General features: G+C 69.7%; 40 protein-coding genes, 1 pseudogene and 1 riboswitch. Of the genes and pseudogenes, 12 read left to right on the forward strand and 29 right to left on the reverse strand.

The features are described from left to right. Positions 1-2 precede the first annotated feature (2 nt). Positions 3-1,349 carry a class II 3-deoxy-7-phosphoheptulonate synthase gene (locus AB0N06_RS14625; protein ID WP_366135080.1) on the reverse strand — a complete coding sequence of 449 codons (1,347 nt, stop codon included), beginning with the start codon at positions 1,347-1,349 and terminating at the stop codon, positions 3-5. 102 nt (positions 1,350-1,451) lie between these two features. Here AB0N06_RS14625 and AB0N06_RS14630 point away from each other — a divergent pair, with 102 nt between their 5' ends. Both AB0N06_RS14630 and AB0N06_RS14635 read left to right on the forward strand, forming a co-directional pair. Further along, positions 1,452-1,508 carry a trp operon leader peptide gene (locus AB0N06_RS14630; protein ID WP_107063558.1) on the forward strand — a complete coding sequence of 19 codons (57 nt, stop codon included), beginning with the start codon at positions 1,452-1,454 and terminating at the stop codon, positions 1,506-1,508. A 94-nt stretch (positions 1,509-1,602) separates the two neighbouring features. Then, on the forward strand, positions 1,603-3,489 hold the full coding sequence (locus tag AB0N06_RS14635) for an anthranilate synthase family protein (protein WP_366135041.1): 1,887 nt from the start codon (positions 1,603-1,605) through the stop codon (positions 3,487-3,489). Positions 3,490-3,668: 179 nt separating this feature from the next. On the opposite strand, the gene AB0N06_RS14640 is transcribed toward AB0N06_RS14635, so the two are convergent. From AB0N06_RS14640 to AB0N06_RS14660, 5 genes and pseudogenes are all read right to left on the reverse strand, one after another. After that, the gene (locus AB0N06_RS14640; RefSeq protein ID WP_366135042.1) at positions 3,669-4,691 is read right to left on the reverse strand and encodes a 2-hydroxyacid dehydrogenase; all 1,023 of its coding nucleotides are present in this window, start codon (positions 4,689-4,691) and stop codon (positions 3,669-3,671) included. A gap of 250 nt (positions 4,692-4,941) precedes the next feature. After that, a pseudogene (locus tag AB0N06_RS14645) lies at positions 4,942-5,061 on the reverse strand (6-phosphofructokinase); the annotation flags it as partial. Positions 5,062-5,216: 155 nt separating this feature from the next. Beyond that, on the reverse strand, positions 5,217-5,909 hold the full coding sequence (locus tag AB0N06_RS14650) for a response regulator transcription factor (RefSeq protein ID WP_366135043.1): 693 nt from the start codon (positions 5,907-5,909) through the stop codon (positions 5,217-5,219). Further along, positions 5,906-7,138, reverse strand: coding sequence for a DUF5931 domain-containing protein (locus AB0N06_RS14655; protein ID WP_366135044.1), 1,233 nt, complete (start codon positions 7,136-7,138; stop codon positions 5,906-5,908). The genes AB0N06_RS14650 and AB0N06_RS14655 overlap by 4 nt, the downstream gene beginning before the upstream one ends. 51 nt (positions 7,139-7,189) lie before the next feature. Then, complete coding sequence (locus AB0N06_RS14660; protein ID WP_366135045.1) at positions 7,190-7,933, reverse strand: lysophospholipid acyltransferase family protein; 744 nt, start codon at positions 7,931-7,933, stop codon at positions 7,190-7,192. A gap of 195 nt (positions 7,934-8,128) precedes the next feature. On the opposite strand from AB0N06_RS14660, the gene AB0N06_RS14665 reads away from it, so the two are divergent. Continuing rightward, positions 8,129-8,911 (forward strand): alpha/beta fold hydrolase, encoded by a 783-nt coding sequence (locus AB0N06_RS14665; RefSeq protein WP_366135046.1) that lies wholly within the window; start codon positions 8,129-8,131, stop codon positions 8,909-8,911. Beyond that, positions 8,904-9,554 (forward strand): hypothetical protein, encoded by a 651-nt coding sequence (locus AB0N06_RS14670; protein ID WP_366135048.1) that lies wholly within the window; start codon positions 8,904-8,906, stop codon positions 9,552-9,554. Before AB0N06_RS14665 ends, AB0N06_RS14670 begins: the two co-directional genes overlap by 8 nt. Positions 9,555-9,569: 15 nt before the next feature. Here AB0N06_RS14670 and AB0N06_RS14675 read toward each other — a convergent pair whose 3' ends face one another. The 6 genes from AB0N06_RS14675 to AB0N06_RS14700 all read right to left on the reverse strand — a co-directional run bounded on the left by AB0N06_RS14675 (position 9,570) and on the right by AB0N06_RS14700 (position 14,709). Continuing rightward, positions 9,570-10,343: an endonuclease/exonuclease/phosphatase family protein gene (locus AB0N06_RS14675; protein WP_366135049.1), complete on the reverse strand. Its 774-nt coding sequence runs from the start codon at positions 10,341-10,343 to the stop codon at positions 9,570-9,572. A gap of 80 nt (positions 10,344-10,423) precedes the next feature. Continuing rightward, entirely contained in the window at positions 10,424-11,365 is a 942-nt protein-coding gene (locus tag AB0N06_RS14680) for an ROK family glucokinase (protein WP_366135050.1), read from the reverse strand. A gap of 75 nt (positions 11,366-11,440) precedes the next feature. Further along, positions 11,441-11,899, reverse strand: coding sequence for a DUF5304 domain-containing protein (locus AB0N06_RS14685; RefSeq protein ID WP_366135051.1), 459 nt, complete (start codon positions 11,897-11,899; stop codon positions 11,441-11,443). A gap of 106 nt (positions 11,900-12,005) precedes the next feature. Further along, complete coding sequence (locus AB0N06_RS14690) at positions 12,006-13,343, reverse strand: ArsA-related P-loop ATPase (protein ID WP_366135052.1); 1,338 nt, start codon at positions 13,341-13,343, stop codon at positions 12,006-12,008. Between the two features lie 4 nt (positions 13,344-13,347). After that, the gene (locus tag AB0N06_RS14695) at positions 13,348-13,797 is read right to left on the reverse strand and encodes an SRPBCC family protein (RefSeq protein ID WP_366135053.1); all 450 of its coding nucleotides are present in this window, start codon (positions 13,795-13,797) and stop codon (positions 13,348-13,350) included. Positions 13,798-13,902: 105 nt separating this feature from the next. Next, the gene (locus AB0N06_RS14700; protein ID WP_366135054.1) at positions 13,903-14,709 is read right to left on the reverse strand and encodes a metallophosphoesterase; all 807 of its coding nucleotides are present in this window, start codon (positions 14,707-14,709) and stop codon (positions 13,903-13,905) included. Between the two features lie 281 nt (positions 14,710-14,990). Here AB0N06_RS14700 and AB0N06_RS14705 point away from each other — a divergent pair, with 281 nt between their 5' ends. Then, positions 14,991-16,787, forward strand: coding sequence for an AMP-dependent synthetase/ligase (locus AB0N06_RS14705; protein WP_366135055.1), 1,797 nt, complete (start codon positions 14,991-14,993; stop codon positions 16,785-16,787). 63 nt (positions 16,788-16,850) lie between these two features. Here AB0N06_RS14705 and AB0N06_RS14710 read toward each other — a convergent pair whose 3' ends face one another. Then, the gene (locus AB0N06_RS14710; protein ID WP_366135056.1) at positions 16,851-17,993 is read right to left on the reverse strand and encodes a glycosyltransferase family 4 protein; all 1,143 of its coding nucleotides are present in this window, start codon (positions 17,991-17,993) and stop codon (positions 16,851-16,853) included. Positions 17,994-18,091: 98 nt separating this feature from the next. On the opposite strand from AB0N06_RS14710, the gene AB0N06_RS14715 reads away from it, so the two are divergent. Next, a complete protein-coding gene (locus AB0N06_RS14715) occupies positions 18,092-19,378 on the forward strand; it encodes a glycosyltransferase family 87 protein (protein WP_366135057.1) in 1,287 nt (428 codons plus the stop codon). Here AB0N06_RS14715 and AB0N06_RS14720 read toward each other — a convergent pair. The 5 genes from AB0N06_RS14720 to AB0N06_RS14740 all read right to left on the reverse strand — a co-directional run bounded on the left by AB0N06_RS14720 (position 19,335) and on the right by AB0N06_RS14740 (position 24,821). After that, positions 19,335-20,576 carry a hypothetical protein gene (locus AB0N06_RS14720; protein WP_366135058.1) on the reverse strand — a complete coding sequence of 414 codons (1,242 nt, stop codon included), beginning with the start codon at positions 20,574-20,576 and terminating at the stop codon, positions 19,335-19,337. The genes AB0N06_RS14715 and AB0N06_RS14720 overlap by 44 nt on opposite strands. 17 nt (positions 20,577-20,593) lie before the next feature. Next, positions 20,594-21,625 (reverse strand): NlpC/P60 family protein, encoded by a 1,032-nt coding sequence (locus AB0N06_RS14725; RefSeq protein WP_366135059.1) that lies wholly within the window; start codon positions 21,623-21,625, stop codon positions 20,594-20,596. A 240-nt stretch (positions 21,626-21,865) separates the two neighbouring features. After that, entirely contained in the window at positions 21,866-22,894 is a 1,029-nt protein-coding gene (locus tag AB0N06_RS14730) for an NlpC/P60 family protein (RefSeq protein ID WP_366135060.1), read from the reverse strand. A gap of 285 nt (positions 22,895-23,179) precedes the next feature. Then, positions 23,180-24,541, reverse strand: a complete 1,362-nt coding sequence (locus AB0N06_RS14735; protein ID WP_366135061.1) for an NYN domain-containing protein — start codon at positions 24,539-24,541, stop codon at positions 23,180-23,182. A 37-nt stretch (positions 24,542-24,578) separates the two neighbouring features. Then, the gene (locus AB0N06_RS14740; protein ID WP_266986548.1) at positions 24,579-24,821 is read right to left on the reverse strand and encodes a hypothetical protein; all 243 of its coding nucleotides are present in this window, start codon (positions 24,819-24,821) and stop codon (positions 24,579-24,581) included. Positions 24,822-24,984: 163 nt separating this feature from the next. On the opposite strand from AB0N06_RS14740, the gene AB0N06_RS14745 reads away from it, so the two are divergent. Both AB0N06_RS14745 and AB0N06_RS14750 read left to right on the forward strand, forming a co-directional pair. After that, positions 24,985-25,734, forward strand: a complete 750-nt coding sequence (locus AB0N06_RS14745) for a rhomboid family intramembrane serine protease (RefSeq protein ID WP_366135062.1) — start codon at positions 24,985-24,987, stop codon at positions 25,732-25,734. Next, the gene (locus AB0N06_RS14750; RefSeq protein ID WP_037694047.1) at positions 25,731-26,012 is read left to right on the forward strand and encodes an Lrp/AsnC ligand binding domain-containing protein; all 282 of its coding nucleotides are present in this window, start codon (positions 25,731-25,733) and stop codon (positions 26,010-26,012) included. The genes AB0N06_RS14745 and AB0N06_RS14750 overlap by 4 nt, the downstream gene beginning before the upstream one ends. 67 nt (positions 26,013-26,079) lie before the next feature. On the opposite strand, the gene AB0N06_RS14755 is transcribed toward AB0N06_RS14750, so the two are convergent. The 6 genes from AB0N06_RS14755 to AB0N06_RS14780 all read right to left on the reverse strand — a co-directional run bounded on the left by AB0N06_RS14755 (position 26,080) and on the right by AB0N06_RS14780 (position 33,261). Continuing rightward, positions 26,080-27,534, reverse strand: coding sequence for an aminotransferase class V-fold PLP-dependent enzyme (locus tag AB0N06_RS14755; RefSeq protein WP_366135063.1), 1,455 nt, complete (start codon positions 27,532-27,534; stop codon positions 26,080-26,082). A 172-nt stretch (positions 27,535-27,706) separates the two neighbouring features. Then, positions 27,707-27,824, reverse strand: a riboswitch (SAM riboswitch). Positions 27,825-27,908: 84 nt separating this feature from the next. Further along, positions 27,909-28,973 carry an anthranilate phosphoribosyltransferase gene (trpD, locus tag AB0N06_RS14760; protein ID WP_366135064.1) on the reverse strand — a complete coding sequence of 355 codons (1,065 nt, stop codon included), beginning with the start codon at positions 28,971-28,973 and terminating at the stop codon, positions 27,909-27,911. A gap of 124 nt (positions 28,974-29,097) precedes the next feature. Continuing rightward, entirely contained in the window at positions 29,098-30,723 is a 1,626-nt protein-coding gene (locus tag AB0N06_RS14765; protein WP_366135065.1) for a ubiquinol-cytochrome c reductase cytochrome b subunit, read from the reverse strand. Beyond that, the gene (locus AB0N06_RS14770; protein WP_366135066.1) at positions 30,720-31,772 is read right to left on the reverse strand and encodes a Rieske 2Fe-2S domain-containing protein; all 1,053 of its coding nucleotides are present in this window, start codon (positions 31,770-31,772) and stop codon (positions 30,720-30,722) included. Before AB0N06_RS14770 ends, AB0N06_RS14765 begins: the two co-directional genes overlap by 4 nt. After that, on the reverse strand, positions 31,769-32,578 hold the full coding sequence (locus tag AB0N06_RS14775) for a c-type cytochrome (protein WP_366135067.1): 810 nt from the start codon (positions 32,576-32,578) through the stop codon (positions 31,769-31,771). Before AB0N06_RS14775 ends, AB0N06_RS14770 begins: the two co-directional genes overlap by 4 nt. 62 nt (positions 32,579-32,640) lie before the next feature. Further along, positions 32,641-33,261: a heme-copper oxidase subunit III gene (locus AB0N06_RS14780; RefSeq protein WP_366135068.1), complete on the reverse strand. Its 621-nt coding sequence runs from the start codon at positions 33,259-33,261 to the stop codon at positions 32,641-32,643. Positions 33,262-33,448: 187 nt separating this feature from the next. Here AB0N06_RS14780 and AB0N06_RS14785 point away from each other — a divergent pair, with 187 nt between their 5' ends. Then, entirely contained in the window at positions 33,449-33,850 is a 402-nt protein-coding gene (locus AB0N06_RS14785; RefSeq protein WP_366135069.1) for a hypothetical protein, read from the forward strand. A gap of 75 nt (positions 33,851-33,925) precedes the next feature. Here AB0N06_RS14785 and AB0N06_RS14790 read toward each other — a convergent pair whose 3' ends face one another. The 4 genes from AB0N06_RS14790 to coxB form a co-directional block, all read right to left on the reverse strand. Further along, positions 33,926-35,182: an Ig-like domain-containing protein gene (locus tag AB0N06_RS14790; RefSeq protein WP_366135070.1), complete on the reverse strand. Its 1,257-nt coding sequence runs from the start codon at positions 35,180-35,182 to the stop codon at positions 33,926-33,928. 127 nt (positions 35,183-35,309) lie between these two features. Beyond that, entirely contained in the window at positions 35,310-35,708 is a 399-nt protein-coding gene (locus AB0N06_RS14795) for a cytochrome c oxidase subunit 4 (protein WP_366135071.1), read from the reverse strand. Continuing rightward, entirely contained in the window at positions 35,705-37,441 is a 1,737-nt protein-coding gene (ctaD, locus tag AB0N06_RS14800) for a cytochrome c oxidase subunit I (protein ID WP_366135072.1), read from the reverse strand. Before ctaD ends, AB0N06_RS14795 begins: the two co-directional genes overlap by 4 nt. Next, a complete protein-coding gene (gene coxB, locus AB0N06_RS14805) occupies positions 37,438-38,400 on the reverse strand; it encodes a cytochrome c oxidase subunit II (protein WP_366135073.1) in 963 nt (320 codons plus the stop codon). The genes ctaD and coxB overlap by 4 nt, the downstream gene beginning before the upstream one ends. Before the next feature lie 402 nt (positions 38,401-38,802). Here coxB and AB0N06_RS14810 point away from each other — a divergent pair, with 402 nt between their 5' ends. Further along, positions 38,803-40,185 (forward strand): aminotransferase class V-fold PLP-dependent enzyme, encoded by a 1,383-nt coding sequence (locus AB0N06_RS14810; protein ID WP_366135074.1) that lies wholly within the window; start codon positions 38,803-38,805, stop codon positions 40,183-40,185. Positions 40,186-40,195: 10 nt separating this feature from the next. Here the strand turns inward: AB0N06_RS14810 and AB0N06_RS14815 are convergent, their stop codons facing one another. Then, complete coding sequence (locus AB0N06_RS14815) at positions 40,196-41,170, reverse strand: carbohydrate kinase family protein (RefSeq protein ID WP_366135075.1); 975 nt, start codon at positions 41,168-41,170, stop codon at positions 40,196-40,198. A gap of 157 nt (positions 41,171-41,327) precedes the next feature. Between AB0N06_RS14815 and AB0N06_RS14820 the strand changes: the two genes are divergently transcribed. Both AB0N06_RS14820 and AB0N06_RS14825 read left to right on the forward strand, forming a co-directional pair. Further along, positions 41,328-41,525: a hypothetical protein gene (locus tag AB0N06_RS14820; RefSeq protein ID WP_366135076.1), complete on the forward strand. Its 198-nt coding sequence runs from the start codon at positions 41,328-41,330 to the stop codon at positions 41,523-41,525. A 139-nt stretch (positions 41,526-41,664) separates the two neighbouring features. After that, complete coding sequence (locus AB0N06_RS14825; RefSeq protein WP_366135077.1) at positions 41,665-43,113, forward strand: hypothetical protein; 1,449 nt, start codon at positions 41,665-41,667, stop codon at positions 43,111-43,113. Positions 43,114-43,280 lie beyond the last annotated feature (167 nt).

The following is a 43,280-nucleotide window of genomic DNA, read 5'->3' on the forward strand; positions in this document are numbered from 1 at the left end:
CGCTACTGGTCCCGGTACATCTCGGCGACCAGGAACGCCAGGTCCAGCGACTGGCTGCGGTTGAGGCGCGGGTCGCAAGCGGTCTCGTACCGCTGGTGCAGGTCGTCCACGAAGATCTCGTGGCCGCCGCCGACGCACTCGGTGACATCGTCACCGGTGAGCTCGACATGGATGCCGCCCGGGTGCGTACCGAGGCCCTTGTGCACCTCGAAGAAGCCCTTGACCTCGTCCAGGACGTCGTCGAAGCGACGGGTCTTGTGGCCGGAGGCCGCCTCGAAGGTGTTGCCGTGCATCGGGTCGGTGACCCAGGCGACGACCGCACCGGAGGCGGTGACCTTCTCGACCAGCGCGGGGAGCTTGTCGCGGACCTTGTCGGCGCCCATCCGGACGATGAAGGTCAGCCGGCCGGGCTCGCGGTCCGGGTCGAGGCGGTCGATGTAGCCGAGCGCCTCATCGACGGTGGTCGTCGGGCCGAGCTTGATGCCGATGGGGTTACGGATCTTCGAGGCGAACTCGATGTGCGCGCCGTCCATCTGGCGGGTGCGCTCACCGATCCAGACCATGTGACCGGAGGTGTCGTACAGCTCACCGGTACGCGAGTCGATGCGGGTCAGCGCCGACTCGTAGTCCAGCAGCAGCCCCTCGTGCGAGGAGTAGAACTCGACCGCCTTGAACTCGGCCGGGTCCGTGCCGCACGCCTTCATGAAGTTCAGCGCGTTGTCGATCTCGCGGGCCAGCGCCTCGTAACGCTGACCGGACGGGGACGACTTGACGAAGTCCTGGTTCCAGGCGTGGACCTGGCGCAGGTCGGCGTAACCGCCGGTGGTGAAGGCGCGGACCAGGTTCAGCGTGGAAGCGGACGCGTGGTACATCTGCTTCAGCCGCTCGGGGTCCGGGACGCGGGCCTTCTCGGTGAAGGCGAAGCCGTTGACGGAGTCGCCGCGGTAGGTCGGCAGGGTCACGCCGTCGCGGGTCTCGGTCGACTTGGAGCGCGGCTTGGAGTACTGGCCGGCGATCCGGCCCACCTTGACGACGGGCACGGAGGCCGCGTAGGTGAGGACGGCGCTCATCTGGAGCAGCGTCTTCAGCTTGGCCCGGATGTGGTCGGCCGACACGGCGTCGAAGGCCTCGGCGCAGTCGCCACCCTGCAACAGGAACGCCTCGCCCTTGGCGACGGCTCCCATGCGGGCGCGCAGCTGGTCGCACTCGCCCGCGAAGACGAGCGGCGGATACGACGCGAGGTCCGCGAGTACATCGCGCAGAGCCTCGGCATCGGGGTACTCGGGCTGCTGCGCCGCGGGAAGGTCTCGCCAGGTGTTGCCACCGGCGACGGAGGTATTGGCGTTCACGGTCACAACCACAACATTACGGGGTCCAGGGGGGCATCCATCGGCACGCTCAACAGTTGAGACGCGCGTCCGGATGGACCGGACGTCCGATAGGGTGCGGACATGTTCGCGCAGACGCACCAGAACTGGTGGTGGACCGCTCATCCGGCGGCCCACTGATTCATCGCGCGCGACAGACCACGCGAAGGCCGCCCGAGGGGCGGCCTTCTCTGCGTTTCCGGGCCGTTCCTCCATCCGGAAGGAACACCACCCCATGCCTCATCGCACCGTATCCGTCCTCGCCCGGCTGGTCCGGGACGACTGCCCGCCGTTCGCACTGCTGCGCAGGCGCACCCCTGGTCACGACCACGACATCGTCGAGGTGCTGATCGGCCGGGTCCGGGAGGCCGACCGGCTCGCCGGTCTCCCCGTCGGACCGCAGCCCTCGCTCGCCCTGGTGCCGTTCCGGCAGATCGCCGAGCGCGGATTCGACGTGCGCGACGACGGGACGCCGCTGTCCGTGCTGGTCGCGGACGAGACGTACGAGCTTCCGCTGGACGAGGTGCTCGCCGCGCTGCCCACCCATGACGTACGGGTCGAGGGCGGCGCCTTCGACGTCCCCGACGAGGAGTACGCCGGCATCGTCCGACGGGTCATCGAGGACGAGATCGGGCAGGGCGAGGGCGCGAACTTCGTCATCCGGCGGACCTTTCAGGGCGACATCCCGGGGTTCGGGCGGGCCGACGCGCTGGCCCTGTTCCGTCGGCTGCTGACCGGTGAGCGGGGTGCGTACTGGACGTTCGTCGTGCACACCGGGGAGAGGACACTGGTCGGCGCCAGCCCTGAGGTGCATGTGCGGATGTCCGGCGGGACGGTCGTGATGAACCCGATCAGCGGAACGTACCGCTATCCCGCCGAAGGGCCGACCGCCGAGAACCTTCTGACCTTCCTCGGCGACCGCAAGGAGACCGAGGAGCTCTCCATGGTGGTCGACGAGGAACTGAAGATGATGTGCACCGTCGGCGACATGGGCGGCGTGGTGATCGGGCCGCGGCTCAAGGAGATGGCGCATCTCGCGCACACCGAGTACGAGCTGCGCGGGCGCTCCTCGCTGGATGTGCGGGAGGTGCTGAAGGAGACCATGTTCGCCGCGACCGTCACCGGCTCGCCCGTGCAGAACGCCTGCCGGGTCATCGAGCGGTACGAGCCCGGCGGCCGCGGCTACTACGCGGGCGCGCTGGCCCTGCTGCGAAAGGAGCCGGGCGGGGCACAGACCCTGGACTCGCCGATCCTGATCCGAACCGCCGACATCGCGGCCGACGGACGGCTGCGGGTGCCGGTCGGGGCGACGCTCGTACGCCACTCCGATCCGAACAGCGAGGTCGCCGAGACCCATGCGAAGGCGGCGGGGGTACTGACCGCACTGGGTGTGCGGCCGGGACTGCCTCGGACGGAGGAGACGCGTCCGCGACTGGCCGGCGACCCCCGGGTGCGAGCCGCCCTGGACGCCCGGCGGGACGGACTCGCGCCGTTCTGGCTGCGGATGCAGGAGCGCACGCAGGAGCTTTCCGGCCATGCGCTGGTGATCGACGGGGAGGACACCTTCACCGCGATGCTGGCGCATCTGCTGCGCGCCTCGGGTCAGGAGGTGTCGGTGCACCGCTACGACGAGCCGGGGCTGCGCGAGACCGTACGGGCGCACACGGGCCCGGTCGTGCTGGGCCCCGGGCCCGGGGATCCGGCCGACACCGGCGATCCGAAGATGCGGCTGCTGCGCGAGTTCGCCGCGGAGCTGGTACGGGAGCACCGGCACGGGCTGCTGGGGGTGTGCCTGGGCCATGAACTGATCGCGGCGGAACTGGGTCTGGAGATCGTCCGCAAGACCGTGCCGTACCAGGGTGCGCAGACCCGGATCGAGCTGTTCGGGCGCCCGGAGACGGTCGGCTTCTACAACAGCTTCACCGCACGCTGCGACGATGAGACGGTCGCCGAGCTGGCCGCGCACTCCATCGAGGTGAGCCGGGACGCGGCCACCGGGGAACTGCACGCGCTGCGCGGGGGCGGGTTCGCGTCGGTGCAGTTCCACCCGGAGTCGGTGCTGACGCTGCGCGGCGCGTCGATCGTCGCCGAGCTGCTGGCGGGACTGCCCGTGCCGGGCTGACCGCGGACGCGGACGGGCTCCGGAATCCGCCGAGGCGGTCCGGGGCCTCAGGGCCTTTCTTTCGGATCAGGCCGGGCTGATCCGACGACAGGACCCAGCGACGGGGCAAAGGTTGCCGGGAGGGTTGCTAGTGCCGCGACCGGCAAGGTTTGCCCCGTCTGCCAGGCGGGCGGACGACGCTACTTTCGAAACACGCCCTGGTCCTGAGGAGGCCTGGGGACGAGGACGTTCTCGCTGCGGCGACGGGCCAGGTAGTCGGCGACGTTCCGCACGGTGGCGTCGATGATCTGCGCGACGGCGTCCTCCGTGTAGTACGCCTGGTGCGAGGTGACGATGACGTTCGGGAAGGTGACGAGCCGGGCCAGGGTGTCGTCGTCGACGACCTCCAGGGACTTGTCGAGGAAGAAGAGCCCGGCCTCCGCCTCGTACACATCGAGTCCGACACCGGTGAAGCGGCCCGCCCGCAATGCGGTGACCAGGGCCGAGGTGTCCACCAGTCCGCCACGGCTGGAGTTGATCAGGATGGCGTCGTCCTTCATCGCGGCCAGGGCGTCCCTGCCGATGATGTGGTGGGTCGCGGGCACCAGCGGGACATGGAGGCTGATCAGGTCGGACTCGGCGAGGAGCTGTTCCTTCTCGACGTAGGTCATGCCGAGTTCGATGCAGGCGGGGTTCTCGACCACGTCCCAGCCGAGCAGCTTCATCCCGAAGCCATGGGCGATACGGGTGAAGGCCTCGCCGATCTTGCCCGTGCCGATCACCCCGACCGTGCGGCCGTGCATGTCCCGGCCGAGGAGACCGTCGAGCCGGAAGTCGAAGTCTCGGGTGCGCCTCGTGGCGCGGATGATGCGGCGGTTGACCGCCATGGCGAGCGTCCACGCGAATTCGGCGACCGAGTACGGCGAGTAGTACGAGACCCGGGCGACCCGCAGGGCGAGACGTTCGGCGACATCGAGGTCGATGTTGTTGAAGCCCGTGGAGCGCTGGGCGATCATCTGCGTGCCGCCCGCGGCGAGCGTCTGCAGAACGCCACTGCCCAGGTCGGCGTTGACGCTGGTGGAGATGATCTCGTAGCCCGCCGCGATGGGTGCGGTGTCCTTGTTGAGGAATACGTCCAGGCAGCGGACCTCGTGCTGTCCGGCGAAGGCCTTCTCGATCAGCGGCTTCTCGTCGGACTGCACACCGAATGCCAGGATTTCCACGATTTCTCCAGAAAGGCAGAGTCACGGGCCGGATAGCCGCGAATATACGGCCCGCATCCCTGGTGCGCCGCTAGGGCGTGTTTCGAAAGTCCCGCCTGCCGGGCGACGCCTGGCCCGCACACTCGCTGCGTTGTCGGGCTCGCCCCGATACGCCCAGTATCGGGGCGACCCTCCGCCTTGCGATCGCACGCACCAGACGCCGACCGGCCCGCCCTACGGGCGGACGACGCTCCTTTCGAAACACGCCCTAGCCGTCCCGGAGGCCGGTGAAGTCGTAGCCGTACTCCTGCACCCCCTTACGGACGATGGCGCGGACGACCGCGTCGAGTCCAGGGCAGTCGCCGCCCCCGGTCGGCACTCCGAGCCGCAGGGGAGCATCCCTTCGCCGAAGTGAGCTCGCCGGCGACCGCACCCATAGTGATCCAGGCCACTTCCGGATGGATCAGAGGGTCAATTACCCCGCAACAAGGCGCAGTTGGACCGACCGGCAGATGGGGGCGGCGTCGAGCTCGGACGCCGTCGAGCTCAGGCGTCGTCGAGGCCACGCTCGATCGCATACCGCACGAGCTCCACCCGGTTGTGCAACTGGAGCTTGCCCAGGGTGTTCTGGACGTGGTTCTGGACGGTGCGGTGCGAGATGACCAGCCGCTCGGCGATCTGTTTGTACGAGAGTCCCTTGGCGACCAGCCGCAGCACCTCGGTCTCCCGATCCGTCAGCTGCGGTGCCTTCGGCTCGTCCGAGGCGACGGGCGCGGACTCGGATGCCAGCCTGCGGTACTCGCCGAGCACCAGGCCGGCGAGGCCCGGGGTGAAGACCGGGTCGCCGACGGCGGTGCTCCGCACGGCCTCGGTCAGCTCCTGCGTACTGGCCGACTTGAGCAGATAACCGGTGGCACCGGACTTCACCGCCTCGAGTACGTCGGCGTGCTCACCGCTCGCCGAGAGCACCAGGACCCGCAGGCCCGGGTGGGAGCCGACGAGTTCCTTGCAGACCTGGACGCCGGGCATCCCCGGCAGGTTCAGGTCGAGGACCAGGACGTCGGGGGTGGCGGCCCTTGCCCGGCGCACGGCCTGCGGTCCGTCACCCGCGGTCGCCACCACGTCGAAGCCGGACTCGGCGAGATCGCGGGCGACGGCGTCGCGCCACATCGGATGGTCGTCGACGACCATCACCCTGATGGTCTGCTGCTCGGCGCCCGCGGTGTTCTCCGTACTCATCGGCCGGATCCTGCCTTCCCCCGTGAAGCCTTCGGAACCTTCAACTCGACCTCGGTTCCCTGGCCGGGCACCGAAATCAACTCTGCTGTGCCACCCAGGTCGCGCAGCCGCCCCCGGATCGACAGGGCGACCCCCATCCGGCCTTCCCCCTCGGCCTGGGCCAGCCGCCCCTCCGGGATGCCGGGGCCGTCGTCCCGGACCGTGACGATCACCTCGTCCGGCCAGTCCTCGACGAGTATCCACGCCTGGGCGCCCTGGCCGGCGTGCACTCTGACATTGTCCAGGGCGGCACTGACAGCGGCCGCGAGTTCCTTCGCCGCCGCCGGGGCGAGCAGGACCGGAGCACCGGGCTCCGCGAAGCTGACCCGGGAGCCGGCGTGCGGGGCCAGCAGGGCGCGCAGATCGAAGTCTGCCGAACCGGATGGGCCGTCCTCCCGGTCGTCGACCTCGACCGTACGGACCACCGCGCCCTCGGAAGTGTCCTCGGAGACCCGGGTGGTGGGCACCAGACCGCTGGAGACGAGGGTGCGCAGGGCGACTTCCTGCTCCCCGGCCATCCGGCCCAGCTCGGCGGCCTCGCCGCCCAGTGCCGTGCCGCGGCGCTGCACCATGGCGAGGACCTGGAGCACGCTGTCGTGGATGTCACGGGCCAGCCGCTCCCGCTCCCGGGTCGCCGCCTCGATCTCCAGGGCGCGGGCGAGAGTGCGCTCACTGGCGCGGGCGACCTCGACGACGTACCCGACGGCGATGGAGGCGACCCAGACCAGCAGCACGTTGTGGAAGGTGTCCCGGCTGGGTTCGCCGCGCTCGATGATGTTGGCGACGGCGACGAAGGTGGAGGCCAGCGCCGCCCACCGCCAGCCGCCCTTGATCGCGAACGCCAGGACGGAGCCCGCGGTCCAGATGGACGGCAGGGTCGGGCCGTCGAGGTGCTGGGCGTCGAAGTCGGCGAGCGGGGTGAGGAGGATGCCGGCCAGGGCGAGGGCGAGGTCGGCGCCGAGGAACCGCTTGGTGCAGCTCGCGGCGTTCGCGACCTTCGGGAGGGTGGCGAGCGTCCAGACCGCCATGACGGCCAGGAAGGCGATGGCCACCCAGGGCCGCTCGTACTTGTCCCGGCCGAAAGTGGCCAGCAGGATCGCGTAGACCATCGTCAGAAGCCGGTACGCGGTCAGCGCGCGCCACAGCGGCTGTTCGACCGACATCCTCAGGACCCGCTCGCGCTTGGCCATGCCCCCCACCCCCCGGACGGACGCCGGCGCGGTGACGCGCCGGCTGTTCCGTCACCCTTCCGTGCCGGACTTTCTGCCCGCGTGCTTCTCTTCCTCCGCGCGGCGCTTCGCCTCGTCCGCGATCTGGCGCTTGGCCGCGGTCGCGTAGATGTCGACGTACTCCTGCCCGGAGAGCTTCATGATCTCGTACATCACCTCGTCGGTGACCGAGCGGAGAATGAAGCGGTCGCCCTCCATGCCGTGGTAGCGGCTGAAGTCGAGCGGCTTGCCGATCCTGATGCCCGGGCGCATCAGCTTGGGGATCACCTGACCGGGCGGCTGGATCTTCTCCGTGTCGATCATCGCCACGGGGATGACGGGTGCTCCGGTGGCAAGCGCCACCCGGGCGAGACCGCCGGGCTTGCCGCGGTACAGGCGGCCGTCGGGCGACCGGGTGCCCTCCGGGTAGATGCCGAAGAGCCCGCCGCTCTCGATGACCTCTATACCGGCCTTGATCGCCGCCTCACCGGCACCGCGGGCACCGGACCGGTCCACCGGGAGCTGGCCGACGCCCTTGAAGAAGGCAGCGGTCAGCTTGCCCTTCACGCCGGGCGCGGTGAAGTACTCGGATTTGGCGATGAAGGTGACCTTGCGGTCCAGTACGGCCGGCAGGAAGAAGGAGTCGGAGAACGAGAGATGGTTGCTCGCGAGTATCGCCGGCCCCTGAGCGGGGATGTTCTCCAGGCCCTCCACCCACGGCCTGAAGGCGAGCTTCAATGACCCGCCGATGGAGAACTTCATTGCGCCGTAGATCAACTCGGGTGCCTCCTGTGTGCTGTCGCACTGACCTTAACCCGTGGTGCTGCCGCCGTTCCTGCCCGGCACGGGGCCGAAGCACGGCTGTGACCGGTGACGGCCCTGGTCGGTGTCAGTCCGGTCGCGTACGGTGAGGTAATCCTTCTTGCACTCCCCCTTTCGCTCCCTTTCGAGCCTCACGAACAGGAGACCCCGGTGCCGGTCCTTCCTGGAGCCGAGCCGTTCCGCCACGACGGCGGAGAGGTCGGCGTCCTCCTCTGTCACGGATTCACCGGTTCGCCTCAGTCGCTGCGCCCCTGGGCCGAATATCTCGCTGAGCGGGGACTCACGGTCGCGCTGCCGCTGCTGCCCGGGCACGGCACCCGCTGGGAGGACATGCAGGTCACAGGCTGGCAGGACTGGTACGCGGAGGTGGACCGGGAGCTGCGGGCCCTGTCGGAGCGGTGCCGTCAGGTCTTCGTCTTCGGGCTGTCCATGGGCGGTGCGCTGTCGTTGCGGCTGGCGGCGAAGCACGGTGACGCGATCAGCGGTCTGGTGCTCGTCAATCCGGGCAACAAGGTGCATGGCCTGGCGGCGTACGCACTGCCGGTCGTCCGCCATCTCCTGCCCTCCACGAAGGGCGTGGCGAACGACATCGCCCGGGAAGGCTCCACCGAGATCGGCTACGACCGGGTGCCGCTGCACGCGGCGCACTCCCTGCGGAACTTCTTCCGGCTGGTCGACGCGGACCTGCCGCAGGTCACCCAGCCGCTCCTGCTGCTGCACAGCCCGCAGGACCATGTGGTGCCGCCGGCGGACTCGGCGCGGATCCTCAGCCGGGTGTCGTCCACGGATGTCGAGGAGATCCTGCTGGAACAGAGCTACCACGTGGCGACGTTGGACCACGATGCGGAGCGGATCTTCGACGAGAGCCACTCGTTCATCGGCCGCCTCGCTCCGAGCGTCGGGAAGAAGAAGGGGAGCACGTCAGGTGGCTGAGCACGACGCGGAGCGCGCGGGCAGCGAGGAGGAGCGCGAACCGCGCCCCACCGAGGGAACGGCCTTGCCCGAGGACGGCGCGGGTGCGCCACACGCACCCGGGGGTCCGGGCCAGGGTGACGCGCTCGACGAGGACGCCGCCTGGGAGGCGATCGTCGCGGGCTACGGCGAGGAGCCGCCGGACCCGCCGGGCGCCAAGCCGTTCAAGTCGATCGAGGACCTCGCGCTCCTGGAGGACGGCGATCGCAACATACTGGAGCCGGACAAGGGCATCAACAAGAAGAAGCCGCCGGAGAAGCCGCTCGGCAGCTCGGTCGTCTTCGCCCCCGGTGTCGGTGGTCCCCGCGACTACGAGGTGGCGGAGCCGACGGACGACGACGCGGACGACAGCGACGAGGGACACTTCGTGCCCCCGGAGCCGCCTCCGCTGCCGGAGGCCGATGTCACGGCGAAGTTCGCCTGGCTCGCGGTCGTCGGCGGACCGGTGCTGATGCTGCTCGCCGTGCTGTTGCAGTGGGAGATGACGTGGTGGCTCACCACGGTCTGCATCGGCGGTTTCCTGGGCGGCTTCGTCACCCTGGTCGCGCGGATGCAGCACGACGACGAGGATGACGACGACCCCGGGCGCGGCGCGGTGGTCTGAGCCGGCTCCACCGGATCAGGCCGGCCGAGGGTGTCCGGTTCGGGCGGGCACCCTGAGCGCGGCCAGTACCGGCAGATGGTCGGTGGCCGCGCGCAGGTCCTGCTCCGTGACGCCGGGCAGTCCCGACGGGACTCCGCAGCCGAGGACTTCGATGCCTCTGCTCGCGAAGACCGCGTCGATGCGCAGACGCGGATCGTGGGCCGGGAAGGTGAGCTCGCCACCCCACGGCCGGACGGACCGGCCGTCCTGGAGCCGCCCGGCCAGCAGCTGGAAGGCTTTCCCCTCCGGTGCGTCGTTGAGGTCGCCGGCCACGATGACGTGCTCGACCGCCATGGCGTCCAGCCGGTCGAGCAGCAGGTCCGCCTGGACCACGCGCTCCTCGTGGCGCAGGCTCAGATGGCAGCTCAGCAGGCCGATCCGGATGCCCGCGATCCGTACCACCGCCGTGGCGAAGCCTCTGCGGTGCAGTCCGGGGGTGCGCGGCAGCAGCAGGTCCTCCGTGCGTTCCACGGTGGCGCGCAGCGAGCACAGGAGCAGCGGCCCGGCGGCGGTGGCGCCGCCGGAGAGGACCACCAGGTCGGTGTGGGCGGCGAGCCAGGCGGCGCGCTTGCGCCAGCGGAAGAAGCGCGGGGCCTCCTGGATGAAGACCAGATCGGGTGCGCAGGCGCGGATGACGCGGGCCAGCGCCTCACGGTCGTCGCGCATCGACCGGATGTTGTAGCTGAGCACTCTGACGACGGCCGAACCGTCCGGCTCGGTACGGGAGTCGGGCAGCTCTGTCATAGCCATGCGGCTCACCATACGACGGACGCCCGCCGCTCCCGGTGAGGGCGCGACGGGCGTCCGGTGTTGTCCGTGACGTGGTGGGCTCAGCCCTGGCGGGCCAGGTCGGCCGCGCCCACCAGGCCTGCCTTGCCACCCAGTTGGGCCGCGAGCACCTGGGCGTGCGGCCGCCATTCGCCGCCGATCAGCCAGCGCCGGAACGACTTGCGGATCGGGTCGAGGACGAGATCGCCCTCGTCCGAGACGCCGCCGCCGACGATGAACGCGGACGGGTCGAACAGCGAGGCGAGGTCGGCGAGTCCGGCGCCGGCCCAACGGGCCAGCTCGCGGAACGAGTCGATCGCCACCGGGTCGCCCTGCCGGGCGGCCGTGCTGATGTGCTTGCCCTCGATGCCGTCCACCGTGCCGTCGCCCAGGGCGAGAAGGACCGCGGCGTTCTCCGGGGTGGCGTTGGCACGCTGCTTCGCGTACCGGACGAGCGCGCGCCCGGATGCGTACTGCTCCCAACAGCCCTGACTGCCGCAGCCGCAGAGCAGCCCGTCCGGGACGACCCGGATGTGGCCGAATTCGGCGGCCACACCGAAGCGTCCGCGGCGCAGTTTGTTGCCGATGATGATGCCGCCGCCGAGGCCGGTGCCGAGCGTGATGCAGATGACGTCGTCGTGGCCCTGGCCTGCACCGAATCGGTATTCGCCCCAGGCCGCCGCGTTGGCGTCGTTCTCGACGACGACCGGGAGGCCGACGCGCTGCTCGACCTTGTCCTTCAGTGGCTCGTGCCGCCAGTCGATGTTCGGCGCGAACAGCACAGTGGCACGCTTGTCGTCGACGTATCCGGCAGCGCCGATGCCGACCGCTTCGACCTCGTGTCCCTCGCTGGCGCCGGACACCGCCGCCGCGATCGCGTCCACGATGCCTTCAGCCGTCGGCGGGGTCGGCACCTTGAACATCGAGAGGATCCGGCCCTCTTCGTCGACCACTCCAGCCGCGATCTTCGTGCCGCCGATATCGACGCCGATGGTGAGTCCCATAAATCCCTCAGTTTCGGTCGAGCCCCGCTATGGCCAACCGTACCCGAGCCCCGCTTCCCGCCCTATCGGTGCCGGTCAGTCCAGGTCGATGTGTTCGCCCGGCCCGCTGTCGTCGTCACGCGGGTCGGTGGGGTCGCCGGCCTTCTTCGAGGCGCGGCCGGGGTCGGCGGCGCCCTGGGTCCAGCGGCGTTCCTGGCCTTCGACGGCGGAGCGGTAGGCGGCGAGGAGTTCGCTGCCGGCCGCGGCGATGTGGCCGAAGACGTCCGGATTGCGTTCGATGACGGGCTCGACGGCGGCCTTCGCCTGCTTGATCACCTGCTGTACGGCCCCCTGGGCTGCGACGCCGAACAGCGGTGACTGGAGGGAGGCGACCTTGTCGGCCACGGCGTCGACCAACTTGCGGAGCTCCTCGGCCGCGGAACCGGTCGGCGGGCCGTACTCGGCGCGGCGACGGGCCTTCTCGGCTTCCAGGTCCTCGGCGCAGGCCTTGGCCCACGCGTCGTCGTCGACGGGACGATCGGTGGCTTCGCTCATGGCGGACTCCTGCGACGTGGTTGCGGACGTCGCGCGTGCGGAGGTGTGGTCCACCGCCGTATACGGGACGCGTACTACCGACGTTACCCGAACGGTGGTACGCCGTTCAGGAGGTACGCGGCCACAATGCGGGGTCCGGCGTGAACCGGACCCGCAGCACACCGTCCGTCAGCGCGGCGCCGGAGACGGTGCAGCGGCGCAGCCCGGACTCCAGCGGCACGATCCGGTGGAACGGGCCGACGGTCAGAAGCAGTTCGTCGCCGCGCCGGACCAGCTGCAGGTCCTCCTTGACGGCTCCGGGCAGCGGCAGGCACCAGACCAGGATCCTCTCGCCGTCCTCACCGGCGGCAGGCCGCGGCGAGACGGTCGCGTCCGGTCGGCCACGGAGCGGTTCCGGCAGCTCGTCGTGGCCGTCCGGGGCTTTCGGGTCCTCGACCCACCAGGGGTCCTGGGCGCGTCCGCCCGGCCGGTCGTCCAGCTCGACGGCGAGCCCGTCCCCCGCGAAGAGCCCGCCGCCGGTGCCCGCCGCCTCAAAGGTGGTGCAGCTCGACAAGGTGGCGAGGAGGGTGAGGTCGTCGAGCCCCTGCGGGTCCCGGCCGAGATGGGGCACCTCGCACAGGGATGCGGCCGGCACCCACTCCTCGTACCAGTGGCCGATGCACTTTTCCTGCTGGGCGGCGAGATCGGCGAACCAGGGGTCGGAGGAATGCCTGGGCAGCACCCGGTTGACGGTGAGCGTGTCGACGCGCAGCCCGTGCAGGGCGAGTCCGGTGCGGGCGGTGTGCAGGGCGTCCTCGGCGGCGGGTCCCGGTTCGGCAACGAGGCGGACCGTGGTGCTGCGGTCCTCGACCAGGGTCTGGACGGAGGCCAGCTCGGCGTCCCGGCGGGCGGCGGCCTCGTACAGCCACTGGGCGGGCATCGGGACGCCGGCGAGCTGGGCGAGCATCGGGCGCAGGGCGCGGGCGGCCTGGCGCTCCGGGGGCAGCAGGCGGCGCAGATAGCGGCGCAGCTGTTCGGGCAGGGCGAGTACGGCGAGGGCTTCGCGCAGCGGGGGCAGGTCGACGACGAGGGTGTCGTAGCCGTCGCGCGACCAGTCGCCCCGGGCGGCCCGGCGCAGGGTGTGCAGCAGGGCGAGCTGGGTGCTGCCGGGGAGTTCGGTCAGCTCCTCGCCGTCGAGCCGGTTCCCGCCGAGCAGGCCGAGTACGGAGGACGCCTGGTCCTGGAGGGCGAGAAGTTCGGTACGGAAGTGCTCGCCGGAGTCGATGCGGGCGAACCGGAGTCCCTCGGTGACCTCGATGGGTTCCGTATCGGTGGGGAAACCGGGTATGGCGTCGGCGGAGAGCAGCAGTGTGCGGCTGCCGCGGCGGGCCGCGGCCAGTGCGGTCGCCGCCGCAACAGTGGTACGGCCGGCGCCGCCGGGGCCGGTGACGAGGACCGTACGCATCCGGTCAGCCTCGCGGGAGTGACTCGACGCGCTTCTTCAGACCGGCCAGCGCGCGGTCGATGATGACCTTCTCCGCCTTGCGCTTGATCATGCCGAGCATCGGGATCTTGACGTCGACGGTCAGCCGGTAGGTGACCTCGGTGCGGCTGCCGTCGCCGAGCGGGGCCAGTGTGTAGGAGCCGTCGATGGCGCGCAGCATCTGGGACTTGACCAGGGTCCAGCTGACCTCGTGGTCGCCGGTCCAGGTGTAGGCGAGCGTGTGGTCGTCCTTGATCGCACCGGCGTCGAGGACCAGCCGGACCTTCTCGGCGCGGCCCTGCTCGTCCTTGGCGAGGACCTCGGCCTCCTTGACCTCACCGGTCCACTCCGGGTACCGGTCGAAGTCGGCGATGACGCCCATGACGTCGGCCGGTGCCGCCTCGATCGTGATGGTCGAGCTGGTGTGTTCAGCCATCGCTGTGGCTCCTCCAGTGCGGTGTACCGGTCGGTCGGCAGAGGCCTGCCGCCAGAAGGCTATCGCGTGCGGGGAGCGCATCGTCCCAGGGTCAGGGCCGTGTGGTCACCACTCCAGGGCCCAGGGCCGGCCGGTCGAGGCGAAGTGACCGACGTTGACACATTCGGTGGCGCCGATCCGCATCCGGCGGACCAGCGGCTGGTGGACGTGGCCGAAGACGGCGTACCGGGGGCGGGTCCGGCGGATCGCGTCGAGGAGCGCCCTGCTGCCGCGCTCGAACCGGCGCGCCACCGTGTCGTAGGTCAGCTCGGGTACGTCGGGCGGGATGTGCGTGCACAGGACGTCCACCTCGCCCACCGCCTCGATCTTGGCGGCGTACTCCTCCTCGCTGATCTCGTACGGGGTGCGCATCGGCGTTCGGAGCCCGCCGCCGACGAAGCCGAAGACGCGGCCGCCGATCTCGGCGCGTTCGCCGTCCAGGACGGTGGTGCCGGGGCGGGCGTATTCGGGCCAGAGATCAGGGATATCGACATTGCCGTACGTGGCATACGTCGGTGTGGGGAAGGCCGCGAACATCTCGGCGTACTGATGGCGCACCGCACCGACGATGGCGGCATCGCGGTCCAGGCCCGCCCAGAGACGGCGGCCGAAGTCACGGGCCTCCTCGTAGCGGCGGGCGGTGCGCAGCTCGACGATCCGGTCGGCGTTCTCCACGCCGAAGAGTTCGGGGAAGATGCCGCGCGAGTGGTCGGCGTAGTCGAGGAAGAGCACCAGGTCGCCCAGGCAGATGAGGGCGTCGGCGCCGTCCCCGGCCCGGGCCAGGGCTTCGGTGTTCCCGTGCACGTCGCTGACCACGTGGATCCGGGTACGGCGTGCGGTCGCACCCTCGCGGCTGTTCGCTCCGGCTGGCATGACGATCACCCTAGGGCGCCGCCGACGGCCTGGGTAGGGCCCGCCGGACCTGCGAATACTTCATGCTTGTCACCTGGGTGCACTACTGTGCGCGCGAGGATCACCGAGTTGTGTGACGCATAAGACATCTGGCCGGAACCCCCTATCCGGAACCGAGTACTGGTGGGTAACGTCCGGGCAGTCCAGTCGTGCTCACCTCACTGAGCACCCTGCCAGTCTTGGACCGCAGCCGGTGCGTCACACAGAGCCGTGGCACCGGAGCCCGATGAGGAGCAGCAGTCTTGCGCGAGTTCAGCCTTCCGGCCCTGTACGAGGTTCCCTCGGACGGCAACCTGACGGATCTCATCCGCCGCAATGCCTCTCAGCATCCCGACGCAGCGGTGATGAGCCGCAAGGTGGCGGGCGTGTGGACCGATGTCACCGCCACCCAGTTCCTGGCCGAGGTCAGAGCCGCCGCCAAGGGCCTGATCGCCGCGGGTGTGCAGCCCGGTGACCGGATCGGTCTGATGTCCCGTACTCGTTACGAGTGGGTGCAGCTGGACTTCGCGATCTGGAGCGCGGGCGCGGTCACCGTCCCGGTGTACGAGACCAGCTCCGCCGAGCAGGTCCAGTGGATCCTCGGCGACTCCGGCGCGGTCGCGGTGATCGTGGAGAGCGACGGGCATGCCGAGTCCGTCGCGGCCATGCGCGACCGGCTGCCGGAGCTGCGCAACGTGTGGCAGATCGACAAGGGCGCGGTCGACGAGCTGACCGCGTCGGGTGCGGAGGTCTCGGACGAGACCGTGGACCTGCGCAGCACCGGCGCCAAGGCCGACGACCCGGCCACCATCGTCTACACCTCGGGCACCACCGGCCGCCCCAAGGGCTGTGTGCTCACGCACCGCAGCTTCTTCGCCGAGTGCGGCAACGTGGTGGAACGGCTGAAGCCCCTCTTCCGTACCGGCGAGTGCTCCGTACTGCTCTTCCTGCCCGCGGCCCATGTCTTCGGCCGGCTGGTCGAGGTGGCCGCGGTGATGGCCCCGATCCGGCTCGGCTGCGTACCGGACATCAAGAACCTCACCGATGAGCTGGCCGCGTTCCGGCCGACGCTCATCCTCGGTGTGCCGCGGGTCTTCGAGAAGGTCTACAACTCGGCGCGTGCCAAGGCGCAGGCCGACGGCAAGGGCAAGATCTTCGACAAGGCCGCGAACACGGCGATCGCGTACAGCCGCGCGCTGGGTACCCCTCAGGGCCCGTCCATGGGCCTGAAGTTCAAGCACAAGGTCTTCGACCGGCTGGTCTACAGCAAGCTGCGCGCCGTGCTCGGCGGCCGCGGCGAGTACGCGATCTCGGGCGGTGCGCCGCTGGGCGAGCGGCTCGGGCACTTCTACCGCGGCATCGGCTTCACGGTGCTGGAGGGCTACGGCCTCACGGAGACGTGCGCGGCCACCGCGTTCAACCCGTGGGACCGGCAGAAGATCGGTACGGTCGGCCAGCCGCTGCCCGGCTCGGTCGTCCGGATCGCCGACGACGGCGAGGTGCTGCTGCACGGCGAGCATCTGTTCGCGAGCTACTGGAACAACGAGGCGGCGACGGCCGACGCGCTGGCCGACGGCTGGTTCCACACGGGCGACATCGGCACCCTCGACGAGGACGGCTATCTGACGATCACCGGCCGTAAGAAGGAGATCATTGTTACGGCGGGCGGCAAGAACGTCGCTCCCGCAGTGATCGAGGACCGGATCCGCGGGCACGCCCTGGTCGCGGAGTGCATGGTGGTCGGCGACGGGCGGCCGTTCGTCGGTGCGCTGATCACCCTGGACGAGGAGTTCCTGGGCCGCTGGGCCGAGGAGCACGGCAAGCCGGCCGGCTCGACGGTGGTGTCGCTGCGCGAGGACCCGGAATTGCTGGCCGAGGTGCAGCGGGCGGTGGACGACGGCAACGCGGCGGTGTCCAAGGCGGAGTCGGTACGCAAGTTCCGCATCCTGGCCTCGCAGTTCACCGAGGAGGCCGGCCACATCACGCCCTCGCTGAAGCTGAAGCGCAATGTGGTGGCGAAGGACTTCGCGGACGAGGTGGAGTCGATCTACCACGGCTGATCCCGTTGCAGGTGTACGGGGAGGGGCTCGCGCGACAGGTCGTGCGGGCCCCTCCCCGTGTCCTCAGAGCAGCGCCTTGAGATGCTCCGCGAGCAGGTCCCAGCGCCACTTCTCCTCGACCCAGGCCCGGCCCCGCTCCCCCATCCGCCGGCACAGTTCGGGGTCGCCGAGCAGGGTGGCGACGCGGTCGGCGGTCTCCTCGACGGAACCGCCCCGCACCACCCAGCCGGTTTCGCCGTCGAGTACGGCGTCGGGGGCGCCGCCCGAGTCGCCCGCCACCACCGGCAGTCCGGTAGCGGACGCCTCCAGGTAGACGATGCCGAGCCCCTCGACGTCGAGGCCGCCGCGACGGGTGCGGCACGGCATCGCGAAGACGTCGCCCGCGCCGAAGTGGGCGGGCAGCTCCTCCCAGGGCACCGGCCCGGTGAACCGCACCGAGTCGGCGACGCCGGTCTCCGCGGCCAGCTTCTCCAGTTGCTTGGCGTACGGTCCGCCCCCGACGATCAGCAGGACGGCGTCCGGCTCCCGCGCCAGAATCGCGGGCATCGCGAGGATCAGGGTGTCCTGGCCCTTGCGGGGCACCAGCCGCGACACACAGACGACGACGGGCCGGTCCGAGAGCCCGAGCCGGGCCCGGATCCGGTCCCCGCCCGAGTCCGGGTGGAAGGTCTTCTCGTTGACGCCGGGCGGCAGTTGGACCATGCGGCCGGCGGCCTCGGGGGTGAGCGCGCCGGCGATCCGGGAGCGGGTGTACTCGCCGAGGTACGTGATCGTGTCCGTGCCCTCGCCTATCCGGCGCAGCAGCTGGCGGGACGCGGGAAGCTGGGCCCAGCCGGCCTCGTGCCCGTGGGTGGTGGCGACCAGCCGCCGGGCACCCGCCCTCCGCAGTGCCGGTGCCATCAGCCCGAGGGGGGCCGCGGCCCCGAACCAGACGGAGGTGCAGTCGTGTTCGCGCAGCAGCTGGACCGCGCGCCGGGTCACCCGCGGGGTCGGCAGCAGCATCGTCGTAGGGTCACGGACGACGGTGAACGGCTGCTCGGCGTCGAAGGCGGCGGTGGCCGCGACGCCCTCGGGGCTCCGCTTCCAGGTGGAGGCGTAGACGACGAGCCGGCCAGGGTCCAGGCGGAGTGCCATATTGTGCAGAAATGCCTGGATACCGCCGGGTCGGGGCGGAAAGTCGTTGGTCACGATCAGGGTCTTGTCCATCTCCGCCGACAGTACCGAACGGCCCGGCCTGATGGCTCGCCCGCAGCCAGGACGTGCATCATGGCTCGGAGCCACTGGCGAAGGGGATGGGCGCGGGCATGACAGCAGCAGGCGGCACCGGCAGATTTCTCGCACCCGTCGCGGTGTGGGCCCTCACCAGGGCCGCGTTACTGCTCTGTGTCTTCAAGGTCGTCACGTTGCCGGGCCCGGACGTGACGAGCGACGTCTCGGTGATCTACCACGGCTGGTCCGAGGTGCTGAAGACCGGCACGTATCCGCTGGACGACGTCACCTGGCAGTACCCGCCCGTCGCGGCGCTCGCCGTCCTCTCCCCCGCCCTGCTGCCGTTCCTGGACTACGCCTCGGCCTTCTTCGTCCTCGCCTGCCTCTGCGACGCGCTGGTGCTCGGCCTGCTGCTGTACGCGGGCCGCCGTACCGGCAGGCGGACCGCGGGCGGCTGGGTGTGGGTGGCGGGGGTGCCTCTGCTCGGCACGACCGCGTACGCGCGGTACGACGTGATGGTGACGGCGGTCGCTGTGGCGGCGCTGCTGGCGGGGGTACGGCATCCGCGGGTGCTGGGAGCTCTGGCCGCCTTCGGCGCGCTGCTGAAGGTGTGGCCGGTGCTGCTGCTGGCCGGGACCGCGCGCGGGGAGTCGACCCGCCGCTCATGGACGGCGGCGGTGGTGACGGCGGCCGGGCTGCTGGTGGCGTGCACGGCCGCGTTGCCGGGAGCGCTGGCCTTTCTCGGGTTCCAGCGCGACCGCGGCACCGAGGTCGAGTCGCTGGGGGCGCTGGTCTTCCATGTGGCACGGCAATTCGGCTGGCAGGGCCGGGTGGAGTTCAACTACGGGTCGCTGGAGTTCCTGGGCCCGCATGTACCGCTGGTGAGCACGCTGGCACTGGGACTGAGCATCGCCGCGTTCGGCTGGCTGGTGGTCTGGCGGCTGCTGGCCCGTGACTTCGGGGTGAGCACGCCGGCCGACGCGGCGTTCACGGCGGTGCTGCTGTTCACGACCACGAGCCGGGTGATCAGCCCTCAGTACATGCTGTGGCTGGTCGGTCTCGCGGCTGTCTGTGTGGTCTTCCGGTCCAGCCGGATGGCGCTGCCGGCCGTTCTGGTGCTGGTCGCGACGGGAGTCACCCAGCTGGAGTTCCCGCTCGGGTTCATGCACGTGGTGACCAGCGACGCGCAGGGCGTGGCGCTGATGTTCGTACGCAACGGTCTGCTGGTCGCGGCGGCCCTGGTCGCGTCCCGGCGGCTGTGGAAGGAGACGGTGCCCGCGCCGGTCCGCCGGGACCGGCACCGGCTGCCGGTCCGGTCGTCCGCCCCGGCGGAGCGGGTCAGCCGAGACGGGACCGCAGATACTCCCGCCAGCGCGCCGTGAACTCCTGCGGCGTCGTGCCGAGCACGTCCTGCATCGCCTGCTCCACCGCTTCGTCCCGTCCTGAGTGCCCCCCGACGGCCCGGTAGAAGGCGAAGAGTTTCTGCTCGCCCCAGTGGTCGGCGATGAGCGCGCACGCCAGCCAGCCGCCCTCGTACGCCCTCGCAAGGCGCCCGGAGTCTCCCGCGAACCCGAACTCCTCGGCGGCGGGCAGTTCGGCGGGCAGCTCACCGCGCCGGACCGCGTCGGCCAGTTCGGGTGCGGCCTGCGCGGCGGTCCGGTGCTCGGCACGGTAGGCCGCCCAGTCGGCGAAGCCCTCGGAGAGCCAGGTCGGGGTGGACGCGGAGGTGCGGGCGCGGGTGGCGACATGGGCGGTCTCGTGGGTGAGGACGATCCGCTGCCCGAACGTGCCGAGCGTCGCGTACGCCTGAGGGTTGACGATCACCCGGTCCGCGGGTGCCCGGCCGCCGGTCTCACCGGTGGTGACGGCCGCGATGCCCCGGTAGTTCGCCACCGGTGACCCCAGCAGCCCGGCCATGTCGTCGATCGTCTCCGGTACGAGGACCACCACGCGGCCGGCCCAGCGCTCCGGCCAGGCGGCGGAGACGGCGGGCACCGCGCGGTCCGCGGTGCCCGCGATCGCGCGGAGCTCCGCCGTTGTCCGCCCCACACCGAGGACGAGACTTCGCCTGCCCCGTACGACCTCGACGTCGCCCTGCTGCCACAGCTGCAAGCCGCCGTCCCGGCCGGCCCGGTCCGCGGTGATGTACCAGCGGCCGTCCGCCGGGTCCCGCTCCAGGTCGAGCACCCGGTCCGCGGTGACCGGAGCACTGTCGTAGCCCGCGATCCGGTAGCGCAGCTCGACATCGGCGGTGGCTCGGTCGGCTCCGTGCCTGCGCACGTCCGTCACCGTGTACGCCCATGAGCTCAGCGGCACGTCGGCGAGATGGGCCAGCTCGCGGCGCTGGGCCGTCCGCAGCCCGGTGGCCCCGGGGGCGAGTGCGGCGAGGAAGCCGTCCGGGTCGTGGTCCAGGACGGCGGCGGCGCGGCGGTTCAGGGCGGCGCTGATGGCCCGGACGGTGGGGTCGGGGGTGGCGGGGGCCGCGCAGGCGGATGCGAGCAGCAGTCCGGCGAGCGCCGCGCCCGCCGCGCGCCGCCGTCCGTCATGCCCCCGCCCTGCGGTGCGCTCCTGATCAGCCACCTGACCGAGGGTACGGGTCAGACGCGGGTCACCGAGGAGACCGGCATCATGCCGACCGGGTCGTAGCGGACCGAAGCACCCGGATGCGGGGCGTGGATCACCTGCCCGTTGCCCACGTACATCCCGATATGGCTGGCGTCCGAGCGGTAGGCGACCAGATCGCCGGGGCGGGCCTCGGAGAGCGGCACCATGTGACCGGCGTACCGCTGCGCCTGCGAGGTGCGCGGCAGGCTGACACCGGCCTGGGCGTACGCCCACTGCATCAGCCCGGAGCAGTCGAATCCGGCGGGTCCGCTGGCGCCCCAGATGTACGGGAGTCCGATGGCCCGGCGGACGGCCATGACGGCGGCCGCCGCCCGGGACGAGCCGGCCGGCAGACCGGCCAAGGCGAAGAAAGAGGCGTCGCGGCCGGAGCGCGAGGTGCCGTCGAAGGCCGCCCGGTCCGCGGCAGGCAGCGAGGTCAGCAGCTGCCGGGCCTGCCGGAGCTTGCCCTCGACGGTCCGTTTGTGGCGAGCGGCGGCTGCCCTGTCGCGCTCCAGGCCGGCGAGCGAGCGGGCAGCCTCCGCACGGACCTGCGCGAGGCCACGCCGGGCGTGCTGGAGCTCGTGCAGGGCGGTGGTCTGACGGTCGTTCAGCCGGTCCAGGATGGCTGCCCGGTCGAGGTAACTGTCCGGATCGGCGGAGAGCAGCAGGGCGAGTGAGGGGTCGATGCCACCGGAGCGGTACTGCGCGGCGGCGGCCGAACCGAGCGCCATGCGCATCCGGTTGATCCGTTCCTGACCGCGGGCCGCCTGCTCCTGGGCCAGGTTCAGCTCGCCGCGCAGCCGGTCGGCGTCCTCCCCCGCCTTGTTGTACTGCTCGGTGGCGCGCTCCGCCTCGCGGTACAGCCGGTCGGTCTCGGCCCTGGCGGTCCGGGACGTGCCCTTCGGGTCGGCGTGCGCGGCTGCCGCCCCGAGCGTGGCGGCAGCGGTCGCAGCGGCCGCGGACAGGACTGTGACCCGGACGCTCCGGTTGACGCCGGGCTGTGTGGAACGGCGATGGGACACCACAGGACGCCGCACTCCCTTCCGCTGTACGCAGACGTACGCGGCCCCCTGCCGCCCGGGACGGGCGGACCGACGGACGGGAGCCGCACAGCAGACAGACAGTAGTCGGGCGACTACGGAGCGCACGAACGACTGCGGCGGATGGGTGCAGGTCACGAACGACGGCGCCCCGCCGGTGACCTGTGGTCTCCGGCGGGGCGGGCCGTCTGTGCGGGGCGCGGCAATTCGCCCGTTCGAGCGTCGTCAGCCGACGCGCACGCCGAACTGGAAGCTGCCGATGGTGTTCATCGACTCGTAGCGGACCACCGCGCCCGGGTACGGGGCGTGCACAACGGTGTTGTTGCCCGCGTACAGAGCCACGTGCGACGTGCTGTTGAAGAAGACGAGGTCGCCCGGCTTGAGGGCGCTGCGGCCTATCTGCACGCCGTCGTTGATCTGGGTGTACGTGACGCGGCTGATGTGGACACCCGCCTGGGCGTAGGCCCACTGGGTCAGGCCCGAGCAGTCGTAGGAGTTGGGGCCGGTGCCGCCCCGGAAGTACGGCTTGCCGATCTGACTGGCGGCGGCATTCAGGGCGGCGGCGCCGCGGGCGGAGGCGGGAACCTCGTTGCCCAGGTTGACCCGGTCGCTGGCGGCGCGGCTCGCGCGCTGGTCGGCCTGGGCCATCTTCTCGCGCTCGGCGGCGGTCAGGGTGTTGAGCAGGCGCTGCGCCTCGGCGAGCTTGCCCTGGAACTTCTTCTTGTTCTCGCCGAGCGTCTTGCGGACGTCCGCGATGTCGTTCAGTTTGTCCTGGGCCTCCTTGCGCTGCTGCGCGAGGGCCCGCTGCTTCTCCTGGATCTTCTCCAGCGAGTCGGCCTGCTTGGCCGTCAACTGGTCGAGGGCCGAGGCCTCGTCGAGGAAGGTGTCCGGGTCCGAGGCGAGGAAGAGCTGCACGGACGGGTCGATGCCGCCGGAGCGGTACTGCGCGGCGGCGAGCGAACCAAGGCCGCTGCGAAGCGTGTTGAGCTCCTGCTGACCGCGGGCCACCTTGTCCTGCAGCGCGCCGACCTGCTTTTCGAGCTTCTTCTGCTGCTCCTGGGCCCCGTTGTACTTCTCGGAGGCCTTCTCCGCCTCGTGGTAGAGCTTGTCGACCTTCGCCTTGACCTCACTCTTGGTCGGCTTGGGGTCGGCGTGGGCGGCCTGGGAGGTCAGGGCCACGGCCGCGGCGGCGGTCGCGGTGAGCACGGTCACACGGGCGCGGCTCGGCTGCTTGGGACGACGGTGGGACGCCACGAAGGCGAGCTCCTTCTTCCTCTGAGCCGCCTACCGGGCTGTGGGGGGAAAGGATCCCCGGCTCCGTGCACGTCACGGACTCGGCGGTTCCTTCGCCGCCACCCCGGATGGGTGATCAACCGTGCGAAGGTTCGAAGCCCGACCCTAGTGACCATCTTGTGATCAGTTCAAATCCTCGCAAGAAAAATCTCGCCTCAACAGGTACTTCTTTACTCTCATCACACAGGGCGTAGCGACGACTTGACGGTGCGTTCCCTGATTTCCGGCAACTGGCTACAAGGCGCGTCAGACGCGCGAAAGCCGCTTCAGGAGCAAGACGGACGCAACGGGCCTGGCCCCTGCCTTCGCCACGCCGTCCGCCACTTCACGGTCGGTGGAGACCACCACGACGGGCCTGCCCGGCGGTTCGGCGCGGGCGAGCTGGCGGATGAGTTCGTCGGCGGTCACGCCCGGCTTGCTGAACAGCACACGCACCCCACGCGGAGGTGCGAGCAGCACCGGAGCGGCCAGTTCGGCCCCGTCGAAGACACAGGTCATCTCGGCGCCGGACTGCGCGGCAAGCACCGCGAGACCGCCCAGCAGCCGCAGCCGCTGCTTCTCCAGCGGCAGCTGCGGATAGCCGGTCTTGGTGACGTTGTAGCCGTCCACGATCAGATGTGCCTGCGGCAGCGCGAGCAACTGGTCGAGCAGGGCCGGATCGGTCTCCGAAAGAGCCCTGGCGGCAATGTCCTTGGGCGACATCGCGCCGGGCTCGACCGCGTCGACACCGTCCGCGGGGCGGATCGAGGAGGGCGGCAGGGCCAGTTCGCGGCGCAGCCCCCGGGCCGCGTCGAGCACCGTGTCGAGGAGCAGCCGCAGCCGCATGTCCTCGACCGAACGCCCCTCCCTGGAGGCTCTGCGGCTCGCCTCGACGGACGCCTCCGCCTCACCGAGCCGAGCCCGCAGCCGCCGGGTCTCGCTCTCTGCGGCGGAGATCCGGGCGGCCGCCTCGGCCCGCAGGGCGTCGGCCTCGGCCTTGCCCCGGCGCACCGCGGCCTCGCCGCGCTTGACCTCGTTGAGGGCGGACCGCAGTTTGCGCTGCAGCGAATCGGCTTCCTTGCGGGCCGCGTCGAGTTCGGCGCGGAGCCGTTCCGTCTCGCTCTTCGTCTGGGTCCGGGCCTGGGCGAGCTCCTCGCGCAGCCGTTCCAGCTCGCGCCGGCTCTCCTCGTCGGCCCGCTCGGCGTCGGCGCGCTGGACCTCCTCGCCGGCGGCGGCGACCAGTTTCACCCAGCCGACCGGGCGCAGCACATAGGCTGCCGCGGCCACATCGACGGGATCGGCGGCGGCCGGCGGCGACCCGGCCTCCACGGCAGCGGCCAGCTCCGACTGGGACTCCCGGAGCCGTTCGCCGATGCGCTGACGGAACAGGGTGTCGCTCTCCAGGGCGGCCGCCATCGCGTTCCCGGCGAACTTGGCGCGCCGGGTCGGGGTGAAGCGGGCGTACTGCCTGAGCTGGGCCGGGAGTTCGGTGACGGTCAGGCCGCCGAACGCGTCCGAGACCAGCGCGACGACCCGCCGCCGGACGCCTTCGGGCAGCGGGCGGTCGAGCGCCTCGACGGCGTCGCCGGCTCCATCGGCCGGCTCGGCGCCGCTATCGGGCTGCTCCACGATCCGTCACCCCAAAATGTCTGTCCGCACGGCCCCGTCAGGAGTCGGCACCCGGCCTGTCGACTAGTTCGATCTGGTCCACCGCGTTGCACCAGCGGCAGCGGACCGACTCGATGGTCTCACTGACCACCTCGCGTTCCTCGACGGTCGACTCACCGGCCAGGTCGAGATGGACGTATTCGACGACCTTGGAGGTGCGGGTCACGTCGAAGCGGGTGAGATTTCCGCAGAGCGTGCAGCGCCAGCGGGTCCCGTCGGTCGGCTGGGGAACCGTCGTCATCGTTGCGTCCTCTTTCGTCGAGCGTCGTGCTGCTTCCCGCACAGGATCTCGCGGTGCGCCGTCGAACTGCGGATCTCCTGCTGTAACCCTACGGCCTTGCACTTACCCATAGACACGGCGAGGCGGTCTGTCCCGTTCCGTCACCTTGCGTCATGCTCTGTGCATGATCGATCGGCGGGCCGCGAGAGACGGAGTGACCGGCAGGCTCCTGCGCGCCGCCACGGCGGCCGGTGCGCAGGTGACATATGCGCTCATCGCCCTGTGCTGCGCCGTCTTCCTGATCAGCCCGCTCTCCGGCTTCAACTCCACATACGGCACCGCCGACACCCTGCTCGCCGCCCAGGCCGAGTACTTCGAACGCTGGGGGGTGATCCCGAGCGAGCTGTGGGCGGGCTCCGCGCAGGCCCTGCTCACCCCGCTGACCGCTCTGTTCGTGCACGGCAGCTGGCTCCATCTGCTCGGCAACATGCTCTTCCTGTACGTGTTCGGGGCGATGGCCGAGGAGCGGATGGGCCGCGCCGAATTCCTCTTCTTCTACCTTGGCTGCGGCTATCTCGCACTGCTGGCGTACGCGGCGGCGCACGCGAACTCCGACCAGACCCTCGTCGGCGCATCAGGAGCGATTTCCGCGGTGCTCGGGGCGTTCCTCTACCTGTTTCCCCGGGCGCGGGTGACCAGCCTCTTCCCGTTCCTGCTCTTCCTTCCGCTGCGCTTTCCCGCCTGGATCGTGCTGATCTTCTGGTTCGCACTGCAGTGGATGGCGGCGCAGGGCGCGGGCAACGGTCCGGGGGTGGCGTATCTCGCCCACGTGGTCGGCTTCGTCTGCGGCTTCCTCTACGCCTGGGGACGCTACCGCGGTGGGGCTAGAGTGAAGGCTCCAGCCACGGCCACCGAGGGAGAAAGCCAGCCGTGATCACCGCGATCGTGCTCATCAAAACCAGCGTGGACCGGATCCCGGAGATCGCCGAGGCCATCGCCGCGCTGGACAATGTCAGCGAGGTCTTCTCGGTCACCGGTACGTACGACCTGATCGCCATGGTCCGGGTGGCCAGGCACGACGACCTCGCGGACGTCATCCCCGGCCGGATCAGCAAGATCCCGGGCGTCGAGGGCACCGACACCCATGTCGCGTTCCGTACGTACTCGCAGCACGACCTGGAGGCGGCCTTCGCCATCGGTCTCGACGCGTAGGTTCGCGTCGCACTTCGGCCGGGGACGGGCACTGCTGCCCGTCCCCGGCCGAAGTACGACGGGCCCGTCAGATCTGCGCTGCGCCCCGGTCCGGGACACAGCGGCCGTCCTCGGTGCGATACGTCCACCGGGCCCCCTTGCTCACCAGTTCCTTGACCGCGCGGACAAAGCGCTCGATGTGCTCGTCCGGCGTACCGGCGCCGAAACTGACCCGGATCGCGTTCAGCGAGGGGGTCCCCCCGGTCGAGCCCGTTCGAGACTGGGGGAGTTCGCCCGGCTCGGCCTCCGGCGCACCGCACTCGCCCGGGTCCTGCGGGTCGCCGCCCAGCAGAGTGCGGACCAGCGGGTGGGCGCAGAACAGTCCGTCGCGTACCCCGATGCCGTATTCGGCGGAGAGCGCCGCGGCGAAGTGCGAGCTGTTCCAGCCCTCCACCACGAAGGAGATGACGCCGACCCGCGGGGCGTCGTCGCCGAACAGCGACAGCACCTTGACCTGGGGAACCTCGGCGAGGCCTTCGCGGACCCGGGTGACGAGCTGCTGCTCACGGGCGACGAGCCGGTCGAAGCCTGCCTCGGTGAGCGCCTTGCAGGCGGAGGCGATGGAGTGGACGCCGATGACGTTGGGCGAACCGGCCTCGTGGCGGGCGGCGGTCGAGTGCCACTCGACGTCCACTCCGCCGTCGGTGCGCCGGGCGACCTTCCGCGAGGCGCCGCCACCGGCGAGGTACGGCTCGGCGTCCTGCAGCCAGTCGGCGCGGCCCGCGAGGACACCGGAGCCGAACGGCGCGTACAGCTTGTGTCCGGAGAAGGCGACCCAGTCGACGTCGAGCCCGGCGATGTCCACCGGGTGGTGCGGGGCGAGCTGCGCAGCGTCGAGCACGATCCGGGCGCCGTGCGCGTGGGCGGTGGCGGCCAGCTCCTTCACCGGCCACAGCTCACCAGTGACATTGGAGGCGCCGGTGACGCAGACCAGCGCCGGCCCGATGGGGCCTCCCCCGCTCGAACGGAGTGGAGAGCTCGGGGATGGGTCGCGGTCGGCGAGCGCCCGCTCCAGCGTCTCGACGGCCTCGGCCGGGGTGCGCGGGGCGTTGAGGTAGGTGACGCGGGCGTCGCGCCAGGGCAGCAGCGAGGCGTGGTGTTCGGTCTCGTACACGAAGACCTGGCAGTCGGCGGGGAGCACCGCGGCGAGCAGGTTCAGCGAGTCGGTCGTCGACCGGGTGAAGATCACCTGGTCTCCCTCGGGGCGGCAGCCGAGGAACTCCGCGACGGTCGTGCGGCTGTTCTCGAAGAGGTCCGTGGAGAGCTGCGAGAGGTAACCGGCGCCGCGGTGGACGCTGCCGTAATACGGGGCGTACGCGGCGACGTCGTCCCACACGCGCTGCAGGGCCGGGGCGCTGGCCGCGTAGTCGAGGGCGGCGTACGTGACTTCACCACCGGTCACCAGAGGAACGGTCACATCCCGCCCGAGAACGGGCAGCGGGGTACAAATGGACTGATCGGCGGCAGCGGCGAGGACAGACATGGCGAACTCCCGTAAGAGGCAGGCGAATTCACTACGCCGACGGACACGCGGCAGCGCAGGAAGAAGAAAAGGGTGTGCGGAGAAGGGCCTTGGGCCCTATCGCATTCGCTTGCTCACAAGAGGCTCCTTGAGGACCAGGACCCCAGGGAGGTGACATTCAGAGATGCCGAGGGGTCCGCGCTTGCCGCAGACCTCGCTGCCTACGGCCTGGTCTTCACCCGGGGCACCCCGCCACGGACGGAGGGTTGCCGGACAGCGGGCCGGGGCCGTAGTCGCTGTCACTCATGACCTGCTCAGCATCCTGCCATACGTGCGCCGACGTGCAAGGCGCAGTCCAAGATCTGGACTGCGCCCTGTGCCGCATTTCCGTACGGTCAGGTGTTGCTGACCGCCACCCAGCGATCCAGCACCGCCCGGGCCGCACCCGAGTCGATGGATTCGGCGGCCTTCGCCATTCCGGCGGCGAGCTGCTCGTTCAGCGTGCCCTCGCCCGGGTCCAGCGCCACCAGCGCCGCCGCCGAGTTGAGCAGCACCGCTTCACGTACCGGACCCGTCTCGCCGGCCAGCAGCCGGCGGGCCACATCGGCGTTGTACGACGCGTCGGCGCCGCGCAGCGCCTCGACGGGCACCAGCTGCAGACCGACGTCACGCGGGTCGAACGCCTCCTCGCGCACCTCTTTGTCGCGGACCACCCAGACCCGGGAGGTCGCCGTGGTCGTCAGCTCGTCCAGACCGTCGTCGCCGCGGAAGACGAGCGCGGAGTTGCCGCGCGCCGCGAGCACGCCCGCGACGATGGGAGCCATCTTCGGATCGGCGACACCGACGGCCTGGGAGCGCACCTGCGCCGGGTTGGTGAGCGGCCCGAGGATGTTGAACGTGGTCTGCGCGCCGAGCTCCTTGCGGGCCTTCGCCGCGTACCGCAGGGCGGGGTGGAACTTCACGGCGAAGCAGAAGGTGATGCCGGCTTCCTCCGCCACCGCGGCAACACGCTGCGGGGTCAGCTCCAGGTTGACGCCCAGCTTCTCCAGGACGTCGGAGGCGCCGCTGGCCGAGGAGGAGGCCCGGTTGCCGTGCTTGACGACCTTGGCACCCGTGCCCGCGACGACGATCGCGGACATCGTGGAGATATTGACCGTCTTGGCGAGGTCGCCGCCGGTGCCGACGATGTCGACTGTGCGGCCCGGCACGTGGATCGTGGTGGCGTGCTCGTACATCGCGCGGACGAGTCCGGTGACCTCGTCGACAGTTTCGCCCTTGGCCCGCAGGGCGACGGCGAAACCGGCGATCTGCACGTCGGTCGCCTCGCCGCTCATGATGCTGTCCATCGCCCACGCGGTGTCGTCGGCGGTGAGGTCCTCGCCACGCAGCAGCGGGTTCAGCACGCCCGGCCAGGAACGAGCCGCCACGCTGTCGCCGCCGCCCGGGGTCACAACGTTCATGGTCCGCTCCTGGGGTCCACAGCCGATAAAGGGGATGCACTCCACCCTATCGAGCCCCGGGGACAGCGAAGAGCCCCGTCCATCGAATGGACGGGGCTCCTGCTGTGGCGATCAGTTCAGGTGATCAGTGGTGGCCGTGGCCGCTGGTGATCTCCTTGTACTCCTCGGCGGTGGCCTTTTCGATCTGGTGGTGCTCGCCGAAGTAGCCCTTGCTGAGCTTGGCCCGCAGCTTCTGCATCGCGGGCACCTTGCGCTCGACACCGTTCTCGTCGACCGTCGGGCCGATCTCGACCGGCTTGTACTGCTCGTGCGCGGTGAGCGTGTGCAGCTGCTCGGGACCGAGCGGCTCGTGGATCTCGACGAACTCACCGTGCGGCAGGCGCTTGATGATGCCGGACTCGCGTCCGTGCAGCACCTTCTCCTTGTCCCGGCGCTGAAGGCCGAGGCAGATCCGCTTCGTCACGATGAACGCGACGACCGGCCCCACGAAGATGAAGATCCGGACGAACCACGAGATGGCGTTCAGCGAGAGGTGGAAGTGCGTGGCCCAGAGGTCGTTGCCACCGCCGATGAAGACGATGACGTATTCGGTGATCCAGGCGACGCCGAAGGCCGTCCGGGTCGGGGCGTTGCGCGGGCGGTCCAGGATGTGGTGCTCGCGCTTGTCCCCGGTGATCCAGGACTCGACGAACGGGTAGACCGCGATGATCGCGAGCACCAGTCCGAAGGCCATCAGCGGGATGAACACGCCCAGGACGAGCGTGTGACCCCAGAGGTTGATCTCCCAGCCAGGCATCACTCGGATCAGACCCTCGGCGAAGCCCATGTACCAGTCGGGCTGAGCGCCGGTGGACACCTGGTCCGGGCGGTACGGGCCGATGGCCCAGATCGGGTTGATCGAGGCGATGCCCGCGATGATGGCGATGATGCCGAAGACCAGGAAGAAGAAGCCTCCTGCCTTCGCCATGTACACCGGCAGCAGCGGCATGCCGACGACGTTCTTGTTCGTCCGGCCGGGACCCGCGAACTGCGTGTGCTTGTGGTAGAAGACCAGGATCAGGTGCGCCACCAGCAGGCCGAGCATGATGCCCGGCAGCAGCAGGATGTGGATCGAGTAGAACCGGCCGACGAAGTCGTGACCGGGGAACTCCCCGCCGAACAGGAACATCGAGATGTACGTGCCGACGATCGGCATCGACAGGATCGCGCCCTGGGTGAAGCGGACACCCGTACCGGAGAGCAGGTCGTCCGGGAGCGAGTAGCCGGTGAAGCCGGTGAACATACCCAGCACGAACAGCAGGAAGCCGAACAGCCAGTTGATCTCACGCGGCTTGCGGAACGCACCCGTGAAGAAGACGCGCATCATGTGCACGAACATGCCGGCCAGGAAGATCAGCGCGGCCCAGTGGTGGATCTGGCGGACCAGGAGACCACCGCGGACGTCGAAGCTGATGTCCAGCGTCGAGGCGTAGGCCTCGGACATCCGGATGCCCTGCATCGGCTCGTACGAGCCGTGATACACGACTTCGTTCATGCTCGGGTGGAAGAACAGCGTCAGATACACACCCGTGAGGATGATGATGATGAAGCTGTAGAGGGCTACTTCACCGAGCATGAAGGACCAGTGGTCCGGGAAGATCTTGCGCATGTTGGACTTGGCCAGGGAGTAGATCCCGAGCCGGCCGTCCGCCCAGTCGGCCACCCGCTCACCGGCGGGCGCCTTGCGCTTGGTGTCGGTCACAGTACTCATCCGCGCTCCCAGAATGCAGGACCGACGGGCTCTTCGAAGTCACCGAGCGCTTCGAGGTTGCCCTCGGCGTTCACACCGATCCGCAGCTGCGGAAGGGCGTGACCGGCCGGACCGAAGATGACGCGGGCGCCGTCGGAGAGGTCGAAGGTGGACTGGTGGCACGGGCAGAGCACGTGGTGCGTCTGCTGCTCGTACAGGCTGATCGGGCAGCCGACGTGGGTGCAGATCTTCGAGAAGGCCACGATGCCCTCGTGGGCCCACTCGCGCTCGCGCTTGTCCTTGATGTTCTCCGGCTGGATACGGATGATCATCAGCGCGGCCTTGGCGATCTGGTTCTGGAAGTCCTCCGCGTCCTCGTTCAGGCCCTCGGGCATGGCGAAGGTCAGCGAACCGACGGCGACGTCCTCGGGACGCAGCGGCAGCATCGTGTTCATGTTGATGAGCTGCTTGCCCTTGGCCCACAGGGTGTTGCGGAGCTTCTTCTCCGGCAGCGGACCGAGGTCGCGCAGCAGCATCACACCGGAGAGCGGCACCAGGGCCAGCGCACCGAACATGGTGTTGCGGATCAGCTTGCGCCGGCCGAGCGCGGACTCCTCGGCGCCGGCCGCGAAGTCGGCGAGAACCTTCGCCTTGACCTCGGGCTCGGCCGAGATGGCGTGGCGGTCGTCGGCCACCTCCACGTCGGACATCAGCGTGCGCGCCCAGTGGACGGCGCCCGCTCCGATCGCGAAGAGGGCCACGCCCAGGGTCAGACCCAGGGAGAAGTTGAGCGCGCTCACGTGGCCGAACGGCCAGATGTACACGATCTTGTCGACCGGGAAGATGACGTACGAGGCGATGAAGCCGACCGTCGCCACCATGGACAGCAGGAACAGGAGCGCGACCGTGCGCTCCGACCGCCTCGCGGCCCGTTCGTCGATGTCCTGGATGCGCGGCCTGTGGGCCGGCAGCCCCGGGTCTGCGAACGGGTCGTCCGCGACCTCTACCGCGGTGTGCGCGGTGCCCTGCTCAGCAGGCAGGTTCTCTTCTGGAATCTCTTGGCTACTCATGACTTCTTGGCCTTAGCGGTGTGGGCCGCGACCCAAACGGCAACTGCGATCAGTGCGCCGAGACCGAAGATCCAGGCGAACAGACCCTCGCTGACCGGACCGAGCCCGCCCAGCTTGAGGCCACCAGGGCTCTCGGACTCGGCGCTGTTCACGGTCTTGATGTACGCGATGATGTCCCGCTTCTGCTGCGAGGGCATCGTCGTGTCGGGGAAGGACGGCATGTTCTGCGGGCCGGTCTGCATGGCCTCGTACACGTGCTTCGGTTCCACGCCCTCAAGGCTGGGCGCGTACTTGCCCTTCGACAGCGCACCGCCCTCGCCGGTGAAGTTGTGGCACTGCGCGCAGTTGGTACGGAACAGCTCGCCACCCTTGGCGATGTCCGCACCCTCAGGGTTGACCTGGTCCTTGGTCGGCACGATCGGGCCGGCGCCGAGCGACGCGACGTACGCCGCGAGCTGGTCGATCTCGGCCTGGGTGTAGATGACCTTCTTCTTCGGGACCTGGGCACCCGGCTGCTGCGCCGGCATACGGCCGGTGCCGACCTGGAAGTCGACGGCGGCGGAGCCCACACCGACCAGGCTCGGCCCGTCGGTGGTGCCCTGACCGCCGGTTCCGTGGCAGCTGGCGCAACCGACGGAGTACAGCTTCTTGCCCTCATCAATGGCGAGGGACTGGGCGGTGTCGTCGGCCTGCGCCTTACTCGCGGGCGCAAACGCGGCGTACAGCCCCCCAGTGGCCGCCAGCGCGAGGAGTAGTACGACGACCGCCGCCAACGGATGGCGTCGTCGTGCGGAGAGCTTTTTCACGGATTACCCCGGTGTCAGGATCTTCTGCGTCGATGCTGGATGTGGTTCGGGTTCGAGCCCGGTTACTTGATCATGTAGATCGTGGCGAAGAGGCCGATCCACACGACATCGACGAAGTGCCAGTAATAGGACACGACGATGGCAGCGGTCGCCTGTTCGTGGGTGAACCTCTTGGCTGCGTATGTCCTGCCCAGAACGAGCAGGAAGGCGATGAGACCGCCTGTCACATGCAGACCGTGGAAGCCGGTGGTCAGGTAGAACACCGAGCCGTACGGGTCGGAGGACAGCGAGAGGCCGTCCGTCTTCACCAGCTCGGTGTACTCCAGGACCTGGCCTCCGATGAAGATCGCACCCATCACGAAAGTGATCACGAACCAGGCACGGAGCTTCTTCACATCGCCCCGCTCCGCGGCAAAGACGCCGAGCTGGCAGGTGAGGGAGGAGAGCACCAGGATCGTGGTGTTCGTCGCCGAGAACGGGAAGTTCAGGGCCGAGGCCATTTCCTTCCAGTGGTCGGGACCCATCACCGATCGCAGGGTGAAGTACATCGCGAAGAGGGCCGCGAAGAACATCAGCTCGGAACTCAACCAGATGATGGTTCCGACGCTGGTGAGGTTCGGTCGATTGACCGACGGGTGCGCGTGCCCGGTTTCTACTGTCGTTGCTGTCGCCACGACCGACATTATGTCGGTCGCTTATCCCGCCCTCACTCCGGGGGGTGCCGTTCGGTGTGTCAGCAGGGTGTGTCCTCCCCGAACGGCCCATCGAATCCGCGTCATTACCGGTGCTGACAGGCTGTCCGCCGGAGTACGATCCGCGCATCGGTTCATGCCCCGAGAGCCCCGAAGACACAGATGTCACGGAGGAACAATGCAGCCGACCGCCACGGTCCTGGTCTACAGCGACGACGCCAACACCCGTGAGCAGGTGAGGCTGGCCGCCGGTCGCAGGCCTGCGGCGGACGTGCCACCGCTGGAGTTCGTGGAGTGCGCCACCCTGCCCGCCGTCCTGACCGCTCTGGAGAGCGGTGGCATCGACGTGTGCGTGCTGGACGGCGAGACGGCCCCGGCGGGCGGCATGGGCGTCTGCCGGCAGATCAAGGACGAGGTCTTCCGCTGTCCGCCGGTGCTCTTGCTGATCGGGCGCCCTCAGGACGCCTGGCTGGCCACCTGGAGCCGCGCGGACGCCGCGGTGACCCTTCCGGTCGAACCGGTCGAGTTCGCGGACGCCCTGGCCGCTCTGCTGCGCAACAGGCTCTGCGCAGACGCCTGACGGGCCCGGGACCCGCCGCGGCGGCATCCGCGGCTCTCCATGTCCCACCGAGGGGCAGCGCACTCCCCTGGCCGGTCAGACCTCGGGGCGCAGGCGCGCCGCCTGGATCGTGTCCGAGCGGTCCGGCGTGGTGTTGTTGTGCAGGGCGCTGCCCTTCTGCCAGTTGGCCCAGGACAGGTTCCAGTCGCCGTAGCCGTTGTCGAACGGTGTCATCGTCGCGCCCTGGCTGCCGACGACCTTGACGATGTCCCCCTCGCGCACGGTGTTGAAGAACCACTCGGCCTGGCTGGTGCTCATGCCCGTGCAGCCGTGGCTGACGTTCGCGAACCCCTGTGAGCCGACGGACCAGGGGGCCGCGTGCACGTATTCGCCGCTCCAGGTGACGCGGGTCGCGTAGTAGACCTGCAGGTCGTACGAGTCGGATGAGCCTGCCGCGATGCCGATCGTCTCCCCGCGCATGCGTACGCGGTACTCCTTGCTCAGCACGACCTTGATGCCGTTGCGGGTGTCGAAGCCGGGCCTGCCGGTGGTCACCGGAATGGTCTTGATCACTCGTCCGTTGCGCTTGACCGTCATGGTGTGCGCCGAGGCGTCGGTGGTGGCCTCTATGCGGTCGCCGGTAGTGATCTTCAACGCCTTCGCGGGAGCCCCGTACAGCGTCTTGGTGACCTTGATGCCCGCCAAGGTGCTGGTCGCCTCGATGGTGGCCCTGGCGGGCCAGTACTCCTGCGGGCGGTAGTGCAGGGTCTTGTCGTCGACCCAGTACCAGGAACCCGGCACGGAGGGCGTGGACCGGACCTTCAGGGAGCGCTCCACGGTGGCCCTGGCGGCCTTGTCCCTGACCGGAGCGCTGAGTACCGCCGTAATGGGCTGTCCGACGCCGTAGGTGCCCGCCTGCGGGCCGAAGACGACCTTCAGGAACTTCTTCGCCCGGGCCGTCTCGAAAGCGAGCGTACGGGCGCCCGGGGAGCCGTCGTCGTCCTCGACACTGACCTTGACGGTGTATCGGGTGCCCGCGGCAAGCGGGGCGGTGGAGTGCCAGCGACTCCCGTCGGCGGCGAGTTCGCCCGCGAGATGGTGTCCGGCCGCGTCCACGGCCGTCACGTCCGTGATCCGGCCGTCGTCACCCGTGACGGTGACTTCGAGGGGTCTGTCGGGATCAGCCTTCTTGCCCCCCTCCGGGGTGTTGAAGGAGATCTCGTCCGCCGCGTCGTACGGCTGCGCAGACAGCGGATGGCCATCGGGCCCGCCACAGGCGGTCGCCCCTGCAACCAGGGTCACGACCAGCAGTGTGCAGCTCGCTACGGGCCGGAAACGCGGCGTGAGGTTCATGAACCCACGCTAAGAAGATTCATCAGTTTCAGCGCGTCGGATGACTGCAAACGGGGGGCCCGCACTTCTCGTGGAGGAGAAGTGCGGGCCCCCCGTCAGGTGGAGCGGTGTCACCGGTGGAGCGGTGTCACTGGGTGCGGTTCTCACCGCGGTAGTACTCGAAGACCCAGCCGAACAGACCGATCATGATGACCGGGACCGAGAAGTAGAGCAGCCACCATCCGAAGATGATTCCCAGGAAGGCCAGGGAGCCACCGATGGCCAGTGACAGCGGCTGCCAGCTGTGCGGGGAGAAGAACCCCACCTCGCCGGCCTCGTCCGCGACATCGGCTTCCTTGTTGTCCTGAGCCATCGCGTCGACGCGCTGCGCCGTGAAGGCCAGGTAGAAGCCGATCATGACGCTCAGACCGAAGCCCAGGACGAGCGCGGTGGTACCGGCAGGCTCCTTCGACCACACGCCATAGGTGATTGCCATGGCGAGGATGAAGACGCTCAGCCAGAGGAACATCTTGCCCTGGATCTTCACTTGCCGGCCTCCTTGCCACCAGCGAGGGCCTTGTCAGCCTCGGAGTGGTGCTCCAGCTGTTCGAGCGCCGAGATCTCCGGGTGGTGCAGGTCGAACGCCGGGGATTCGGAGCGGATCCGCGGCAGGGTGAGGAAGTTGTGCCGCGGCGGCGGGCAGGAGGTCGCCCACTCCAGCGAACGGCCGTAGCCCCACGGGTCGTCGACCTCGATCTTCTTGCCGTACTTGGCGGTCTTCCACACGTTGTAGAGGAACGGCAGCATCGACAGTCCGAGGAGGAACGAGGAGATCGTCGAGATCGTGTTCAGCAGGGTGAAGCCGTCGGCGGCGAGGTAGTCCGCGTAACGACGCGGCATACCCTCCGCGCCGAGCCAGTGCTGCACCAGGAACGTGCCGTGGAAGCCCACGAACAGCGTCCAGAACGTGATCTTGCCGAGCCGCTCGTCCAGCATCTTGCCGGTGAACTTCGGCCACCAGAAGTGGAATCCGGAGAACATCGCGAAGACCACGGTGCCGAAGATGACGTAGTGGAAGTGCGCGACGACGAAGTACGAGTCCGAGACGTGGAAGTCCAGCGGCGGCGAGGCCAGGATGACGCCGGTCAGACCACCGAAGGTGAAGGTCACCAGGAAGCCGACGGCCCAGAGCATCGGTGTCTCGAAGGACAGCGATCCCTTCCACATCGTGCCGATCCAGTTGAAGAACTTCACACCGGTCGGTACCGCGATGAGGAACGTCATGAACGAGAAGAACGGCAACAGCACACCGCCGGTGACGTACATGTGGTGCGCCCACACGGTCACGGACAGGCCCGCGATGGCGATCGTGGCGCTGATCAGGCCGATGTAGCCGAACATCGGCTTCCGGCTGAACACCGGGATCACTTCGGAGATGATTCCGAAGAACGGCAAGGCGATGATGTACACCTCTGGATGGCCGAAGAACCAGAAGAGATGTTGCCAGAGCAGCGCGCCGCCATTGGCCGCGTCGAACACATGCGCACCGAACTTGCGGTCCGCCTCCAGCGCGAAGAGCGCGGCGGCGAGCACCGGGAAGGCCAGCAGGACCAGCACACCGGTCAGCAGGACGTTCCACACGAAGATCGGCATCCGGAACATCGTCATGCCGGGTGCGCGCATGCAGATGATCGTGGTGATGAAGTTGACCGAACCGAGGATCGTGCCGAAGCCGGAGAAGGCCAGACCCATGATCCACATGTCGGCGCCGACACCCGGCGAACGGACGGCGTCCGAGAGCGGGGAGTAGGCGAACCAGCCGAAGTCCGCCGCACCCTGCGGGGTGAGGAAGCCGGCCACCGCGATGATCGAGCCGAAGAGGTACAGCCAGTACGCGAACATGTTCAGCCGCGGGAACGCCACGTCGGGCGCGCCGATCTGCAGCGGCATGATCCAGTTCGCGAACCCGGCGAACAGCGGCGTCGCGAACATCAGCAGCATGATCGTGCCGTGCATCGTGAACGCCTGGTTGAACTGCTCGTTCGACATGATCTGCGTGCCGGGACGGGCCAGCTCGGCGCGCATGAAGAGCGCCAGCAGACCGCCGATGCAGAAGAACGCGAACGACGTGACCAGGTACATCGTGCCGATCGTCTTGTGGTCAGTGGTGGTCAACCACTTGACGACGACGTTTCCCGGCTGCTTCAGCCGGACCGGCAGCTCGTCCTCGTACGAGTCGTCTGCTGCCGCGGCACCCTGAGGTTCGTTGAGGATGCTCACAGTTTGTTCGTCTCCGCATTCCTGGCCGGGTTCGTCTGCTCGATACCGGCCGGCACGTAGCCCGTCTGACCCTTCTTGGCCAGCTCCTTGAGGTGCGCCTGGTAGCGCTCCGGGGAGACAATCTTGACGTTGAAGAGCATCCGGGAGTGGTCGACGCCGCAGAGCTCGGCGCACTTGCCCATGAAGGTGCCCTCCCGCTTGGGAGTCACCTCGAAGGAGTTGGTGTGGCCCGGAATGACGTCCTGCTTCATGAGGAACGGCACCACCCAGAAGGAGTGGATGACGTCACGCGAAGTCAGAACGAAGCGGACCTTCTCGCCCTTCGGCAGCCACAGGGTCGGACCCGGGTTGCCGTTCTGCGGGTTCCGGGTGCCCGGGATGCCGACGTCGTAGACGCCTTCCGCACCCTCGGGGAAGTCCTTCCGGAGCCGGTCGGGGATGGCGTCGAGCTCCTTGGGGATCTTTTTCCCCGTGGCGGTCGAGCCGTCCACGTTCTCGATGTAGTTGAAGCCCCAGCTCCACTGGAAGCCGACCACGTTGACGGTGTGGGCGGGCTTCGGGGAGAGCGTGAGGAGCTTCGATTCATCGCGCGCGGTGAAGTAGAACAACACCGAGACGATGATGAGAGGGACCACGGTGTACAGCGCCTCGATGGGCATGTTGTACCGGGTCTGCGGAGGTACCTCCACCTTGGTGCGGCTGCGCCGGTGGAAGATGACACTCCACAGGATCAGGCCCCAGACCAGCACACCCGTGGCGAGCGCTGCCGCCCACGAGCCCTGCCAGAGGGAAAGGATCCGTGGTGCCTCTTCCGTTACCGGCGTAGGCATACCAAGGCGGGGAAAGTCCTTGTATGTGCAACCGGTGGCGGTCGCCAGAATCAGGCCCGCAGTCAGCACCTGCGGCAGCTTCCGCCGCATCGGGCGCCGCGACGAGCGGTCGGAGCCGTTGGGACTCACGTAGCGCCTTCCCGAGAGTCTCGCCCGCGTGTTCGGCGCGGCCGTCTGTCTGGTCGGTCGCCGCCCTGACACGGGCAGGGGTTTGGATGTTTATGCGGACCAAACCCTACTGGACGCTATTTGGGGTCGCGCGGGGAGGGTGCCCAACGCGCCGCCCGACACCCCGAAGGGGTGGAATCCGGGCCTCCGGCCGCCATCTGACGGGCCCTCTCCTGACTGCGTGAGCGGCCCGCCCCGAGGCGGCGGCGGGCGCGAGCCAGTGCCGTGACCGGCCATGTCTGCCCTACGAGGAGCGCCGTCCGGTGCATGCGATCGCCAGACGGTCTTATGGCCGACGCGGCGAGCGGGCGTGCCGGACGGCGCGACGGCAAAGCCTGCCGGGAGGGGCACTAGCGTGGACATGTGCCCTACTTCGATGCCGCATCCTCCGCACCTCTGCACCCCGTAGCCCGCCAGGCGCTGCTTGCCGCGCTGGACGAGGGCTGGGCCGACCCGGCCCGCCTCTACCGGGAGGGGCGGCGGGCCCGGCTGCTGCTGGACGCGGCCCGGGAGGCCGCCGCGGAGGCGGTGGGGTGCCGCCCGGACGAGCTGGCCTTCACCTCGTCGGGAACCCGGGCGGTGCACTCAGGAATTTCCGGAGCCCTCGCCGGGCGTCGGCGTGTCGGCCGCCATCTGGTGGTCTCGGCGGTCGAACACTCGTCGGTGCTCCATTCGGCCGCCGCCCATGAGGCTCAGGGCGGGACGTTCGCCGAGGTGCCGGTGGACCGGGCGGGGGCGGTGAGCGCGGCGGCGTACGGGGAGGCCCTGCGCGAGGACACCGCGCTGGCCTGCCTGCAGTCCGCCAACCACGAGGTCGGTACGGAGCAGCCGGTGGCCGAGGTCGCGGAGGCCTGCCGGGCGGCGGGCGTACCGCTGCTGGTGGACGCCGCGCAGTCGCTGGGCTGGGGTCCGGTGCCGGGCGGCTGGTCGCTGCTGGCGGCCAGTGCCCACAAGTGGGGCGGACCCTCGGGGGTGGGGCTGCTCGCCGTACGCAAGGGGGTCCGGTTCGCGCCCCAGGGTGCGGCGGACGAACGGGAGTCGGGGCGGGCCGCCGGGTTCGAGAACATCCCGGCCGTCGTGGCGGCGGCGGCGTCGTTGCGGGCCGTCCGGGCCGAGGCGGCGGCGGAGTCCGTACGGCTGCGGGCGCTGGTGGACCGGATTCGAGCCACGGTGGGCTCGGTCGTGCCCGATGTGGAGGTGGTCGGCGATCCGGTGCGGCGGCTGCCGCACCTGGTGACCTTCTCCTGTCTCTATGTCGACGGGGAGACACTCCTCCACGAACTGGACCGTGAGGGATTTTCCGTGTCGTCCGGTTCGTCCTGCACGAGCAGCACGCTCACACCGAGCCATGTGCTGAAGGCGATGGGAGTGCTGTCGGAGGGCAACGTCCGGGTGTCCCTGCCGGCCGGCACCACGGAGGAGGACGTCGACCGCTTCCTCCGGGTGCTGCCGGGGGTGGTGGCAGGGGTACGGGAGAGGCTGGGCGCACCTGTCCCGCCCGCCCCCTCCCCCGCGACGGCCACGTCCCTGGTGGTCGACTCGCTGGGGAAGCGGTGCCCGATCCCGGTGATCGAACTCGCCAAGGTGATCGGAGAGGTGCCGGTGGGCGGGACGGTGACCGTGCTCTCCGACGACGAGGCTGCGCGGCTGGACATCCCCGCGTGGTGCGCGATGCGGGAGCAGGAGTACGTGGGTGAGGAGCCGACGGACCGGGGCTCGGCCTATGTGGTCCGCCGGCTGTCGTAGCGTTTCCGGATCAGCGCAGGTGGGCGCGGACCTCTCCGGCGGCGTCGTGACCGTACGCCTTGGTGAAGCGGTCCATGAAGTGGGTGCGGCGCAGGGTGTACTCCTGGGTGCCGACCGTCTCGATGACCAGCGTGGCGAGCATGCAGCCGACCTGCGCGGCGCGTTCCAGGCTGACGCCCCAGGCGAGGCCTGACAGGAAACCGGCACGGAAGGCGTCACCGACGCCGGTCGGGTCCGTCTTCGTCTCCTCCTCCGGGCAGCCGACCTCGATGGTCTCCTGGCCGGCCTGCTCGATCCGGACGCCGCGGGCTCCGAGCGTGGTGACGCGGTGGCCGACCTTGCCGAGGATCTCCTCGTCGGTCCAGCCGGTCTTGGACTCGATGAGCCCCTTCTCGTACTCGTTGGAGAAGAGGTACGTGGCCCCGTCGAGGAGGATCCGGATCTCGTCGCCGTCCATGCGCGCGATCTGCTGCGAGAAGTCGGCGGCGAACGCGATGCCCCGGGAGCGGCACTCCTCGGTGTGGCGGAGCATCGCCTCCGGGTCGTCGGCGCCGATCGAGACGAGGTCGAGACCGCCGACGCGGTCGGCGACGGCCTTCAGCTCGATCAGCCGGGCCTCGCTCATCGCGCCCGTGTAGAAGGAGCCGATCTGGTTGTGGTCGGCGTCCGTCGTACAGACGAAACGGGCGGTGTGCAGGACCTCGGAGATCCGCACCGAGCCGGTGTCGACGCCGTGCCGGTCGAGCCAGGCACGGTACTCGTCGAAGTCGGAGCCCGCGGCGCCGACCAGGATCGGGCCGGTACCGAGCAGGCCCATGCCGAAGCAGATGTTGGCGGCGACACCGCCCCGGCGCACATCGAGGTTGTCGACCAGGAAGGAGAGCGAGACCGTGTGCAGCTGATCGGCGACCAGCTGGTCGGCGAAACGGCCGGGGAAGGTCATGAGGTGATCGGTGGCGATGGAGCCAGTGACTGCGATGCGCACGGGAAGACTGCTCCTGCGGGGTCGGGGGAACGGGTGTCCGCGTTCCCGGGACGGCGTGACAGTTCACGCTACCCGTTCACCGCACTTGCCCTGAACGGGAAAAACTACCCGATAGTAGGCCTTTTATCCTGAGGTCTGCGGTGCCTACGGTGCGGACATGCCGAACAACATCGCCCCGCGTGAGTCCGAGATCAGCCTGGCCGAGCTGCGCGGTGACTGCGCACGGATGGCTCCGCACTGGGTCGTACCCGCCAAGGCCGCCCCCGCCCCCGTCGCGCCGTCCCTGATTCATGGTGTCACCGTTCCGGACGCGTCCGCACGGCTGATCGACGCGATGTCCGAGTACGGCGACTGACGGCCGCCACCGCTCGCTTCCGGCGCCCTCGGGGAACCGGGTGCCTCCCTGCTCCGTCCCACCCCTGTCCGCACTCGCGGGACAGGCGATGGCCGTGCGACGGTCATGGTGACGGCAACGCAGTCGAAGGAGCGATCCGGTGAGCACCGAGCGACCCGACAACGACGTGACTGCCCCCTGGCGGCGGCGGTCGCCGCTGGCCGTGGCCTCAGTGGTGGCAGCGGTGCTGCTCGCCGGGGGCGGCAGCGCCTACTGGGCTGCCGCGGACGGCGGCAGCGGCCCGAGGGGCAGCAGTGCCCGCACGCTTCCCCTGCTCGCGCTCGACGAGGGTGCGTCGAGCCCGACGGCACCGCAGGAAGGTATCGCCCCGGGCGAGCCCGACCCCAGCGGTGACGGCGTGGTCTACCGCGCGTCCGGCAAGCTGCCCGACGGCCCGGCCAAGGCCGCCGTCCACCGCGCGAAGGGCACCGTCTCCGCGGCGGAGGTGACCCGGCTGGCGAAGGCTCTGGGCCTGGAGGGCACTCCGCGGGCCGAGGGCGAGGCCTGGAAGGTGGGGTCGGACGGGGACGGCTCGGGTCCGGTCCTGCGGGTGAACAAGCAGGCGCCTGGCACCTGGTCCTTCGCCCGCTTCGGCTCCGGCGGAACGGACAACTGCCGGAGCACGACGGCGTGTGGGGGCAAGGACGCGGCGCCGGGCGGCACGGGATCGCCGGTGAGCGAGAACGCTGCCAAGGCCGCCGCCGCGCCCGCGCTGAAGGCGTCGGGCCAGGACGATGCCGCCCTCGACGCGTCCCAACTCATGGGCTCGGTAAGGGTGGTGAACGCGAACCCGGTGGTGGGCGGGCTGCCCACATACGGCTGGGCGACCGGGATCCAGGTGGGGCCGGACGGTCACGTGGTCGGCGGCAGCGGGCAGTTGAAGAGCCTGGAGAAAGGTGCGGAGTATCCGGTGATCAGCGCGGACGATGCGCTGAAGCAGCTGAACAAGGTCGGCCGCTCGGCCGCTTCACGGAGCGGCGTCGGCGGGTGCGCCACCTCCGTACCGCTGGAGGAGGGCGAACCGAAGCCGCCGGCTGCCACCTGCGGGACACGGACCGGAGCGGAGCGGGGGACGACGACCGTGACGGTCGACAAGGCGGTCTTCGGCCTGGCGATGCGGTACGTGGACGGCGAGCAGACGCTCGTACCGTCGTGGCTCTTCTCGGTGCGGCCGGCGGCGGGCGGGACGGGCAACACGGTGGCCCAGGTCGCGGTGGACCCGGACTCGCTGGCGAAGAAGCCTTCGAAGGACCCGAGGCCGGATTCGGGCACGGGGGACGCGTCCCGGTCCATGCATCAGCTGAACTCGTACACCGCGGACGGCCGGACGCTGAGGGTGACGTTCTGGGGCGGGGTGTGCAGTACGTACGCGGCCAGCGCGACCGAGAGCGCGAACGCGGTACGGGTGACGATCACCGAGTCGACCCCGGACCCGCAGAAGGTCTGCATCATGATCGCCAAGGAGCTGACGCGGACGGTGACGCTGGACGCCCCGCTGGGTGACCGGAAGGTGCTCGACGCGGCGGGCGGCACGGTGCCGCGCGGCTAGGGCGTGTTTCGAACGTCCCGCCTGCCGGGCGGCCCTACGGGCGGACGACGCTACTTTCGAAACACGCCCTAGGCTTGTTCTTTAACCTCTGCCAGGTTGTGGCTGGTCCCGAGCCGGAGGTTGCTCAGATATTCGATCGTCGACAAGCGGGTGACTTGGCAGACTGC

The sequence above is a fragment of the Streptomyces sp. NPDC051020 genome, from assembly GCF_040683105.1.
Classification (GTDB): domain Bacteria; phylum Actinomycetota; class Actinomycetes; order Streptomycetales; family Streptomycetaceae; genus Streptomyces.

Excerpts from the sequence above, each read along its gene's own strand:
- AB0N06_RS14745 (WP_366135062.1), top strand. The coding sequence starts at position 24,985 with ATGATCGATCGGCGGGCCGCGAGAGACGGAGTGACCGGCAGGCTCCTG.
- AB0N06_RS14655 (WP_366135044.1), bottom strand. The coding sequence starts at position 7,138 with ATGGCCAAGCGCGAGCGGGTCCTGAGGATGTCGGTCGAACAGCCGCTG.
- AB0N06_RS14755 (WP_366135063.1), bottom strand. The coding sequence starts at position 27,534 with ATGTCTGTCCTCGCCGCTGCCGCCGATCAGTCCATTTGTACCCCGCTG.
- AB0N06_RS14685 (WP_366135051.1), bottom strand. The coding sequence starts at position 11,899 with ATGAGCGAAGCCACCGATCGTCCCGTCGACGACGACGCGTGGGCCAAG.
- AB0N06_RS14710 (WP_366135056.1), bottom strand. The coding sequence starts at position 17,993 with ATGGACAAGACCCTGATCGTGACCAACGACTTTCCGCCCCGACCCGGC.
- AB0N06_RS14650 (WP_366135043.1), bottom strand. The coding sequence starts at position 5,909 with ATGAGTACGGAGAACACCGCGGGCGCCGAGCAGCAGACCATCAGGGTG.
- AB0N06_RS14680 (WP_366135050.1), bottom strand. The coding sequence starts at position 11,365 with ATGGGACTCACCATCGGCGTCGATATCGGCGGCACGAAGATCGCGGCT.
- AB0N06_RS14785 (WP_366135069.1), top strand. The coding sequence starts at position 33,449 with ATGCAGCCGACCGCCACGGTCCTGGTCTACAGCGACGACGCCAACACC.
- AB0N06_RS14715 (WP_366135057.1), top strand. The coding sequence starts at position 18,092 with ATGACAGCAGCAGGCGGCACCGGCAGATTTCTCGCACCCGTCGCGGTG.
- AB0N06_RS14770 (WP_366135066.1), bottom strand. The coding sequence starts at position 31,772 with ATGAGTAGCCAAGAGATTCCAGAAGAGAACCTGCCTGCTGAGCAGGGC.
- AB0N06_RS14695 (WP_366135053.1), bottom strand. The coding sequence starts at position 13,797 with ATGGCTGAACACACCAGCTCGACCATCACGATCGAGGCGGCACCGGCC.
- AB0N06_RS14765 (WP_366135065.1), bottom strand. The coding sequence starts at position 30,723 with ATGAGTACTGTGACCGACACCAAGCGCAAGGCGCCCGCCGGTGAGCGG.
- AB0N06_RS14700 (WP_366135054.1), bottom strand. The coding sequence starts at position 14,709 with ATGCCAGCCGGAGCGAACAGCCGCGAGGGTGCGACCGCACGCCGTACC.
- trpD (WP_366135064.1), bottom strand. The coding sequence starts at position 28,973 with ATGAACGTTGTGACCCCGGGCGGCGGCGACAGCGTGGCGGCTCGTTCC.
- AB0N06_RS14690 (WP_366135052.1), bottom strand. The coding sequence starts at position 13,343 with ATGCGTACGGTCCTCGTCACCGGCCCCGGCGGCGCCGGCCGTACCACT.
- AB0N06_RS14780 (WP_366135068.1), bottom strand. The coding sequence starts at position 33,261 with ATGTCGGTCGTGGCGACAGCAACGACAGTAGAAACCGGGCACGCGCAC.
- AB0N06_RS14790 (WP_366135070.1), bottom strand. The coding sequence starts at position 35,182 with ATGAACCTCACGCCGCGTTTCCGGCCCGTAGCGAGCTGCACACTGCTG.
- AB0N06_RS14740 (WP_266986548.1), bottom strand. The coding sequence starts at position 24,821 with ATGACGACGGTTCCCCAGCCGACCGACGGGACCCGCTGGCGCTGCACG.
- AB0N06_RS14820 (WP_366135076.1), top strand. The coding sequence starts at position 41,328 with ATGCCGAACAACATCGCCCCGCGTGAGTCCGAGATCAGCCTGGCCGAG.
- AB0N06_RS14635 (WP_366135041.1), top strand. The coding sequence starts at position 1,603 with ATGCCTCATCGCACCGTATCCGTCCTCGCCCGGCTGGTCCGGGACGAC.
- AB0N06_RS14675 (WP_366135049.1), bottom strand. The coding sequence starts at position 10,343 with ATGGCTATGACAGAGCTGCCCGACTCCCGTACCGAGCCGGACGGTTCG.